48 protein-coding genes and 2 riboswitches are annotated in these 56,907 nt (G+C 68.3%); of the genes, 18 read left to right on the forward strand and 30 right to left on the reverse strand.

Annotation, left to right across the window (positions count from 1 at the left end; translation table 11 throughout):
* Positions 1–74 precede the first annotated feature (74 nt).
* Both AWC18_RS19650 and AWC18_RS19655 read right to left on the reverse strand, forming a co-directional pair.
* Positions 75–1,553, reverse strand: coding sequence for an acetyl-CoA acetyltransferase (locus tag AWC18_RS19650; protein ID WP_085139829.1), 1,479 nt, complete (start codon positions 1,551–1,553; stop codon positions 75–77).
* Between the two features lie 111 nt (positions 1,554–1,664).
* Positions 1,665–3,278: a sensor domain-containing protein gene (locus AWC18_RS19655; protein ID WP_085139830.1), complete on the reverse strand. Its 1,614-nt coding sequence runs from the start codon at positions 3,276–3,278 to the stop codon at positions 1,665–1,667.
* A gap of 158 nt (positions 3,279–3,436) precedes the next feature.
* Here AWC18_RS19655 and AWC18_RS19660 point away from each other — a divergent pair, with 158 nt between their 5' ends.
* Positions 3,437–5,737 carry a hypothetical protein gene (locus tag AWC18_RS19660; protein WP_234806602.1) on the forward strand — a complete coding sequence of 767 codons (2,301 nt, stop codon included), beginning with the start codon at positions 3,437–3,439 and terminating at the stop codon, positions 5,735–5,737.
* Positions 5,738–5,771: 34 nt separating this feature from the next.
* Here AWC18_RS19660 and AWC18_RS19665 read toward each other — a convergent pair whose 3' ends face one another.
* Positions 5,772–8,156 (reverse strand): CoA transferase, encoded by a 2,385-nt coding sequence (locus AWC18_RS19665; protein ID WP_085139854.1) that lies wholly within the window; start codon positions 8,154–8,156, stop codon positions 5,772–5,774.
* Between the two features lie 39 nt (positions 8,157–8,195).
* On the opposite strand from AWC18_RS19665, the gene AWC18_RS19670 reads away from it, so the two are divergent.
* From AWC18_RS19670 to AWC18_RS19680, 3 genes are all read left to right on the forward strand, one after another.
* Positions 8,196–10,601 carry a phosphoketolase family protein gene (locus tag AWC18_RS19670; protein ID WP_085139855.1) on the forward strand — a complete coding sequence of 802 codons (2,406 nt, stop codon included), beginning with the start codon at positions 8,196–8,198 and terminating at the stop codon, positions 10,599–10,601.
* 5 nt (positions 10,602–10,606) lie between these two features.
* Positions 10,607–11,017, forward strand: a complete 411-nt coding sequence (locus AWC18_RS19675) for an MmpS family transport accessory protein (RefSeq protein WP_234784524.1) — start codon at positions 10,607–10,609, stop codon at positions 11,015–11,017.
* 77 nt (positions 11,018–11,094) lie between these two features.
* Positions 11,095–11,859: a CPBP family intramembrane glutamic endopeptidase gene (locus tag AWC18_RS19680; RefSeq protein ID WP_064998859.1), complete on the forward strand. Its 765-nt coding sequence runs from the start codon at positions 11,095–11,097 to the stop codon at positions 11,857–11,859.
* Between the two features lie 78 nt (positions 11,860–11,937).
* Here AWC18_RS19680 and AWC18_RS19685 read toward each other — a convergent pair whose 3' ends face one another.
* From AWC18_RS19685 to modA, 6 genes are read right to left on the reverse strand one after another with little or no spacing between them, the layout of a single operon-like run.
* Positions 11,938–12,966, reverse strand: a complete 1,029-nt coding sequence (locus tag AWC18_RS19685; protein WP_085139832.1) for a zinc-binding alcohol dehydrogenase family protein — start codon at positions 12,964–12,966, stop codon at positions 11,938–11,940.
* 33 nt (positions 12,967–12,999) lie between these two features.
* Complete coding sequence (locus tag AWC18_RS19690; RefSeq protein ID WP_085139833.1) at positions 13,000–13,293, reverse strand: GlsB/YeaQ/YmgE family stress response membrane protein; 294 nt, start codon at positions 13,291–13,293, stop codon at positions 13,000–13,002.
* Between the two features lie 18 nt (positions 13,294–13,311).
* The gene (locus AWC18_RS19695) at positions 13,312–14,196 is read right to left on the reverse strand and encodes an alanine and proline-rich secreted protein Apa (protein WP_085139834.1); all 885 of its coding nucleotides are present in this window, start codon (positions 14,194–14,196) and stop codon (positions 13,312–13,314) included.
* A 37-nt stretch (positions 14,197–14,233) separates the two neighbouring features.
* A complete protein-coding gene (locus tag AWC18_RS19700; protein WP_085139835.1) occupies positions 14,234–15,349 on the reverse strand; it encodes a sulfate/molybdate ABC transporter ATP-binding protein in 1,116 nt (371 codons plus the stop codon).
* Positions 15,346–16,137, reverse strand: coding sequence for an ABC transporter permease (locus tag AWC18_RS19705; RefSeq protein WP_109560150.1), 792 nt, complete (start codon positions 16,135–16,137; stop codon positions 15,346–15,348). Before AWC18_RS19705 ends, AWC18_RS19700 begins: the two co-directional genes overlap by 4 nt.
* A 6-nt stretch (positions 16,138–16,143) precedes the next feature.
* A complete protein-coding gene (gene modA, locus AWC18_RS19710; protein ID WP_085139836.1) occupies positions 16,144–16,899 on the reverse strand; it encodes a molybdate ABC transporter substrate-binding protein in 756 nt (251 codons plus the stop codon).
* 289 nt (positions 16,900–17,188) lie between these two features.
* Here modA and AWC18_RS19715 point away from each other — a divergent pair, with 289 nt between their 5' ends.
* Positions 17,189–17,860: an SDR family oxidoreductase gene (locus tag AWC18_RS19715; protein WP_085139837.1), complete on the forward strand. Its 672-nt coding sequence runs from the start codon at positions 17,189–17,191 to the stop codon at positions 17,858–17,860.
* Between the two features lie 108 nt (positions 17,861–17,968).
* Positions 17,969–19,354, forward strand: a complete 1,386-nt coding sequence (gene ndh, locus AWC18_RS19720) for a type II NADH:quinone oxidoreductase Ndh (RefSeq protein ID WP_085139838.1) — start codon at positions 17,969–17,971, stop codon at positions 19,352–19,354.
* Positions 19,355–19,390: 36 nt separating this feature from the next.
* Here ndh and AWC18_RS19725 read toward each other — a convergent pair whose 3' ends face one another.
* Positions 19,391–19,804, reverse strand: coding sequence for a PaaI family thioesterase (locus tag AWC18_RS19725; RefSeq protein ID WP_085139839.1), 414 nt, complete (start codon positions 19,802–19,804; stop codon positions 19,391–19,393).
* 135 nt (positions 19,805–19,939) lie between these two features.
* Between AWC18_RS19725 and AWC18_RS19730 the strand changes: the two genes are divergently transcribed.
* The 3 genes from AWC18_RS19730 to gnd are packed head-to-tail and all read left to right on the forward strand — an operon-like array spanning position 19,940 to position 22,813.
* A complete protein-coding gene (locus tag AWC18_RS19730) occupies positions 19,940–20,356 on the forward strand; it encodes a BlaI/MecI/CopY family transcriptional regulator (protein WP_064996369.1) in 417 nt (138 codons plus the stop codon).
* A 14-nt stretch (positions 20,357–20,370) separates the two neighbouring features.
* Complete coding sequence (locus AWC18_RS19735; protein ID WP_085139840.1) at positions 20,371–21,309, forward strand: M56 family metallopeptidase; 939 nt, start codon at positions 20,371–20,373, stop codon at positions 21,307–21,309.
* A 55-nt stretch (positions 21,310–21,364) separates the two neighbouring features.
* Positions 21,365–22,813, forward strand: coding sequence for an NADP-dependent phosphogluconate dehydrogenase (gnd, locus tag AWC18_RS19740; RefSeq protein WP_085139841.1), 1,449 nt, complete (start codon positions 21,365–21,367; stop codon positions 22,811–22,813).
* Here gnd and AWC18_RS19745 read toward each other — a convergent pair.
* The gene (locus AWC18_RS19745) at positions 22,810–23,700 is read right to left on the reverse strand and encodes an alpha/beta fold hydrolase (protein WP_420093370.1); all 891 of its coding nucleotides are present in this window, start codon (positions 23,698–23,700) and stop codon (positions 22,810–22,812) included. The genes gnd and AWC18_RS19745 overlap by 4 nt on opposite strands.
* Before the next feature lie 256 nt (positions 23,701–23,956).
* On the opposite strand from AWC18_RS19745, the gene AWC18_RS19750 reads away from it, so the two are divergent.
* From AWC18_RS19750 to AWC18_RS19775, 6 genes are all read left to right on the forward strand, one after another.
* Positions 23,957–25,393: a GuaB1 family IMP dehydrogenase-related protein gene (locus AWC18_RS19750; RefSeq protein WP_085139842.1), complete on the forward strand. Its 1,437-nt coding sequence runs from the start codon at positions 23,957–23,959 to the stop codon at positions 25,391–25,393.
* Positions 25,394–25,442: 49 nt separating this feature from the next.
* Positions 25,443–26,789, forward strand: a complete 1,347-nt coding sequence (locus AWC18_RS19755; RefSeq protein WP_064996365.1) for a hemolysin family protein — start codon at positions 25,443–25,445, stop codon at positions 26,787–26,789.
* Positions 26,782–27,846, forward strand: a complete 1,065-nt coding sequence (locus tag AWC18_RS19760; RefSeq protein WP_085139843.1) for a hemolysin family protein — start codon at positions 26,782–26,784, stop codon at positions 27,844–27,846. Before AWC18_RS19755 ends, AWC18_RS19760 begins: the two co-directional genes overlap by 8 nt.
* Entirely contained in the window at positions 27,839–28,720 is an 882-nt protein-coding gene (locus tag AWC18_RS19765) for a 3-methyladenine DNA glycosylase (protein ID WP_109560153.1), read from the forward strand. Before AWC18_RS19760 ends, AWC18_RS19765 begins: the two co-directional genes overlap by 8 nt.
* 49 nt (positions 28,721–28,769) lie before the next feature.
* Complete coding sequence (locus AWC18_RS19770) at positions 28,770–30,956, forward strand: malate synthase G (protein WP_085139845.1); 2,187 nt, start codon at positions 28,770–28,772, stop codon at positions 30,954–30,956.
* A 66-nt stretch (positions 30,957–31,022) separates the two neighbouring features.
* A complete protein-coding gene (locus tag AWC18_RS19775; protein WP_085139846.1) occupies positions 31,023–33,161 on the forward strand; it encodes a substrate-binding domain-containing protein in 2,139 nt (712 codons plus the stop codon).
* Positions 33,162–33,164: 3 nt separating this feature from the next.
* Here AWC18_RS19775 and AWC18_RS19780 read toward each other — a convergent pair whose 3' ends face one another.
* Positions 33,165–34,274, reverse strand: coding sequence for a hypothetical protein (locus tag AWC18_RS19780; protein WP_085139847.1), 1,110 nt, complete (start codon positions 34,272–34,274; stop codon positions 33,165–33,167).
* A 122-nt stretch (positions 34,275–34,396) separates the two neighbouring features.
* Positions 34,397–37,228 carry an aminomethyl-transferring glycine dehydrogenase gene (gcvP, locus tag AWC18_RS19785; protein WP_085139848.1) on the reverse strand — a complete coding sequence of 944 codons (2,832 nt, stop codon included), beginning with the start codon at positions 37,226–37,228 and terminating at the stop codon, positions 34,397–34,399.
* 148 nt (positions 37,229–37,376) lie between these two features.
* Positions 37,377–37,475: riboswitch (glycine riboswitch) on the reverse strand.
* A gap of 116 nt (positions 37,476–37,591) precedes the next feature.
* Here gcvP and AWC18_RS19790 point away from each other — a divergent pair.
* Complete coding sequence (locus AWC18_RS19790; RefSeq protein ID WP_085139858.1) at positions 37,592–38,494, forward strand: oxygenase MpaB family protein; 903 nt, start codon at positions 37,592–37,594, stop codon at positions 38,492–38,494.
* Positions 38,491–39,114, forward strand: a complete 624-nt coding sequence (locus AWC18_RS19795; protein ID WP_064996358.1) for a TetR/AcrR family transcriptional regulator — start codon at positions 38,491–38,493, stop codon at positions 39,112–39,114. The genes AWC18_RS19790 and AWC18_RS19795 overlap by 4 nt, the downstream gene beginning before the upstream one ends.
* 15 nt (positions 39,115–39,129) lie before the next feature.
* On the opposite strand, the gene AWC18_RS19800 is transcribed toward AWC18_RS19795, so the two are convergent.
* From AWC18_RS19800 to secA2, 10 genes are all read right to left on the reverse strand, one after another.
* Positions 39,130–39,765: a MerR family transcriptional regulator gene (locus tag AWC18_RS19800; RefSeq protein ID WP_064996357.1), complete on the reverse strand. Its 636-nt coding sequence runs from the start codon at positions 39,763–39,765 to the stop codon at positions 39,130–39,132.
* A 233-nt stretch (positions 39,766–39,998) separates the two neighbouring features.
* The gene (locus AWC18_RS19805) at positions 39,999–40,493 is read right to left on the reverse strand and encodes a bifunctional nuclease family protein (RefSeq protein WP_047321562.1); all 495 of its coding nucleotides are present in this window, start codon (positions 40,491–40,493) and stop codon (positions 39,999–40,001) included.
* 124 nt (positions 40,494–40,617) lie between these two features.
* Positions 40,618–41,343, reverse strand: a complete 726-nt coding sequence (gene ftsR / locus AWC18_RS19810) for a transcriptional regulator FtsR (protein ID WP_064996356.1) — start codon at positions 41,341–41,343, stop codon at positions 40,618–40,620.
* Entirely contained in the window at positions 41,343–41,828 is a 486-nt protein-coding gene (garA, locus tag AWC18_RS19815) for a glycogen accumulation regulator GarA (RefSeq protein WP_064996355.1), read from the reverse strand. Before garA ends, ftsR begins: the two co-directional genes overlap by 1 nt.
* Positions 41,829–42,003: 175 nt before the next feature.
* Positions 42,004–42,417: a glycine cleavage system protein GcvH gene (gene gcvH, locus AWC18_RS19820; RefSeq protein WP_064996354.1), complete on the reverse strand. Its 414-nt coding sequence runs from the start codon at positions 42,415–42,417 to the stop codon at positions 42,004–42,006.
* 28 nt (positions 42,418–42,445) lie between these two features.
* Positions 42,446–43,219, reverse strand: coding sequence for a DUF881 domain-containing protein (locus AWC18_RS19825; RefSeq protein WP_064996353.1), 774 nt, complete (start codon positions 43,217–43,219; stop codon positions 42,446–42,448).
* A 5-nt stretch (positions 43,220–43,224) separates the two neighbouring features.
* Entirely contained in the window at positions 43,225–43,557 is a 333-nt protein-coding gene (locus AWC18_RS19830; RefSeq protein ID WP_064996352.1) for a small basic family protein, read from the reverse strand.
* A gap of 73 nt (positions 43,558–43,630) precedes the next feature.
* Complete coding sequence (locus AWC18_RS19835; RefSeq protein ID WP_064996351.1) at positions 43,631–44,560, reverse strand: DUF881 domain-containing protein; 930 nt, start codon at positions 44,558–44,560, stop codon at positions 43,631–43,633.
* A complete protein-coding gene (locus tag AWC18_RS19840; RefSeq protein WP_085139849.1) occupies positions 44,553–45,155 on the reverse strand; it encodes a CDP-alcohol phosphatidyltransferase family protein in 603 nt (200 codons plus the stop codon). Before AWC18_RS19840 ends, AWC18_RS19835 begins: the two co-directional genes overlap by 8 nt.
* 9 nt (positions 45,156–45,164) lie before the next feature.
* On the reverse strand, positions 45,165–47,516 hold the full coding sequence (gene secA2 / locus AWC18_RS19845) for an accessory Sec system translocase SecA2 (protein WP_109560154.1): 2,352 nt from the start codon (positions 47,514–47,516) through the stop codon (positions 45,165–45,167).
* A 185-nt stretch (positions 47,517–47,701) separates the two neighbouring features.
* Between secA2 and AWC18_RS19850 the strand changes: the two genes are divergently transcribed.
* On the forward strand, positions 47,702–49,636 hold the full coding sequence (locus AWC18_RS19850) for an ABC transporter ATP-binding protein/permease (RefSeq protein WP_085139850.1): 1,935 nt from the start codon (positions 47,702–47,704) through the stop codon (positions 49,634–49,636).
* A 111-nt stretch (positions 49,637–49,747) separates the two neighbouring features.
* On the opposite strand, the gene AWC18_RS19855 is transcribed toward AWC18_RS19850, so the two are convergent.
* The 7 genes from AWC18_RS19855 to AWC18_RS19885 all read right to left on the reverse strand — a co-directional run bounded on the left by AWC18_RS19855 (position 49,748) and on the right by AWC18_RS19885 (position 56,023).
* Positions 49,748–51,199: an FAD-binding protein gene (locus AWC18_RS19855; RefSeq protein ID WP_085139851.1), complete on the reverse strand. Its 1,452-nt coding sequence runs from the start codon at positions 51,197–51,199 to the stop codon at positions 49,748–49,750.
* Entirely contained in the window at positions 51,196–51,699 is a 504-nt protein-coding gene (locus AWC18_RS19860; RefSeq protein ID WP_085139852.1) for a VOC family protein, read from the reverse strand. Before AWC18_RS19860 ends, AWC18_RS19855 begins: the two co-directional genes overlap by 4 nt.
* A complete protein-coding gene (locus AWC18_RS19865) occupies positions 51,696–52,349 on the reverse strand; it encodes an Rv1815 family serine proteinase (protein ID WP_474628128.1) in 654 nt (217 codons plus the stop codon). Before AWC18_RS19865 ends, AWC18_RS19860 begins: the two co-directional genes overlap by 4 nt.
* 92 nt (positions 52,350–52,441) lie before the next feature.
* A complete protein-coding gene (locus AWC18_RS19870; protein WP_109551965.1) occupies positions 52,442–53,011 on the reverse strand; it encodes a LysM peptidoglycan-binding domain-containing protein in 570 nt (189 codons plus the stop codon).
* A 120-nt stretch (positions 53,012–53,131) separates the two neighbouring features.
* On the reverse strand, positions 53,132–54,055 hold the full coding sequence (locus tag AWC18_RS19875) for a sterol desaturase family protein (RefSeq protein ID WP_064996371.1): 924 nt from the start codon (positions 54,053–54,055) through the stop codon (positions 53,132–53,134).
* 43 nt (positions 54,056–54,098) lie between these two features.
* On the reverse strand, positions 54,099–54,809 hold the full coding sequence (locus tag AWC18_RS19880) for an MgtC/SapB family protein (RefSeq protein ID WP_064996343.1): 711 nt from the start codon (positions 54,807–54,809) through the stop codon (positions 54,099–54,101).
* A gap of 20 nt (positions 54,810–54,829) precedes the next feature.
* Positions 54,830–56,023 (reverse strand): PPE family protein, encoded by a 1,194-nt coding sequence (locus AWC18_RS19885; RefSeq protein WP_085139853.1) that lies wholly within the window; start codon positions 56,021–56,023, stop codon positions 54,830–54,832.
* A gap of 429 nt (positions 56,024–56,452) precedes the next feature.
* A riboswitch (M-box (ykoK) riboswitch) is annotated at positions 56,453–56,638 on the reverse strand.
* Positions 56,639–56,907: the final 269 nt, after the last annotated feature.

Below are 56,907 nucleotides of genomic sequence, written 5' to 3' on the forward strand. Positions count from 1 at the left end.
CACCACCGCGCACACTCCGCCATCGGAGGCAAACCGCCGATCACCCGGCTGACCAACCTCCCTGGACATCACAGCTAACGCAGCGTCGCGGTGCCGTCTTCGTGTACCTCGACCGCAGCACCGGCGATGTCTTCGCGCACCGTCGCCTCGGCGGCATCGGGGTCGGCGATCACCGCCAGACAACGCGCCCCGTCGGGGGTGCGGACCGCCAGGAACGCCTGGTGAGGGTTCCCGTCGCGGTCGAACGGAGTGGTCCACGACTCGACCTCACCGGTCCCCTGCCACTCCACCGACGATGGCCGGGTGGGTTGGGCGTCGACTTCGGATTGCACATCCTCCCAACGGAATCCGTCGCTTGGCGGCTGCGTCCCATAGACCCCGAAGCTGTGCTTGGTCAGATAGCCACCGTTGGCGGTGATCAGACCGCGCCGCCCCGGATTGGCCACCAACAGTTCGGCCATCGTGGCGATCGAATGCATGACGTAGTTGTTCCACGGGCCACCGGCGAAGGTGAGCCCGCCGGTCACCGTCAGCGGCCGAGCGGGATCATCGGTGGGCAGGCCCAGTTCGGCGGCCGCAACCTGTACCGCCGACGGGAAGCACGAGTACAGGTCGACGTGATCGATCTCGGCGATGTCACCGACCCCGGCCAGTTCCAGCGCCCGAGCCCCGGCGATCCGGATCGCCGGCGAGCGATGCAGTTCCGCGCGGTTGGCGATGGCGTAGGTGTCATGAGCGTCGGTGCCGGCCTGCGGGAAGACCCAGGTGTGCGACGGAACTCCCAGATCAGTGGCGGTCTGCACCGAGGTCAGCACCAGTGCGGCCGCCTGATCGACCATGTTGTTGGAGTTCATCAATTTGGTGTAGGGCCAGCTGATCATTCGATTCTTCGGACCCGGCTGCCAGATCTCCACGGCGCTGACCGGTTGACGGATCCACGCGTGCGGATTGTCCACGGCGACCGCATTGAACCGCGACCACAGTTCACCGATGCGCCGGCGATGGTCGTCGATCTTCTCCCCCGCGGCGATCCGCAACGCCTGCTCGAACAGCGGGTAGACGTTGGCGGGACGGTCCAGCCCGATCCGCTCTTCGGCCGGTCCGACCATCGGCACATCTTCGCCGTCGCAGCGCGCCAGCGGGACGGTGTCGTCCTGCTGGGTCCAGACCAGTTTGCTTCCGGCGCGCCGGAGCCTGGTGCGCGTACGCCACGTCTCGCCGCCGGTCAGCAGCACAACTCCTGAGCGTCCGTCGAGAATATCCAGGCAGGCCTGATTGACCAGGGACTGCGGCACATTGCCGCCCACGGGGGTGTAGCGGGTGTCGGAACACTGCGCGCCGATCCGCTGTGCGATCAGCGCGGCCGGGTCGCGATACCGGGCCGAGAGCAGGTTCACCACCCGAATCGAGTCGATCGCGCGCAGCACCCTCTCGTCGACGGCGCGGCGTACCGCGGCCACCATCAGATCGACGGGTTCGACGGGCTGGGTGTCGTCACGGTGACTGATCTGGCCGTAGCCGATCAGCACCGGGGTCCGGGGGTCCACAGGCATGGACGTCAGACTAATCGGCGGCGAAGATCACTCCGTCGGCCAGGCGCACCGGGGTGGAGGCGGCTACAGCCCGGCATTCACGGTTCTGACCGGCTGCGCGGCACAGCCGGATCAAAACGGTGACTCGTCCATCAGGGCGGCCGCCAGCCGGCCGGCGATCTTGCTGGCTTCATCATCGACCCGGTCACCACAGGCTTTGATATCGAGGACCAGGTCGTTGACCACCCGCATCACACGCTGGCAGGTGTAGCGCTCACCGCCCACCCGGGTGAATGTCTGGGCGATCTGAGGAACATCCCCGACCACCTCCCCGACCTGCCAGGTGTAGGTTTCCCCTCCGCGATAGGCCGCACTGACTGTTTGTCCTGCACAGGCCTTCCATGGCAGCGCTGAAGCCCGGACAAACGCCTCCGGCCGATCAGTCTCAGGCGGGAACGCCGTGACGTCCTGGTCGACGAAGAAATTGTTGTCGAGTCCCGCACGCGCCATGCCGCCGCGGTCCTCCGATACCCGCCAGGTGGGTTTCCCCCCTCCGCTGTCCCGATACGCCCGGTCCAGGCCGGGATAAAGAACGCTCGCGCATTCCGGGGGTGAGACCTCGATCTCGCCCTTTATGTGCTTAGCCTTGCGGACCCCGCCTTCGGCGGTCGTCATCCCAGCGGTCCCCATGATGGTGTTCAACGTGCTGTCTTCGAGCAGGTCGACGTCGGGTCCTTTCGGGTCTTGCTGGCTGTGCAGTACCGCCACCACCACCGTGGCGAGGACCGCCAACCCGACCGCGGAGCCAAGGATCCACCTGCTGTGCGCCAAGCCCGTCCGGCCGGCCTCTGCGATACGGGAACTGCTGGCAGCAATGACAACCGGCCGCGCCCGGGTGGCCGTCGACTCCCCGGAGTCGATCGTGTCCGACGACGCCGGCAGGGCGATGTCTGACCCCGGCTCCGCGGGAGATGACTCGGTTGATCCGCGACTCGATCGCGGCCGCTCCACCGAGATCTGCTCTGCGGGCGACTCAACCAGTCGGGGACTGGAGAAGGGCACCGTCGTCAGCCCGATGGGCGCCGAGAGATTGGCGTCGCACGCGGACAGCAGGGCGTCCACCTCACCGCGAATACGCCACGTCACATCCGGACGATCACGTAAGAGATACAGCAGTCGAACGATGTCGCGCAGCGCTGCCGGATCGGCACAGTCCTCGGCGAGCTTGTGCCGCAACTCCAACACCAGCCCCGCCTGATCGTGGTGGCTCAGCGCGGGATGGGAGAGAACCGAGGCCATCCGCATCAGGTAGGCGAAGGGCACCTCCGGCTCCTCGGGCAGGACCTCCGGCAGCGGACCGCACTGCGCCCGACACTTCTGCACAGCCGCGAGCAACCGGATTTCATTGTCGGGGAACGGATTGCGAAAATCGATGATGTGTGTCGCAGCAAGTGGTGTGACCCGCACACTGTCTACCGAGCCGATTTGGACCGGAAGAATGGGGCGGCGAAGCGCCTGCGCATACCGCAACTCTGCCGCGCAGGGTTTGGACGCCAATGCGTTGTTCGACAGGGCGATGATGAAGACCTTGCTGTCGCGGATCTTCTCCAGAATTGACTGCCACCACGCCTCGCCGCCGCCGAGCTCATCGTCCAGCCACACTTCCCTACCAGTGCGCCGCAGCACGGCCAGCAAGCCGTCGATCGCCGACCTGTCTTGGCTGGCGTGACTGACAAAAAGCATCATCGCCTCCGAAAAAATCAACTACCGACTGAATCTACTGCTTAAACTCCGTAAGACAATACTGAAAGACGGATTTAATGAGCCCAATTCCAATTCGGTGCACCACAGAGCATCTAACGAGGCGATGGCACTCGCTCACCAGACCTCGCCGACTCGCCCGGTTGGCAATTGCCGGCGCGGTTCCGCTGGTGGCGTGGCTGTGCGTGCTCGCCAAGTGGCCGCAGACAGCGAATTGGCTCGACATTCCAGAGTCAGTGCTGGTCGCGCTGACCGTGATAGCACTGACCTCGGTGTGCGTCCTGGTTCTGCGTGCACGTGGTGACCGACGGCCGGGGACTGCGGCGGCCGCCATTGCGGTGGGACTGGCTGCCACAGGTGCGCTGTTGGGGCTCAGTTCCTTGTGGGATTGCCACGGAGGCGATCACATGCCCGTCTTCCAGCCGCTGATCTGGACTGCAGAGCTGATCAAAGGGGGCTCGGCCGAGGCTGCGATCAAAAGCGGGGCCTGCCCCCACCCCACTCCAGCGGCCCTGGTGGTGGCTCAGCTCGCGGCGCTGGGAGCCATCTTCACCGGGCTCTCCGGCGTGGCATTCGCACTCTTCCGGTCACAGGTCGACCGGCTGCAGGCAAACCACGCCTCCTCGGTCACCGCCGTCATCGGCGTCGACACCGACTCGAGCGCGATGTTGGGGGGTATCGCGCGGACCCTGAACCGACGCGACACCCTCGTGGTCATCGTCGACACGGCCGACGAACACAGCGCGCACGGCGCCCGCACTCTGGGCGCCCGAGTGGTAACGGTCGATCTCAATGCCCCGTCGTCGCTCACCTCGCTCCCGTTGTGGCGGCGCCTCCAGCGCTTGTACTTGCTCTCGGGCGATCCGTCCAACAACCTGCTGTGGCTGGAAGCCGTCACGGAGGCACGTGAGCGCGCGGGCAATCGGGGGCGGTTGCCACTGGTCGTTCGGGTAGATGACCCGTGGCAAGCAGAGGCCTGGCGAACTCAGCAACTCGGCGGAGCCGATTCCCAATGGGCCGTGGACACCCTCGGAAAATATGAGCTCACCGCCAGTTGGCTGATGGACACCATTCTCGCGATCAAGGTCGTTCGCCGCGTCTTCGTCTGCGGCACGTCCCAGCTGACTCTGGCGCTCTGCGCAGATCTGACTCGCCGCAAGCTGGAGCGCGACTACTACAGCCCCCCAACGGAAGCCGAATTGCCGGCGTTCACTCTCGTCGGCGAAGACGCCGACGAGAGTCACCGTGACCAGGAGTTCCAGCGCGAACAGTTCGGCCTCCTGGCAGCGGGACCGACCATTGACGTGGAGCCGACCACACCGACAATTCCGGTGCTGGAACGGCTGATCAATACCGGCGACCCGGCTACCAGCGCCGTGATATTCGTCGATGACTGGACACGTGGACCCCGAGGAGCCGCAACTCTGGGAAGCCGGCTGGCTGCCCGCTTCCCCACCCTGCCGGTGTACAGCTGGGATCCAGACAGCCAGGTGAGCAACAAGCCGGTGCCCATCGTCGGGCGGTTACGCACCTTTCGGCTGATGCTGGAGTTTCCCGACTGTGATGCCCCTGACGTTTGGGAGCGGGCCGCCAGCCTCATTCATGAGCGCTACCTGTCCACCCTGGACCCGGAGGACACATTGCTTCCATCGAGATTGCCGTGGACCCAACTCAACGAGTTCTACCGCGGGTCCAATCGACGGCAGGTCCGCAACGCCCTGTGGATGGTCGAGCAGATTGCCGGGCACACCTGGAACCCCTGGGGCGACGTACCGACACCGCTGGCAGAACGCGACATTGTCGGCCTCCCCCCACTCAAGCAGCTCGAGAAAATGGGTTTCGACCACGCCTCGGCGATCGAGATGGCTAGAGCCGAGCACGAGGACTGGTGCCGCTACTACCGCAAGAACAGCTGGAAATACGGCCCCAACCGCGACGACAGACGGCAGATCCACGACAAGCTTGTCGGCTGGTCTGTCGTCCAGTCAGATCAGCGACTCCTCGACGGAGTCCTCCGGAGTGTGGCGAACACACTGTGGAGCCTGCGTCAGCTCGGCTACCGATCTCACCCGGTGTGGTGGCCCTACGCCCGAGCCGGGACCGTGACCGCCGAGCAGCGCGATGCGCCGTGGACGTGGATATCGCCGTCCGGGGCGACGATGCAGGCGGACCCCGGTGACTGGCTGGTCCATGACGGGGGTGCGGCCTGGTCGGTACGCAACGACATCTTCCGTTCCACCTACCGGCATATCGGGGGAAAGAAATGGCAGAGATGCGGAACGGTTCTCGCGCGACCCGCGCGCCCGGGTGAAACGATCGAGACCGCCGAGGGCCCCACTGCCGCCGCTGACGGCGACTGGGTGGTCAAAGGCGAAGCGGGCGACCAATGGCCGGTTCCAGCCGATGTATTCGCGCTCCACTACGCACAACTTCCTCCCGCGTAGACCAGCCCGACGCAGCCCCGGAGGTTCGTTGTCGCTAATCGGCGGCGAAGATCACTCCGTCGGCGATCAGGCGGTCGGTCTCGGCGTCGTCGAGTCCGAGCACCGAACGGCAGATGTCCCGGGTGTCCTGACCGGGCAGCGGGGCGGGGCGCTGCGGCGCGACCGGGATGTTGCGGAACGGCGCGGGACCGGTCTCGGCGGGCAGCGGGTGTTCGATCAGCGGGTGAGTCATCGCCGCGTAAAGCATCCGGTGCGCCAGCTGGGGGTCGTCGGCGACGTCGGGTGGCCGGTTCATCGGCGCGGCGGCCACCCCGCCGGCCTGCAACAGTTCCGCCACCGCCGACGGGCTGCGGGTCGCGGTGTGGCGGCCCAACGCTTCCGCCAGCTCCCCGCGATGGGTGGCACGACCGGCACCGCTGCTGAAGCGTTGCTCGGCTGCCAACTCGTGATCGCCGAAAGCTGAAGCGACAGATCGCATATCGGCGTCGGTGCGGATCGAGATCACACACCACTCGTCATCGCCCGCGCACGGGCAGACCAGGTCCACCGCGGTGTCCGGTGCGACCGCAGCGCCCGCGGCGTGCGCGACATAGCTGGTGTCGAGTTGGTTGATGGCGGTCTCGGCCTGCGACACGTGCACGTGACTGCCGGCGGCGGTTCGCCGGGTTCCGATCAGCGCGGCCAGTGCGCCGATCGCGGCGACCCGGGCAACCACGTGGTCGGGAAAGACCGTGGTGGCGTCGTAGAACGGATGACGCTCGGAGTCGGCGGCACCATCCGGGGAAGTCCACAGCGAGGTGACCCCGGCGGTGGCACGCACCAGCGGGCCGTATCCCATCCGGCCGCTCCACGGCCCGGACTCACCGAAAGCGCTGCTCTCGGCCAACACGATCCGCGGATTGATGCCACGCAGCACCTCATAGGAGAAGCCCAGCGCGGCAAGCGTTCCCGGCTTGAAGTTGGCGAGCACCACGTCCGCTTCGCCGACCAGTCGGGTGAAGATCTCCTTGCCCTGTGGACTGCGCAGATCCAAACCGAATCCCGACTTGTTGCGGTGGGTCCAGGCGAACGACTCGCTCATCGCCTCACCCGGGCGGGCCTGACGCAGTCCGTCCGGGTAGGCCGCGCTCTCCACCTTGATGACCTCGGCACCCAGGTCGGCGAAGATCCGGCTGGCCTCCCCGCCCGCCACAATGATCCCCAGGTCGATGATGCGCAGTCCCTCGAACGGGCGGGCACCGACCTCGCCGGCCGTTGCCTGCTCCAGCGGTTCGGCCAGCCAGCCGGCGCTCGCAGCATCGCCGGGAGCCGGAGCCGGGGCCCGGAATCCGGCCCGGTGATCGTCGACCACGTAGTAACCGGTCGGGATCGCCGCGGTCAGCCCGGGAACCAGCTCGGTCTGGGCGACCGCCCCCGCGACCACGAAGTGCTCCTCGGTCAGCACCTTCGCCGGATCTCCCACCGCCGCGATCGGCACCCCCCGGGATTGCCCGGCGCTGACCAGATCCACCATGTCCTGGTCGGCGAAGAGCTTGCGCAGCAGCACGCTGATCTGCGGCCAGACCGCAAACCGTTCGCCGATCACGCCGTACTTGGGGTCGGCGAACTCGGCCGGCTCCCCCAGCCAGGTCCACAGGGCCCGCCACTGGCGCGGGGACATGACACAGAGCCGGACGTAACCATCGCGGCACGCGTAGATCGGATAGGCGTCCTGATTGCGGGGCCGGCCGCGCCACCGGCTCGACTTGCGTTGGGCCGCGGCGGCCTGGCCGTGCGCCCCGAAGATCGGATCGAGGACAGCCACCACCGCGTCGAACCGGGAGAAGTCGATGTAGTCCCCGGTGCCGCTGCGCAGCCGGTTGTAGTAGGCGACCAGCGCCGCCCAGGCGGCCTGCACCGCCGCGGTCGCCGAGGCGATCCCGTCGGGCGGCAGCACCGGCGTTCCGGTGGTCGGCCCCGACCGCGAGAGGGCTCCGGACAGTGCGTAGAGCACCGCATCGGTGGCTTGCCAGGTGGAGCGGGGGCCGCTCGTCCCGAAGTCGGTGACCGACATCGTCACCAGGTGGGCGAACCGGTCAGCCAGTTCCGCGCAGGAGGTGCCGAACGCCGCGGCGCGTCCCGGCCCGCCGCTGTCCACCACGATGTCGGCGGTGCCGGCCAACTCGTCGAACCGGCGGCGGTCCCGCTCATCGGCAGGATCCAAGATGATGCTGCGCTTGTTGGCGTTGTGCAGCGCGAACGCAATGCTCACCCCGCCCAGTAGCGGCGGAGCCGTCCGCGCCGGGCTGCCCCCGGGCGGCTCCACCTTCAGCACGTCTGCACCCAGGTCGGCGAGCAGTCGGGTGACCGCATCGGCGTCCCCGCCGGCCAGGTCGAGTACACGTACGGATTGCAACAGCACGGTGACAGGGTAATGAATCGGTTGCTGCGGTCCCTGTTCGGCGGGACAATCGCAAAGATGAGTGCAGCCGACGCGCCACCATCGACCCCAGCACTCTCCGACGACGACCTCGCCCTGCTCGATGCCTACTGGCGGGCGGCCAACTACCTCTCCGTCGGGCAGATCTATCTGCTGGACAATCCGCTGCTCACCGAACCGCTGCGGGCCGAGCACGTCAAACCCCGGCTCCTGGGGCACTGGGGAACCACGCCGGGCCTGAACCTGCTGTACCTGCACCTGAACCGGATCATCCGGGAACGCGACGCCGACGTCATCTTCATCACCGGCCCCGGCCACGGCGGACCGGCTCTGGTGGCCAACGCCTATCTCGAGGGCGCCTACAGCGAGGTGTACACCGGCATCGGCGAGGATGTCGACGGTCTGCGGAAGCTGTTCCGGCAGTTCTCATTTCCCGGCGGCATCCCCAGTCACGTGGCAGCTGAGACACCGGGCTCCATCCACGAGGGCGGCGAACTCGGCTATGCGCTGGCGCACGCATTCGGTGCGGCATTCGACAACCCGGAGCTGGTGGTCGCCTGCGTGATCGGGGACGGCGAGGCCGAGACCGGGCCGCTGGCGGCCAGCTGGCACTCGAACAAGTTTCTCAACCCCGCCGTGGACGGCGCAGTGCTGCCCATCCTGCATCTCAACGGCTACAAGATCGCCAATCCCACTGTGCTGGCTCGTATTCCGCAGACAGAATTGGAGACTCTGCTACGCGGCTACGGGTACCGGCCGATCGCCGTCGCCGGCGACGATCCCGCCGCGGTACATCGGCTGCTCGCCGCCGCCCTCGATGACGCGTTTGACGACATCGCGGCGATCCGGCGGGCTGCGCGCACCGAGGGCTCGTCGATGCGGCCGGTGTGGCCGATGATCGTGCTGCGCACCCCGAAGGGGTGGACCGGACCGAAGGTGGTCGACGGGCAGCAAGTGGAGGGGACCTGGCGGGCACATCAGGTGCCGCTCGCGCAGACCCGTACCGACCCCGAGCACCGCCGCCAACTGGAGGAATGGCTGCGCAGCTACCGCCCGGCGGAACTGTTCGACCCATCCGGACGCCTGATTCCGGAGTTGGCGGCGCTGGCACCGCGCGGGGACCGCCGGATGAGCGCCAACCCGCATGCCAATGGCGGGTCGGTACTGCGGGATCTGGACCTGCCCGACTTCGGCGATTATGCGGTGCCGGTGACCCGGCCCGCCACCGAGCTGCACGAGGCCACTCGGGTGCTGGGGACGTATCTGAGCGACGTCATCGACCGCAACCGTGATCGGTTCCGGTTGATGGGTCCCGACGAGACGGCCTCCAACCGGCTCTCGCCGGTCTTCGACACGACCGACCGGGTGTGGTTGTCGCAAACCCTCCCCGATGATGATCACCTGGCCCCGGACGGACGTGTCCTGGAGGTGCTCTCGGAGCACCTGTGTCAGGGCTGGCTGGAGGGCTATCTGCTGACCGGCCGGCACGGGCTGTTCAACTGCTACGAGGCGTTCGTGCACATCGTCGACTCGATGTTCAACCAGCACGCCAAGTGGCTGGCGACCAGCCGCGAACTCCCGTGGCGACAGCCGATCGCCTCGCTGAACTATCTGCTGACCTCGCACGTCTGGCGCCAGGACCACAACGGGGCGTCGCACCAGGATCCGGGCTTCATCGATCTGGTGGCCAACAAGCGGCCCGAGGTGGTGCGGGTCTATCTGCCGCCGGACGGCAACACACTGCTGTCGGTGGCCGATCACTGCCTGCGCAGCCGCAACTACGTCAACGTGATCGTCGCCGGCAAGCAACCTGCCCTGGCCTACCTCGATATGCCCGCCGCGGTGGCGCACTGCACCCGTGGTCTGGGTATCTGGGAGTGGGCAAGCACCACCACCGGTGAGCCGGATGTGGTGCTGGCCTGCGCCGGGGATATTCCGACCCTGGAAACCCTGGCCGCTGCCGACATCCTGCGCAACGAACTGCCCGACCTCGCCGTGCGGGTGGTGAACGTGGTCGACATCATGCGCCTGCAACCGGCGACCGAGCACCCGCATGGATTGCCGGACAACGAATTCGATGCGCTGTTCACCCGCGACAAGCCGGTGATCTTCGCCTATCACGGCTACCCCTGGCTGATCCACCGGCTCACCTACTCGCGCGCGAACCACGATCAGATGCATGTGCGCGGCTACCGCGAACGCGGCACCACCACCACACCGTTCGACATGGTGATGCTCAACGATCTGGATCGATTCCACTTGGTGATGGACGTGATCGACCGGGTGCCGCAACTGGGCGGCCGCTGCGCGGTCCTGCGCCAGCGGATGGTCGATGCGCGGATGGCCGCGCGGCGCTACACCCGCGAGCACGGCGAGGACGACCCCCAGATCACCAATTGGACCTGGCGATCGGGCGCCGACCCCAGCGGCGGCGAGATAGGGTGACGGCCATGACTGCTCACCCCTCATCGGTCGGGATGCGCCGCAAGGCGATGTCGTTGCTGATCGGCGCCCTCGTCGCGTCGGCCACCATCGCCGGCGCCGGGGTGGCCGGCGCTACGCCGGACCACACCAGGGTGCCGGTCCGCTACGACCTCTCCGGTAGCGGGGTTGCCAGTTACATCACCTACCAGAGCCAGAACGGTCAGGCGCACGCCACCAATGCCCCGCTGCCGTGGTCCATCCAGCTGGCCGGCTCGATGACGAACGCCGCCAGTCCCAGCTCTTATTCGCTGAGCGCTCAAAGCGCCGGTCCCGGCGCCCTGACCTGCACGATCACCGTCAACGGCAAGGTGGTCAGCGAGAACACCGCCACCGGCAACCCGGCGCGGGTGCTGTGCGAAACCCACGGCCCCAAGTAGGCCGGCAGGGTCAAGAACGGTAGGCCGCCCCCGCGACGAACTGCTCCGTCCCGGAGTCGCGCGTAGAATTCCGTGCAATGTCTGGCCACGAGTTCGCGGTGCCCTGGGGGCGGCACCCGTTGGTGTCGCAACTCTCGGCGCTGAATCACTTCCGCACCTTCGTCGATGTCGCCGTCGTCGTGGTGGTGCTGGCCCTTGCCAATCTGATCGCCCACTTCACCACTCCCTGGGCCGCGGTCGCCACCGTTCCGGCCACCGCCGTCGGCCTGATCGCGCTGGTCCGTTACAACGGCCTGAGCTGGAGCGAGCTCGGCCTGGGTCGCGCACAGTGGAAAGCGGGGTTGGGCTACGCGCTGGCCGCAGTCCTGGTCGTGGTGTCGGTGATCGCGATCGGCGTGATGATGCCGGCGACCCGGCCGATGTTCTTGAACAATCACTACGCCACGGTCTCTGGTGCGCTGGTTGCGTCGATGGTCGTCATCCCGCTGCAGACCGTGATCCCCGAGGAGTTGGCCTTCCGCGGCGCGCTGCACGGCGCACTGCACCGGGCATGGGGGTTTCGCGGGGTGGCTGCGGCCGGCTCGTTGTTGTTCGGGCTGTGGCATGTTGCGACATCGCTGGGCCTGACCAGCAACAACGTCGGTTTCACCCGCGTTTTCGGGGGTGGGTTCTTCGGCATGCTGGCCGGTGTGACGCTGGCGGTACTGGCCACCGGCGCCGCGGGATTCATATTCAGCTGGTTGCGGCGCCGCAGCGGCAGTCTGATCGCGCCCATCGCGCTGCACTGGTCACTCAACGGGGTCGGCGCGCTGGCCGCCGCTCTGGTGTGGCAGGTGTCCTGAGCCGCCGTAAACCCCGGCGGTTCAGCGAGGCTCGACGCAGGAGAGGCGAAGCTGGGACCGCTGCATAGACACCGCGGTTCAGACCAGCAGCACGGCCGCGCCTGCGATCCGGCCCGCACCCAGGTCTGCCAACGCCTTATCGGCGTCACCCAGCGAGTACTCCGGCGTGGTCACGTCGATGTGGTGGGTTGCGGCGAAGTCCAGGAAGGCGTGGGCATCGGCGCGCGTGTTGGACGTGACCGAGCGGATCTGACGCTCACGGAACAGGTGGCGCTGGTAGTTCAGTGGCGGGATGTCGCTCAGGTGGATACCGGCGATGGCCAGTGTGCCGCCGGCGTCCAGCGCCTGGCAGGCCGGCAGCACCAGCTCGCCGACCGGGGCGAACAGGATCGCGGAGTCCAGCGGCACCGGTGGCGGATCGGCGGCGCCCTGAACCGAGGCAACGCCGAGCGCCAGGGCCAGTTCCCGCGCCTGCTCCCCGCGGGTCATCACGTGCACCTCGGCGCCGTTGGCGAGTGCGACCTGCGCGGTGATGTGTGCACTGCCCCCGAATCCGTAGATTCCCAGCCGGCCGCCCGCGGGCAGGTCTGCCCGCAGCAGAGACCGGTAGCCGATGATGCCGGCACACAGCAACGGCGCCAACTCGGTGTCGCGGTAGCCGCTGGGCAGGCGCAGCGCGAAAGCTGCAGGCACGACGGCGAATTCAGCGTACCCGCCGTCGGCGTCCCAGCCGGTGTAGCGCGACTGCGGGCATAGGTTCTCCTCGCCCCGGCGGCAGTAGCGACAGGTGCCGCAGGTATGACGCAGCCAGGCGATTCCGACCCGGTCCCCCACTGCGAACTCAGCACCGGCGTCCGCGCCGACCTCGACGACTTCGCCGACCACCTCGTGGCCGGGAATCACCCCCGGCCGGTGTACCGCAAGGTCGCCTTCGGCGACGTGCAGATCGGTGCGGCACACGCCGCAGACCTGCACCGCCACCAACAGTTCCGACGGCCCCGGTCGCGGCACCTCCGTGGTCACCCGCTCGAGTGGCCCGTCGGTTATCGGACCGGGTCGCTGGACGCGCCATCCCGTCATCGACATACCGGCTACCTGCGATCCCATGGACCTATGGTGCGCGTCCGACCGCCCTGACGGCTACCTGCGGCGTACCAGCCCCACCACCCACAGCAGGATGATGGCCCCGCCCAGGGAGACGAAGAAGGTGAACCACCTGCGGCCGTGCTCGACGTCGACACCGAGCCAGCCGAGCAGCATGCCACCGAGGAATCCGCCGATCACACCGATCGCGATGTTGAGCAGGATCCCCGTGCCGCCGCGCTTGAGGATGCGGTTCGCCAACCAGCCGGCGATGCCACCGATCAGGACATAGGCCAGCCAGCTGACCGACGTCGGGGTGGACAGTGCGGCAGCGAGACAGCCTCCGGCCATCGGTGCGACCAGTGGGGTTTACGCAGCCGGAGCAGGTGCCGGTGCGGGCGCAGGAGCCGGTGCGGGAGCCGGTGCCGGTGCGGGAGCCGGCGCCGGGATTCCCGGAACGCCCGGCTCCGGGGCAGGCGCGGCTTCGGCGGGTTCGGCCCCCAGCGGCCGGATGGATTCGGCCAGCGCGATGGCGGCGTTGGTGTCCACCGGGTTGTTGGCGGTGCCCAGCCACACCACGAACCACCGCTCGGTCTGCGGGCCGGTCCCGTCGGCCGGCGGCACACCGATCACGCCACTCCAGATCTGGCCGACCGGCTTGGCCGGGTCGGTGAACTTGACCTCGTAGTACGACGCGCTACCGGTCAGGCCACCGCCGTTGAGCGGAGCGCTCACCTGGTTTGCCCGGGTGCCGGGATAGGGCATGAAGAACTCGCCCATGTCCGATCCAAGGCGGGTCGCGGCCTTGGCGTTGTCGGTCTCAGCGCTGGCGTAGAGCCGCTGGTCGAGCTTGCCGAGCACGATCCGGGTGTCATTGGCCACCGGCACCGCTTGGCCCGGCAGGATCGGCTCGCCAGTCTTCTTGCTCAGCAGCGACGAACCGTACTCAAGGTGACTGGTGTCGGACTGCACCCAGCCGCCGGGCAGCACGAAGCTGAACCCGCCCGCGACGTCATCCACCCGGCCCACCTCCGGTGCGGCAGGCTCGGCAGGCTCACCAGGCGCAGCCGGGGCGTTGGGGTCGGCCGGCGGAGCGTCGGCCGGCGGAGCGTCGGTGTCGGCCGTCGGCGCGGGAGGAGGCGGCGGCACCGGGTCCGCGTACACCGGCGCTGCGACGGCGAATGCCAACGCACCCGCGACCGCGGCCACGGTCATCGCCCGAATTCCCTTTGAGGTCAGGTCCACCTGCTTCATGGCAGAAAAACCTACCGCGTTGCCATCGGTACGCAAGTTACGCCGTGCCGGGGTGTGTCGCGCGCAGGGTCACTTCCTGGGCTTTGACCCCGAACCAGACCGTTTGGCCCGGCACCAGGCGCAGTTCGGCCGCGGCTTCGGCCGTGATGTGGGCGGCCAGTCCCGGCGATCCGTCCGGCTGGTCCATGCCGCGCACCGAAACCGTGCTGCCGCGTGCGTCGAGCTCGGCGACGACGACCTGGTGCAGATTGCGGGTGCTGCCGCCGCGCGGCGGCTCGCGGTAGACCGCCACCGCCCGCGGCGCGCTGACCGCCACCGCGGGCCGGCCCGGTTCGACACCGTCGTCGGGGCGGCCATGCCATTGGTCTCCCCACTCGGTGCGCAGTACTCCGGTGGCCTCGATCACCCCGGCGACCAGGTTGAATCCGGCGATCTGCGCCCCGAAGCGGCTGCGGGGCGCGGCCAGTACGTCGGCTGCCCGGCCGACCTCGGCGACCCGACCGGATTCCAGAACCAGGACCCGGTCAGCCAGGGCGAATACGTCGAGCAGGTCGTGAGTGACCAGCACGGTGCTGCGACCGGCCTTGCCGAGCACGTCGTGCAGCACCGTGCGCACGGCCGACGCCGCGCCCACGTCGAGCCCGGCGAACGGCTCGTCGAGCAGCAGCACCTCCGGTTCTGCGGCCAGCGCACGGGCGATCGCGACGCGCTGCGCCTGCCCGCCGGAGAGCCGCCGCGGCCGGCGTTCGGCCAACTCTTCGGCGTCCACCGCGCGCAGCCACGGCGCCGCGAGGGTTCGGGTGTGTTTCCGGCGCAGGTCGAGGCGACGCCGGTGAGGCGAACCGAACGCCACGTTGGCCGCCACACTCAGATGCGGGAACAGCAGCGGATCCTGCAGCAGTAGGCCCACCCGGCGATCGCAGGTCGGCACCTGCACCCCGGCCCGGGTGTCGGTCAGCACGCGGTCACCGGCGCGGAGCAGGCCTTCGTCCGGTCGCAGCAGGCCCGCGATCACGTGCAGCAGGGTCGACTTCCCCGCACCGTTGGGCCCCAAGACCGCCAGCACCTCGCCCGGCGCGACGCTCAGCGTCACGTCCAGGCCGCGTTCGGCGACCACCGCGCGCAGCGTGAGCCCAGCGGTTTCGGCGCTCACCCGATGCTGCCCAGCCGTCGAGCACCCACGACCAGCACCACCGCAGCGGCAACGGCCACCAGCACCAGCGACATCGCCGCCGCGGCGTCGGCGTCCGACACGCGCTGCAGATAGATGGCCAGCGGCAGCGTCCGGGTGACGCCTTCCAGGGATCCGGCGAAGGTCAGCGTCGCGCCGAATTCCCCGAGGGAGCGCGCGAAGGCCAGAACCGCTCCTGAGATCAGGCCCGGGGTCAACAGCGGCAGGGTGACCCGCCACCACACCGCGCTGGGCCGGGCCCCCAAGGTGGCCGCCACCCGCTCGTAGTCGGCCCCGGCGGTCCGCGCCGCGCCTTCCAGGGCGATCACCAGGAACGGCAATGACACGAAGGTCTGCGCCAGCACCACCGCGGTGGTGGTGAACGCGATGTGGATTCCGGCTGCCTCCAGATAGCGTCCCAGCAGGCCGAGCCGGCCGAAGGCATACAGCAGCGCGATTCCGCCCACCACCGGCGGCAGGACCAGCGGCAACAGCACCAGCGGCCGGAGCAGGCGCACCACCCGCGCCTGGCTGCGGGCCAGCACCAGGGCCATCGGCACCCCGAGCACCACACACAGCACCGTGCTGGCCGCGGCGGTGCGCACGCTCAGCCGCAGTGCCGTGGTGGCCGACGGACTGCTGATCAACGACCAGAAATGCGGCCAGTCGACTTTGGCGGCGATCCCCACCAGTGGCAGCACCACGAACGCTGCGCCGATCGCGGCGGGCACATAGACCCAGCCCGGCAGATCATCAGGCCGGCGGACCACGGTGGGTCAGGGCTTACCGAAGCCGGCCGCGTGCAGCACCTTCTGCCCTGCCTCGCCGGTGACCAGGTCGACGAACGCCCGGGCCGGCCCGGGCGACGGAGCCTGACGTAACAGCACGATCGGGTAGGTGTTGACCGCGTCGCTGGCCTCGGGGAACTCGACGGTGGCCACTTTGTCGCCGGCGTACTGCGCGTCGGTGCGGTACACCACTCCGGCATCGGCTTGGCCGGTGGTGACCTTGTTGAGGACATCGGTGACGTCGGGCTCTTCGCTGACCGGGTGAAGTGTGACGCCGGTGGCCGCCTGGACCTTGTGGGTGGCCGCGCCGCACGGGACCGGGGTCTGACACACCACCACCGCGAGTCCGGGTGCGGTCAGGTCGGCGAAGGAGCGCACCCGGTGCGGGTTTCCGGGTGCCGTCACGATCACCAGCGTGTTGCTGGCGAACGGCACCGCCGCGTCGTCGAGCAGGCCGGCCTGCGAAACCTTCTCCATCTGGGCGGCGTTGGCCGAGGCGAAGACGTCGGCCCGCGCTCCCTGTGTCAGTTGGGTGGCCAGATCTGAGGAGCCGGCGAAGTTGAAGGCAACTTCCACTCCGGGGTTGTCGGTTTTGAACTGCTGGGCGATCTCGGTGAAAGCGGGCTCCAGCGAAGCGGCCGCGAACACCGTGATCGACGGTGCCGCCGGCTGAAGGCCACAGCCGGTCAGTCCCGCGGCCAGCATGACCGCCGCTGCGCCGCAGAGCACCTGGCTACGCCCCATAGCCTGGGAGCCTAGCGGTGATCGCAAGCGCGGCGAAGCAGCGCGCCGCGGGTCACCGCCGGCAGCACAGCGGTGATCGCAAGCGCGGCGAAGCAGCGCGCCGCGGGTCACCGCCGGCAGCACAGCGGTGATCGCAAGCGCTGCGAAGGAGCGCCGCGGGTCCCCCACCGGGCCATACGGCGGTGCTCGCAGGTCTGTGTCCGGATCGTGTCTGTGCCGAGTTCCGCCCTATCCCCGCAAATCGGCTACCGTCCAGTAACATAGCTCGGAACACGAGGAGGAACTACCGATGGATGTGCTGGTCACCGGTGGTGACACCGATTTGGGTCGCACCATTGCCGAGGGTTTCAGCGAGGCTGGCCACAAGGTGACGCTCGCCGGTTTGCGGGGCCCCGAGCTTGAGGTCGCCGCCAAGGAGCTCGACGCGGACGCGGTCGTCTGCGACAACACCGACCCGGCAAGCATGCTGCAGGCCCGCGGACTGTTTCCGCACCACCTCGACACCATCGTCAACGTCCCGGCGCCGCGCTGGCAGGGCGGCGACCCGCGCGGCTATTCGCTGGCCGACCAGGCCACTGCCTGGCGCAGCGCGCTCGACTCCACCGTGCTCTCGGCCGTGTTGACCGTCTCGACCATCGGCGACCACCTGCGCTCGGGCGGCTCCATCATCTCGGTGGTGCCGGACAACCCCCGCGACGGCAGCGCTGAGGCGGCGGTCAAGGCCGCGTTGGCCAACTGGACCGCCGGCCAGGCAACTACCTTCGGCACTCGCGGGATCACCGTCAATGTGGTGGCAGCCGGCGAACACGCCCGGCCGGGCTACGACGGGCTGACCCGGGTTCCGCCCACCGGAGCAGCCGAGATCGCCCGTCTCGCAGTGTTTTTGACTTCACCGGCCGCCCGGCACATCACCGGCCAGACGCTGCACGTCGGCCAAGGAGCACTGGCCAGCTTCGGCTGACTGTGACAGGAGTGGCTAATCCCACAACCACTGGATGCAGTGACCGCCTGTTAGGTCGACTAGCGTATTGGGTGAACGCAGTCACCGTCGAGGAGCAACCGGATTCCCATGAGCGCCCAGCCTGAAGTCACTGCGCAGCAGAGCCGACGACACCAGGTCGTCATCATCGGCTCGGGTTTCGGTGGGCTGACCGCGGCAAAGAAGCTCAAGCGAGCCGACGTCGACGTCAAGTTGATCGCCCGCACCACCCACCACCTGTTCCAGCCGCTGCTGTACCAGGTGGCGACCGGCATTCTGTCTGAGGGCGAGATCGCGCCGTCCACCCGCGTTGTGCTGCGCAAACAGCGCAATGTCCAGGTGCTGCTCGGTGATGTCACCCGTATCGATCTGGCCGGCAAGTTCGTCACCTCCGAGGTGCTCGGCCACACCTACGACACCCCGTTCGACACTCTGGTCGTCGCCGCCGGCGCCGGGCAGTCCTACTTCGGCAACGACCAATTCGCCGAATTCGCACCCGGCATGAAGACCATCGACGACGCGCTGGAGCTGCGGGGTCGCATCCTGAGCGCCTTCGAGCAGGCCGAGCGGTCCCGTGATCAGGCCCGGCGGGAAAAGCTGCTGACCTTCACCGTGGTGGGCGCCGGACCGACCGGCGTCGAAATGGCCGGGCAGATCGCCGAGTTGGCCAACTACACGCTCAAGGGCGCGTTCCGCAACATCGACTCCACCAAGGCGCGGGTGATCCTGCTCGATGCCGCACCGGCGGTGCTGCCGCCGATGGGCGAGAAGCTGGGCCGCCGGGCCGCCGAGCGGCTTGAGAAGATGGGCGTGGAGATCCAACTCGGGGCCATGGTCACCGACGTCGACCGCAACGGCCTGACCGTCAAGGACCCCGACGGCACGCTCCGGCGCATCGAGTCCCAGTGCAAGGTGTGGTCCGCCGGTGTCGCTGCCAGCCCGCTGGGCCGCGATCTCGCCGAACAGTCCGATGTGGAACTCGACCGCGCCGGGCGGGTCAAGGTGTTGCCGGACCTGTCCGTGCCGGGCCATCCGAACGTCTTCGTCGTCGGCGACATGGCGGCCGTCGACGGTGTCCCCGGTATGGCGCAGGGCGCCATCCAGGGCGCCAAACACGTCGCCAACATCATCAAAGCCGAGCTCGGCGGCGCCGACCCGGCTGACCGGGAGCCCTTCCAGTACCTGGACAAGGGCTCCATGGCCACCGTGTCCCGGTTCTCCGCGGTCACCAAGATCGGGCCCCTGGAGTTCAGCGGTTTCCTGGCCTGGCTCGCCTGGCTGGGACTGCACCTGATCTACCTGGTCGGGTTCAAGAACAAGATCAGCACTCTGCTGTCCTGGAACGTCACGTTCTTGAGCACCCGGCGTGGCCAGCTCACCATCACCGAGCAGCAGGCCTTCGCCAGGACACGTCTGGAACAGCTCGAGGTCTTGGCGGCCGAGGCGCAACGCGGCTCGGAACGCGCGGTCAGTTAGCCGGCCGACAGCGCCGGCGCTGTCGGCCGAGTCGGCTCACTCCGACAGGTTCTGCAGCCGGACCTGGCCGCGGGCAAGCACCCGCCGCTCGGCGTCGGTGATCGTCACCAACCACAACTGCTGGCGCCGGCCCCGATGAATCGGGGTGGATTCGGCATAGACGGTTCCCGACGACACCGCTCGAAGGAAGTCGGTGTTGTTGTTGACTCCGACCACGGTGCCGCCCGCCGGGCAGCCGTCGCGGTTGAGCCAGCTGTGCGCCGAGACGCTGGCCACGCTCTCGATGATCGAGCAGTACACGCCCCCGTGCACGATGCCCGCCGGCTGGCAGAGCTTGGGCTGCAGTTCCAGTTCGGCGCGCGCACCGTCTGGACCGACGTCGGTGTAGACCAGACCGATCTCGGAGTCGAAGGGCGCGGAGAACTCGGACGGAATCCCGGTGGCAGCCATGTGATGGTTTTACACGATGCCCGCACGGACGAGCCGAGCCCCGACCCCGTCGCAGCAGACGCTCAGCTTCTGATACGACGCCCGGTAGTAATTAAGGGTAGGCTTGCTCCGTTGCCCGGGGAGTTGATGACAAACATGGCGAAGCAGACCCATCTAGGGGACTTGGAACGCGCGGTGATGGACCATCTGTGGTCATCGCCGGAGTCTCAGACGGTGCGCGAGGTCCACGAAGCCCTGTCGACCCAGCGCGACCTCGCCTACACGACCGTGATGACGGTCCTGCAGCGACTGGCCAAGAAGAATCTCGTGTCGCAGATTCGCGATGACCGTGCACACCGCTACACCCCGGTCCGGGGCCGCGACGAATTGGTCGCCGGACTGATGGTCGAGGCACTCGATCAGGCCGCCGACTCCGGAGACCGCCGGGCCGCGCTGGTGCATTTCGTCGAACGCGTCGGCGTCGACGAGGCCGCCGCACTGCGGCGTGCGCTGGACGAACTGGAGGCCAAGCATCGCGTCCGCCTCCCAGGTAGCGGCCGACCTGCGTCCTGAGGGAGACTTACAGCGTGTCCGCGCTGGCCTTCTCCATCGTCGCGCTGCTGCTCGTAGGGCCCGTACCGGCCCTGCTGGCGCGCGCTGACTGGCCGCTTCGCGCTCCCCGTGCCGCACTGGTGCTCTGGCAGGCCATCGCGATCGCGGCGGTGCTGTCCGCGTTCAGCGCGGGTCTGGCCACCGCAAGCCGGCTGCTGATGCCCGGCCCCGACGGCCGTCCCACGTCGACGATTCTCGGCTCGCTCGATCGGTTGGGTTGGCCGCTGTGGACCTTCTACGTCGCGGTCTTCGTCTTGACCCTCATGGTCGGGATGCGCCTCACCTGGACGGTGTTGCGGGTCGCGATCCGCACCCGGCAGCGCCGGGCCCACCACCGCATGCTCGTCGACCTGGTCAGTGTCACCGACCGCCCACCCGCGGTGCGCACCAGTGGGCTGCGCATTCTGCAGGTGATGCAGCCACTGGCCTACTGCCTTCCCGGCGTGCGGAGCCGGGTGGTGGTCAGTTCCGGCACCCTCGACGCACTCGGTGACACCGAATTGGCCGCGCTGCTCTGCCATGAGCGGGCCCACCTGCGCGCCCGGCACGACTTGGTTCTCGAGGCCTTCTCGGCGGTGCACACCGCGTTCCCCTGGTTCGTGCGCAGCGCCAGCGCCCTGGACGCGGTACGGCTGCTGATCGAGCTGCTCGCCGACGACGCCGCCGTTCGCGTTGCCGGCGCCCCTCCCCTGGCCCGGGCCCTGGTGACCTGCGCCTCGGCCAAAGTCCCCGCCGGCGCACTGGCGGCCGGCGGCACCAACACGGTGCTGCGGGTGCAGCGGTTGTCGGGGCGGGGCAACAGTCCAGCGCTGGCTGCGGCCGCCTATTCGGCCGCAGCCGGGGTGCTGGCGGTGCCGACGGTGGCGCTGGCGGTACCGTGGCTGACCGAGCTGCACCGACTGATCGCGGGGTAACCCGCGCCGCCCGGCGGCCCGGGCATCGGATCACCTACCACCGAGAGGCGAATACATGAGCGCGTCGGACGTTGTTGGCACCGCCCAGATCGGCGTGACCGGACTGGCGGTCATGGGATCCAACATCGCGCGCAACTTCGCCCGCCACGGCTACACCGTGGCGCTGCACAACCGCTCGGTCGCCAAGACCGACGCACTGCTGGACGCCTACGGCTCCGAAGGCAGTTTCGTGCGCAGTGAATCGATTCCGGAATTCCTGGCCGCCCTGGAAAAGCCGCGCCGTGTCCTGATCATGGTCAAGGCGGGTGATCCCACCGACGCCGTCATCAATGAACTCGCCGACGCGATGGAGCCGGGCGACATCATCATCGACGGCGGTAACGCGCTCTACACCGACACCATTCGCCGGGAGAAGGCGATGGCCGCCCGCGGCCTGCACTTCGTGGGAGCCGGAATCTCCGGCGGCGAGGAAGGCGCACTCAACGGCCCCTCGATCATGCCGGGCGGCCCCAAGAAGTCCTACGAGTCGTTGGGGCCGCTGCTCGAGGAGATCTCGGCCCACGTCGACGGCGTGCCGTGCTGCACCCACATCGGGCCGGACGGCGCGGGGCACTTCGTGAAGATGGTGCACAACGGCATCGAGTACTCCGACATGCAGCTGATCGGCGAGGCCTACCAACTGCTGCGCGACGGGCTGGGACTGTCGGCTCCGCAGATCGCCGAGGTGTTCACCGAATGGAACTCCGGGGAGCTGGACAGCTACCTGGTCGAGATCACCGCCGAGGTGCTGCGGCAGGTCGACGCCAAGACCGGCCAGCCCCTGGTCGACGTCATCGTCGACGAAGCCGAGCAGAAGGGCACCGGGCGCTGGACCGTGAAGTCCGCTCTGGACTTGGGCGTTCCGGTCACCGGCATCGCCGAGGCGGTGTTCGCCCGGGCGCTGTCGGGCTCGGTGCCGCAGCGTCGCGCCGCGGCGGGTCTGGCGGCGGGCAGTCTCGGCGAACGCCCCGCGGATGCGGCCCGCTTCACCGAGGACGTCCGGCAGGCGCTGTATGCCTCCAAGATCGTCGCCTATGCGCAGGGCTTCAACCAGATTCAGGCCGGCAGTGCCGAGTACGGCTGGAATGTCACCCCGGGAGACCTGGCGACGATCTGGCGCGGCGGCTGCATCATCCGCGCGAAGTTCCTCAACCGCATCAAAGAGGCATTCGACACCGACCCCGACCTGGTGAGCCTGCTCGCGGCGCCGTATTTCCGCAACGCGGTCGAGGCGGCCATCGACTCCTGGCGGCGGGTGGTGACCACGGCGGTCAGCCTCGGTATCCCGGCCCCCGGTTTCTCCTCGGCCCTGGCCTACTACGACGGCCTGCGGACTGAGCGGCTGCCGGCCGCCCTGACCCAGGCCCAGCGCGACTACTTCGGCGCGCACAGCTACGGCCGGGTGGACGCGCAGGGCAAGTTCCACACGCTGTGGAGCGCCGACCGCAGCGAAGTGCCGGTCTAGGCCTCAACCAGCAGGCGCAGGATGGCCTCGGTGAAGGCCTGCGGGTCCTCGATCTGCGGATAGTGGCCCAGCTCCGGCAGCTCGACGACGTCGGCGGCGGGGCGCAGCTCGCGCAGGCCGTCCAGCACATTGGTGGTCGCCACCGGATCGCGCAGGCCCCACACGAAGCCCAGCGGCTTGGGCCAGTCGCGCACCGCGCCGTGCCAGCGCTGGGCATACGTCACCCGTTCGTCGAGGTAGGCCGAGAGCAGGTGTGCGATCCGGTTTCCGCCGTTGTGGGTCATCAACGCCCACTGCGCGTCGCCCTCATCGGCGCTCAGCGGGTGATCCGGGCTGAACAGCCGGCCGAACCCGCGAACGAAACTGCGCCGATTGGGCAACAGGGCCGCGATGGCGCCGAACGGGCTGCGCAGCACCTTCTGGATCGGCCGCAGGCTGGCCCGCTCCAAGATCACGCTGCCGTTGGTCAGCACCGCCCGTTGCAGGTCGAAGCTCAGCGCGCCGTCGATGTCGCGGGCCAGCAGTTCGGTGGCCACCGAGGTGCCCATGTCGTGAGCGACCAGGACCACCGGTCCGCTCACGTTCGCCGCCACCACCTGCTCCACCAGGTCGGCCTGTTCGAACAGGCTGTAGCGATGCGGGCGCGGCTTCTCCGACAAGCCGAACCCGAGGAAGTCCATGGTCAGCCAGGATCGGCCGCTGAGCCGCTCGGTGACCGACCGGAAGTCATATGACGAGGAGGGAAATCCGTGCAGCAGAAGGACAGTCGGCCCGTCCCCCACGCCTGATCGCACAAACACCCGGCCCGCGTCGGTGGACATCCACCGGCCGCCGTCTTGCCATTCACTCACACTGCTGCGCCACGTCGTATTCGTCATCGCGGTCATTGTGCGCTGCGCCCGCAGATCAGCGCAGGAAATCGGCGAGGGCCGGGCCTCGCGCGCCGGATCCCGGTGTGGCCGAGATCAAGTTTTCGTTCCGCGCGTGTCGGGCACCCGCCAGGTGGTATCCGCCGTCAGGCTGGCGGTAGCGTGGCTGACCGGGCTGAAAACGGTGTCGCCAGGGTGCCGCAGTCCGGTTTATGACGTGTGGAGGCGAACAGATGGGCTCTTCGGAACCCGACAGACCGGTGGTGGCCGCCCGATGAGATTCGTGAGCGGATACGACCCCACCCATGACCTGACCTACAACGACGTCTTCATCGTCCCCAACCGCTCCGCCGTCGACTCGCGCCTGGATGTCGACCTGTCCACCCGCGACGGGTCGGGCACCACCATTCCGGTGGTGGTGGCCAATATGACCGCGGTGGCGGGCCGGCGGATGGCCGAGACGGTGGCCCGGCGCGGCGGAATCGTGGTGTTGCCCCAGGACCTGCCGATCGACGCGGCGAGGCAGACCGTGGCCTTCGTGAAGAGCCGCGACCTGGTCGCCGACACCCCGGTGGTGCTCTCCCCCGAGGACTCGGTGTCCGACGCGATGGCCCTGATCACCAAACGCGCGCACGGCGTCGCGGTGGTGGTGGTCGACGGCCAGCCCACCGGCTTGGTCACCAAGGCGTGCTGCGAAGGCGTGGATCGGTTCAACCGGGTCCGCGATGTCGCGGTGGCCGAGCTGGTCAGCGCGCCGGTGGGCACCGATGCGCACGCGGTGTTCGACCTTCTGGAGCACGCGCCGGTCGACGTCGCGGTCTTGACCAATCCCGACGGCACCCTGGCCGGCGTGTTGACCCGGACCGGCGCGATCCGGGCCGGGATCTACACCCCCGCCACCGACGCGGCCGGGCGCCTGCGGGTGGCCGCCGCGGTCGGGATCACCGGGGACGTCACCTCACGGGCCGAGGCCCTGCTGTCGGCCGGGGTGGATCTGCTGGTCATCGACACCGCCCACGGCCACCAGGAAAAGGCCTTGCAGGCCATCCGCGCGGTCGCGGCGCTGAAACCGGATGTGCCCCTGGTGGCCGGCAATGTGGTGTCGGCGCAGGGCACCCGGGACCTGCTCGCCGCGGGCGCCGACATCGTCAAGGTGGGCGTCGGCCCCGGCGCCATGTGCACCACCCGGATGATGACCGGAGTGGGGCGGCCCCAGTTCTCCGCCGTGCTCGAATGCGCGACCGCGGCGCGCGAACTCGGCGCTCATGTGTGGGCCGACGGCGGGGTGCGCCATCCCCGCGACGTCGCGCTGGCCCTGGCCGCCGGAGCCTCGAACGTGATGATCGGCTCCTGGTTCGCCGGCACCTACGAGTCACCCGGCGATCTGATGCACGACCGCGACGGCAGGCCGTACAAGGAAAGCTACGGAATGGCATCCAAACGCGCGGTGGCCGCGCGCACCGCGGCCGACAGTCCGTTCGACCGCGCGCGCAAGGCACTGTTCGAGGAGGGCATCTCGACGTCACGGATGGCCTTGGACCCCGAACGCGGCGGCGTGGAGGATCTGCTGGACCACATCACCTCGGGTCTGCGCAGCACCTGCACCTACGTCGGAGCGGCCAGCGTGGCCGAGCTGCATGATCGGGTGGTGCTCGGAGTGCAGTCGGCATCGGGATTCGCCGAGGGCCATCCGCTACCGTTCGGCTGGTGAGACCCGTGGGCGCGAGCAGGCGTACCGGCGTCACCACCGGAATGTCGCCATGACCATCGTCGACACGGTGGCCAGCCTGCTGGCATTCGCGATCCTGACCCTGGGCACCGCGGTGTTCGTGGCCGCCGAGTTCTCGCTGACCACCCTGGAACGCAGCGTCGTGGAGTCCAACGCCCGCCGGGGTGGCCGCCGGGACGGCTACGTCGCCGACGCCCACCGCACGTTGTCGTTTCAGCTGTCCGGCGCCCAGCTGGGTATCTCCATCACCACGCTGGCCACGGGTTATCTGGCCGAACCGGTGCTGGCACGCTGGCTGCGCCCACCGCTGGCAGCCGCGGGCCTGTCCGAGCGGACCACAGCCGGGGTTGCGCTGATCATCGCGCTGGTGATCGCCACCTCGGTTTCGATGGTCATCGGCGAGTTGGTGCCCAAGAACCTGGCCGTGGCGCGGCCGCTGCCGACCGCCCGCGCCGTCGCGGGGCCGCAGCTGCTGTTCTCCAAGGTGTTCGCGCTCGCGATCAGGGCCACCAACGGCACCGCGAACCGCATCCTGCGGCGGTTGGGCATCGAGCCCGCCGACCGGTTGGCATCGGCGCGCTCGCCGCGGGAGTTGGCGTCGCTGGTGCGCAACTCGGCGCGCAGCGGCGACCTCGACCCCACGACCGCGGCCGTGGTGGAGGGTTCGCTGCGGTTCGGCGCGCTGACCGCCGAGGAACTGATGACACCGCGCTCCATGATCGTGAGCCTGCAGGCCGGCGACACCGTCGCCGACCTCGCCGCGGCCGCCATCGACACCGGCTTCTCGAAGTTTCCCGTGGTCGACGGCGATCTGGACGCCACCGTGGGGATCGTCCACGTCAAGCAGGTGTTCGCGGTCGCCGTCGCCGACCGGGCGACCACCCCGGTGACGCAGGTGGCCCAGCCGGTCGCGGTGGTGCCGTCGACGCTCGACGGCGACGCGGTGATGGAACAGCTCCGGGCCAACGGCCAGCAGGCGGTCATGGTGGTCGACGAGTACGGCGGCACCGCCGGCATGGTCACCGTCGAAGACCTCATCGAGGAGATCGTGGGTGATGTCCGTGACGAACACGACGACGCCACCCCGGATGTCGTGGTCACCAGGGGCGGCTGGCAGGTCTCGGGGCTGTTGCGGATCGACGAGGTGGCCGCCGCCACCGGCTACCGCGCACCCGAAGGCTCCTACGAGACCATCGGCGGACTGGTGTTGCAGGAACTCGGCCACATCCCCGCCGCCGGCGACACCGTCGAGCTGACCGCGTTCGAGCCCGACGAGCTCGCCGACCACCCGCCGCGCTGGCTGGCCCGGGTGGTCCGGATGGACGGCCGGCGCATCGACCTGCTGGAACTCACCCGGCTGGGGGCAGGCGATGCCTGACGTGTTCAACATCGTGCTGACCGTGCTGCTGATCGCGGCGAACGCCTTCTTCGTCGCCGCCGAGTTCTCGCTGATCTCGGCACGGCGCGACCGGCTCGAGGCGCTGGCCGAACAGGGCCGGCAGAGCGCGGTCACGGTGATCCGGGCCGGTGAGCAGCTGTCACGCATGCTGGCCGGGGCCCAGTTGGGCGTCACGGTGTGCTCGATCATGCTCGGCCGCATCGGTGAGCCGACCGTCGCCGAGCTGCTTGCGCCGGCATTTCGGCTGGCGGGAATGCCTGATCCGCTGCTGCACACGGCGGCGTTCGTCGTCGCGCTGACGATCGTGGTGGTGCTGCATCTGCTGTTGGGCGAGATGGTGCCCAAGAACATCGCCCTGGCGGGCCCGGAGACGGCGGCGATGCTGCTGATCCCGCCCTACCTGGTCTACATGGCCGCGGCCCGACCGTTCATCGTCTTCTACAACTGGTGCGCCAACATCACCCTGCGCGCCATGCGGGTCGAACCCAAGGATGAGCTGGAGATCACGGTGTCCACCGTCGAGTTGAGCGAGATGATCGCCGAATCGGTCTCGGCGGGACTGCTCGACGTCGAGGAGTACACCCGCCTGACCCGCGCCCTGCAGATCCGCAGCCGGGTGGTCGCCGATGTCGCGCTGCCGATCCGCGATGTCCGCGCCGTGCCGGTGGCGGCCGCCGGGCACGGACCCACGGTGGCGGCGATCGAACAGGCCTTCACCGAGACCGGCTACTCCCGATTCCCCGTCGTCGATGCGGGCGAATTCGTCGGTTATCTGCACATCAAAGATGTGTTGTTGCTCGGCGAGGCCTCGGCCGGCCCCGCGGGCGACGCCGTAGTGGACGCCGCGGCGATCCGGCCGCTGCCGCGCATCCCCGCGGCCCTGCCGCTGGCCGACGCGTTGTCACGAATGCGCCGGCGCAACAGCCACCTGGCTCTGGCGGTGGCCGACGACGGCACACCGGTGGCGATGGTGACCCTCGAAGACCTGGTTCAGGATGTCGTGGGCACCGTCCGCGACGGGACACACCGTGTTTGACCTGGCAGAACGGGTTCTGACCGGCGTGCAGTGGCAAGCCCGGGCCCAGGCGTACCGGCAGCAGCTCGACGACTTCCTGGCCCCGCGTCTGCGCGCGACAGCGGCCGGCGACCCGGTGCCGAAATTCCTGTTCAGCTACTACAGCCTGCGGCCGGCGCAGTTGCGCAGCTGGCATCCCGGCTTCGGTGTCACACTCGCCGGGCCGGAGGCGGTCCAGCACTACCGCGCACGGCGCGGCTACGCGGTGCACGGCGATGGGGTCGGCGTGGCCGCGGAATATCTGCGTGAGCGAGTTGACACGGTGACCTTCATCGCCGGGCTGTTGCGAGCCACCGGCGAGCGGCCGGCCCAGCTGAACTGTTTCGGCCTGCATGAGTGGGCGATGGTCTATCGCAGCGACACCGTGCGGCACGGCCACGTTCCGCTGCGGCTCAGCGCGGCCGAGACCGACACGGTGGTCGAGTCGATTCCGCTGCGCTGTACCCACTTCGACGCGTTCCGGTTCTTCACCCCGGCGGCAGCGCCGCGCAATGCCGGGACACCGAGCCGGGCCACCCAAATCGCTTGGGAACAGCCGGGTTGCCTGCACGCCAACATGGATCTCTATAAGTGGTGCTACAAATTGGGGCCGCTGATCGACTCTGAACTGCTGCTGGCCTGTCTGGAGCTGGCCGCCTCGGCGCGCGAGGTCGACATGCGGGCCAGCCCCTATGACCTGAGCGACTACGGCTACCCGCCGATCACCATCGAAAGCGCGGCCGGCCGTGCCGAATACGTCCGCTGCCAGAGCGAGATCGCGCAGCGCGCCGCACCGCTGCGGGCCGCGCTGCTGGCCCGGTGCGACCTGCTGACAGATTTCGCCGGATGCCAATAGCCTCGCGACCTGCCGGTAAGGTGGTAGGTCGGCTATGAGGGAGGAAATCATGACGGACCGGGTGTCGGTGGGCGGCCTGCAGGTCGCACGCGTGCTGTATGACTTCATCACCGACGAGGCCCTGCCGGGTACCGGCGTCGATCCCGACAGCTTCTGGGCCGGCGTGGACAAAGTCGTCGCCGATCTGACGCCCAAGAACCAGGAGTTGCTGGCGCGTCGTGACGAGCTGCAGGCGCAGATCGACAAGTGGCACCGGCACCGCGCCATCGAGCCCCTGGACGCCGAGGCCTACCGGGCCTTCCTCACCGAGATCGGCTACCTGCTGCCCGAACCCGAAGACTTCACGGTCACCACGGCCGGCGTGGACGACGAGATCGCGGTGCAGGCCGGTCCGCAACTTGTCGTCCCGGTGCTCAACGCCAGGTTCGCCCTCAACGCCGCCAACGCCCGCTGGGGCTCGCTGTACGACGCCCTCTACGGCACGGATGTGATCAGCGAGGACGACGGCGCCGAAAAGGGAACCGGCTACAACCCCGTGCGCGGCGACAAGGTGATCGCCTACGCCCGGCGGTTCCTCGACGACTCCGTGCCGCTGGCCGACGGCACCTGGACCGAGGTCAAGAGCTTCGCGGTGAACGACGGCGCGCTGGTGATCACGCTGGCCGACGGTCAGGAGACCGGCGTCGCCGCTCCCACGAAGTTCGTCGGCTACACCGGTGAGGCCGGTACGCCGTCGTCGGTGCTGCTGTCCCACCACGGCCTGCACATCGAAATCCTGATCGACCCGGACTCACCGATCGGATCCACCGACGCCGCCGGCATCAAGGACGTGGTGCTCGAAGCGGCGGTCACCACGATCATGGACTTCGAAGACTCGGTGGCCGCGGTCGACGCCGAGGACAAGGTACTCGGCTACCGCAACTGGCTGGGCCTGAACCGTGGCGACCTGTCCGAGCAGGTCAGCAAGGACGGCAAGAGCTTCACCCGGACCCTGACCACCGACCGTGAGTTCACCGCGCCGGACGGCAGCACCCTGACCCTGCCGGGTCGCAGCCTGATGTTCGTCCGCAACGTCGGTCACCTGATGACCAACGACGCCATCCTCACCAGCGCCGGCGACGAGGTGTTCGAGGGCATCCAGGACGCGCTGTTCACCGGGCTGATCGCGACGCACGGCCTGAACGCCTCGGACGCCAACGGGCCGCTGGTCAACAGCCGCACCGGGTCGATCTACATCGTCAAGCCCAAGATGCACGGTCCGGACGAGGTCGCCTTCACCGCCGAGCTGTTCAGCCGGGTCGAAGATGTCCTGGGGCTGCCGCAGACCACCCTCAAGATCGGCATCATGGACGAAGAGCGGCGCACCACGCTCAACCTGCGGGCGTGCATCAAGGCCGCCGCCGACCGGGTGGTGTTCATCAACACCGGCTTCCTGGACCGCACCGGCGACGAGATCCACACGTCCATGGAAGCCGGGCCCATGGTCCGTAAGGCGAGCATGAAGTCGCAGCCGTGGATCCTGGCTTACGAGGACAACAACGTCGATGCGGGCCTGGCCACCGGCTTGCCCGGGCACGCCCAGATCGGCAAGGGCATGTGGGCGATGACCGATCTGATGGCCGACATGGTCACCCAGAAGATCGGCCACCCGCGCGCGGGCGCGAGCACCGCATGGGTGCCCTCGCCGACCGCCGCCACCCTGCACGCGATGCACTACCACCAGGTGGACGTGTTCGCGGTGCAGAAGGAACTGGCCGGAAAGCGGCGCGCCACAGTCGAACAGCTGCTGACCATCCCGCTGTCGGAGGGTCTGGCCTGGGCGCCCGACGAGATCCGCGAAGAGGTCGACAACAACTGTCAGTCCATCTTGGGTTACGTGGTGCGCTGGATCGACCAGGGCGTGGGCTGCTCGAAGGTTCCCGACATCCACGACGTGGCGCTGATGGAAGACCGTGCCACACTTCGGATTTCGTCGCAGCTGCTGGCGAACTGGTTGCGACACGGCGTGATCACCGCCGAGGACGTGCAGTCCAGCCTGGAGCGGATGGCCCCCGCGGTGGACCGCCAGAACACCGGCGATCCCAACTACCGGCCGATGGCACCGGACTTCGAATCCAGCATCGCGTTCGCCGCCGCGCGTGAGCTGATCCTGGAGGGGACCAGGCAGCCCAACGGCTACACCGAGCCGATCCTGCACCGGCGTCGGCGGGAACTCAAAGCCCAGGCCGGTCTCTGACCGACCCGGATCCGATGGACATCACCCTTGATGGACGACTGACCAGGCGGAGAGGACGCAGCCACCGTGGGTAGGCACAGTTTCCCCGGCCCGGACGATTCCGACGACGTGGGCGCCGACCAGCCCGACGACAGCACCTTCTCCGACGGCCCCGAACTGTTCGGCTACGGCGACCCCGACGACGACGACTACGTCGACGACTATCACGACGCGTTCTATGACGAGGCGTTCGATGACGAGGAGTTTTCCGACGACGGGCTTTCCGGCGGCGCCGGATCGCGCTACGACGACGCGCGATACGAGCGCACCGGATCCGAGACCGTCGACCCCGCGCAGTACATGCGTCGCAGCGGTGAACCCGATCCGCAGTCGCGTTACCGCACCGGGCCCTTCGGTGCCATTGGCGGCGGGGCCGCCGAGTCGTCGGCCTCCGAGTCCGATGAGGCGCGCGGCGGCCATCGCGATCTCGAGCGGTGGCGCCGGCATCGCAACGACTCGAGTCCGCGAGGCGTCAGCGTCGGCGTGGTCACCGCACTGGTGACGGTGATCGTCGTTGTGGGCGCGGTGATTCTGTGGCGCTTCTTCGGCAACTCGCTGTCGCATCGTTCCGCCGTCGCCGCCGGCCACTGCCCGGAAGGTGATCTGACGGTTGCCGTCGTCGCGGACCCGTCGATCGCCGATCACGTGCAGGGTTTCGCCGACCGGTTCAACAAGACCGCCAAGCCGATCGGCGATCGCTGTGTGTCGGTGCAGGTCAAGCCGGTCGATTCCGATGCCGTGGTCAGCGGTTTCATCGGCGACTGGCCGGCTCAGCTGGGCCAGCGGCCGGCACTGTGGATTCCGGGCAGTTCGGTCTCCACGGCCCGGCTCCAGGAGTCCGCGGGGTCGGAGACGGTCAGCGACAGTCGCTCACTGGTCAGCACGCCGGTCTTGCTGGCGATCCGTCCCGAACTCAAAACCGCCCTGCAGAACCAGAGTTGGGCAAGCCTGCCGGATCTGCAGGCCGACCCCGACGGACTGGGGCAACTCGGGTTGCCCGGTTGGGGGTCGCTGCGACTGGCGCTGCCGATCGGCGGTAACGGCGACGCCGCGTTCCTGGCCGGCGAGGCGGTGGCCGCCGGTGTGGCGCCCAAGGACGCCCCCGTCCTTGATGGGGTCGCCGGGGTGCAGCGGCTGGTGGGCGGACAACCCGAGCTCGCCGACGCGTCACTCGCCGAGGCTATGAACGTGCTTCTGCGCCAGGGCGATCTGGCGGCTGCACCCGTGCACGCCGTGGTGACCACCGAGCAGCAACTGTTCACCCGCGGCCAGTCGCTGTCGGATCCGGCGACGGAACTGAGTTCCTGGCGACCGCCGGGGCCGGCGGCGGTGGCCGACTACCCCACCGTGTTGCTCGCCGGATCCTGGTTGTCGCAGGAACAGGTCAGTGCGGCCAGCGAATTCGCTCGATTCGCCCGCAAGCCCGACCAGCTCGCCGAGTTGGCCAAGGCCGGGTTCCGGGTGGAAGGGGTGGCACCGCCCAGCAGCGAGGTGACCGGTTTCCCGCCGGTGTCGGACACGCTGTCGGTCGGCGACAATGCCACCCGCGCCGCCCTGGCCAATGCCCTGACCACCCTGCCCGGCGCCGCGGCGGTCACCACCGTGATGCTCGACCAGTCGATGGTCACCGACGAGGGCGGCAAGAGCCGGTTGGCCCATGTGATCGCTGCGCTGGATCAACGGATCAAAGCGCTGCCCCCGGATTCGTCGGTGGGCCTGTGGACCTTCGACGGCACCGAGGGCCGAAATGTGGTCACCGGCGGCTCGCTGGATGAGCCGCTCAACGGCGGGACTCGCGCGGAGGCCTTGACCAGCGAACTCAATGAGCTGAGCTCGACGCCCGGGGGTGCGGTGTCCTTCACGACGCTGCGCCTGGTCTACAACCAGGCGTTGGCCAATTACCGGCCCGGGCAGGCCAACTCGGTGCTTGTCATCACCGCGGGCCCGCACACCGACCGCACCTTGGACGGCGCCGGCCTGCAAGACTTCATCCGGGCCAACATCGACCCGCAGCGACCGGTGGCCGTCAACGTCATCGACTTCGGCGACGACGCCGACCAGGCGACCTGGCAGTCGGTGGCACAGCTTTCCGGCGGCACCTACCAGAATCTGCGCGGGGCGGACTCCCCCGAACTGGCCGGTGCCCTGAACTCGCTGCTGAGCTGAGGCCTACCAGGCCAGCAGGTCGAAAATCTGTTGCGGCAGTTGACCTTCGAGGAAGTCCACCAGCAGGTCGGCCAGGTAGGGATTCACCCAGTTGCCGACGAGGTCACCGGGATTGAGTGAGTAGTCGTCGAGTTGCAGGAAGCCGAGCAGGTCTGCGAGGTCCAGTCCGTTGAACAGCCAGACGAGGTCCAGTCCGAGTGGGCCATCGGTCAGCACTCCGCCCAGTGGGCCGCCAAGCCCACTGATCAGGTCGTTCAGGGTCAGGGCGCCGAGGGAGTCGTCGAAGCCGAGATCTTGCAGGATGCCGCCGATGGTCACGTTGCCCAGGGACACGAAGGCGCCGCCCACGGTCCCCAGCAGTGCGCCCAGGGTCTCGTCGATGTCCAGGTCACCCAGCAGATCGCCGAGGGTGAATGTGTTGAGCAACGATTCCAGCTCGTCAGCCCCCAGAAGGGTGCTGACGAGCTCCGTCAGCAGCGGCCCCACCAGGGGAATGGTCTCGAGTTGTTCGGCCGCCGTCTCATTGAGCCAGTTGATGGCCTGCGTCAGCAGACCGACGTCGGACAGCAGGCTGCCGAAGGGCTCGGTGGCCAACGTGCCGTCGCCAAGACTGACCAGCAGTTGGCCCACGGCGAGCGGTATCTCGGCGTTGATGCCGAATGCGCTGACCACATCGGCGAGCCTGAAGTTGTCGAACGCGAGGTCCAGATCGAGATTGCGGAGAAAGTCGGCGTCGGGGACCAGCTCGGCCACCACATCGATCAGGCTGTACCCGCTCAATCCGAGGTCGCCCAGGCCCAGATAATCCAGCAGATCGCCCAGGGTGCTGACATTGGTGGCCCAGTTCAGCAGATCCCCCAGGCCTTCCCCGCTGAGCCCCAGGCCACTCACCAGACCGCCCAGGGTCAGGGTGCCGAGGCGGACCTGGTCGATCACACCGTCGATGCCGGCGACCGTGTCGGCGGGCAGGTCGAGGTAGGAGGCGGTCAGCGCCACGGCGGGCGATGCCGCGCACGCCTGCGGTGGCACGGTGACCGGGACGGCGGTGAGCAGTCCAGCGCTGACCAGGGCGATTCCGGCGGTGACCCGTGAGCGGGAAATGGGCTCCGGCACGAGTCCTCCTAGATACGACCTCAGCCCACAAATGGGTAAGGCGATCTTAGACGCTTTCGCGCTTCTCCTGAGACTTTGCTGGCTATTTGCCGAATATCACAGGCGTTGCCGCGCTCGGCGGCTCAGGCGAAGGCCTCCACCGGCGGGCACGAGCAGACCAGGTTGCGGTCACCGAAGGCGCCGTCGATGCGCCGCACCGGGGGCCACACCTTCGGCCGGAAGCCACGGCCCAGCGGGTAGGCGGCCTGCTCCCGGGTGTAGGGGTGCTCCCACTTGTCGACCACCAGGCACTCCGCGGTGTGCGGGGCCCCACGCAGCGGGTTGTCCTCCACCGTCCATTCACCGGATCCGACCCGGTCGATCTCGCCGCGAATGGCGATCATCGCCTCGCAGAACGCATCGAGCTCGGCCAGGCTCTCACTCTCGGTCGGCTCGACCATCAGGGTGCCGGCCACCGGGAAACTCATGGTCGGGGCGTGGAAACCGTAGTCGGCCAACCGTTTTGCGACATCGTCGACGGTCACGCCGGTGCGCTTGGTGATCTCCCGCAGATCCAGGATGCACTCGTGGGCGACCATGCCGTTCTCGCCGGTGTACAGCACCGGGTAGTACTCGTCCAACCGCCGGGCGATGTAGTTCGCCGACGCGATCGCCGTCAGCGACGCCGCACGCAGGCCGTCGGCACCCATCATCCGGATGTAGGCCCAGGTGATCGGCAGGATCGACGCGGATCCGTACGGAGCCGCGGACACCGGACGCTCACCGGGCAACTCGGCGGCCAGCGGGTGCCCGGGCAGGAACTCGGCCAGGTGCGCGCGCACCGCCACCGGCCCGACGCCGGGGCCACCGCCCCCGTGCGGGATGCAGAAGGTCTTGTGCAGGTTCAGGTGGCTGACGTCGCCGCCGAACTTTCCGGGCCGGGCCAGCCCCACCAGCGCGTTGAGGTTGGCGCCGTCGACATAGACCTGGCCGCCGGCGTCGTGCACGGCGGCGCAGATCTCGGCGATGTCGTGCTCGTAGACACCGTGCGTGGAGGGGTAGGTGATCATCAGCGTCGACAACGCCGCAGCGTGCTGGTCGACCTTGGCGCGCAGGTCGTCGAGGTCGACGTCGCCGTTCTCACGGCAGGCGACCACCACCACCCGCATCCCGGCCAGCGCCGCCGATGCGGCATTGGTGCCGTGGGCACTGGACGGGATAAGGCAGATGTCGCGATGCGACTCACCGCGGCTGGCGTGGTAGGCGTGAATCGCCAGCAGACCCGCGTACTCCCCCTGCGAACCGGCGTTGGGTTGCAGCGACACCGCGTCATAGCCGGTGATGCCCGCCAGCCAGGTCTCCAGCTGAGCGATCAGCGTCCGCAGGCCCACCGCGTCGCCGGCCGGAGCGAAGGGGTGCTGACGCGCGAATTCCGGCCAGGTGATCGACTCCATCTCGGCGGCGGCGTTGAGCTTCATCGTGCACGACCCGAGCGGAATCATGCTGCGGTCCAAGGCGATGTCTTTGTCCGACAGCGAGCGCAGGTAGCGCATCATCTCGGTTTCGGTGCGATAGCGGGTGAAGGCCGGATGCGTCAGGAACTCCGACGTGCGGGTGGCGATGGGCGCACCGGCCGGCTCGACCGCAGCCAGTCCGAAGGCGTCCAGCACCGCGGCCACCGTCGCGTCGGTGGTGGTTTCGTCGCAGGCCACCGAGACGTGGTCGGCGTCGACGCGCCACAGGTTGATGCCGGCGGCCTTGGCCGTGGCGACCACCTCGTCGGCGCGGCCGGGCACCCGGGCCAGCACCGTGTCGAAGTAGTGGTCGTGCACCAGCGCCTCGCCGAGTGCGGCGCCGATCTTCTCGGCCTGGGCGTGCACTCGCCGCGCGATGGCGGTCAGGCCGTCGGCGCCGTGGTAGCTGGCGTACATCGCAGCCATCACCGCCAGCAGCACCTGCGCGGTACAGATGTTGGAGGTGGCTTTGTCCCGGCGGATGTGCTGTTCGCGGGTCTGCAGTGCCAGCCGGAACGCCGGCGTACCGTCGGCGTCCACCGACACCCCGACCAGCCGGCCCGGCAGCTGGCGGGCGTGGCGCGAATGCACGGCCAGGTAGCCGGCGTGCGGGCCGCCGAAGCCCATCGGCACCCCGAACCGCTGCGCACTGCCGAACGCCACGTCGGCGCCGATCTCGCCGGGCGGGGTGAGCAGCGTGCAGGCCAGCAGATCGGCACCCACCGCCACCATCGCGCCCCGCTCGTGGGCGGCCTCGATCAGTTCTGACCAGTCGGTGATCCGGCCGGATGCGCCCGGCAACTGCACGATCACGCCGAAGAAGTCGCCGTCGGGAAGGCCCTCCCGCAGGTCGGCCGTGACGATCTCGATGCGCAGCGGCTCGGCCCTGGTCGCCAGCACCGCCGCGGTCTGGGTGAACAGGTCGGCGTCGACCAGCAGCCGCTGCGAGGTGCCGCGGGTCGCGCGGTGCATCAACGTCATGGCCTCGGCGGCCGCGGTGCCCTCGTCGAGCATCGAGGCGTTGGCGATCTCGCAGCCGGTCAGATCGGCGATCATGGTCTGGAAGTTCAGCAGGGCCTCGAGCCGGCCCTGGCTGATCTCCGGCTGGTAGGGCGTGTAAGCGGTGTACCACGCCGGGTTCTGCATGATGTTGCGCAGCAACACCTGCGGGGTGAGGGTGTCGTAGTAGCCCTGGCCGATCATCGACACCGCGACGGTGCCGGCGTCGGCCAGTTCGCGCAGTTCGGCCAGGGTCTGGGCTTCGCTCGCCGGGGCCGGCAGGACATCGAGTCCGGGCGCTGTGCCGTCGGCGCCGAGCGCGTCGAGGATGCCGGCGGGCACCGCCTTGGCGGCGAGGTCCTCCAGCGAGGCGACACCGATGGTGGCGAGCATCGTGTTGATCGCGGCGGTGTCGGGACCGATGTGCCGGTCAACAAAGCGGGATTTGGTGGGCTCGGACACGGGATCTCCTGGGCGCTAGACGAATTCGTGTCCTCCCCCTCTGTCGTCTGCCCGGCCCGGGCGCCTGAGAGATTCGGCGCCGAGATTCGGCGCCTTTCCCCATGGGCGGGTGCAGCCCGAACGGGCGTCACCGCTTTCCAGAGGCATCACTGCCGGCGCGGTCCCGGGTGCCTGAGAGGTTGACGGAGAGGTATTGCTCCTTCGGCGTCCGCGGCTGGCTGCCACGGAACTCTCCCGCGCGAGGCTGATGCGGGGCCTATCTTACCCGCTCAACCCGGCCCGACCTGCACCGCCGGACGTGACCTCGATCGTGGTATACATGAGAGCAAATCTGTCACATTCCTACCAGTTCAGGTGGTGGAGATGGTCTCGCTGCGAGCGCGCATCGTCGACGAATTCGAGAACATCACCGGCCGGCATGACGATCCCGCCGTCTACGGCGGCCGGCCCGGCGACGCCGGTCTGATCGGGCCGGGCAGTGTGTCCTGGGAAATCAACGCGGACGTGGCCGCGGTGGCACAGGCGGGGTTGCCGGCGATCGTGCTGGAGATACTGCATCCGTCGGTGATCGCCGGCGTGCAGGATCTTTCGACGTACCGCCAGGATCCGTTCCGGCGCGCTCGCACCACCCTCGGTTATGTGTTGACGACGACCTTCGGCAACACCGAAGCCGCGACACGGCTGATCGAACAGGTCAAGTCCATCCATGCCCAGGTGACGGGCACCCGACCCGACGGGGTGGCCTATCGGGCCCTGGACCCCGATCTGCTGGCCTGGGTGCACACCTGCATTCCGTGGATGATCATGCGCACATTCGAGCGCACGAATCGTCCGTTGACACCGCAGGAACGCGACCGATACCTGGCCGAACAGGCCACGATCGGCCGGATGGCGGGCGCGCAGTGGGTGCCGTCGACCATGGCCGAGCTCGACGACTACGTGGCCCGGATGCGCCCGCAACTGTGCGTCAACGCCCAGACCCGCGAATTCATCGAGTTCCTGCTCACCGCCCCCTTCTACCCCGACCTGCCCGATCCGCTGGACCGCGCATTACACCGGTTCGCGGTCCATGCCGGCATGAGCTACGCACCGCGATGGGCGCGAGAACTCACCGGATTCGACCGGCCGTCTGTCCTGGTTCGGCGCCTGATCGGCCCGGCGCTGCAGTTCGACGCCCGCCGGCTGCGATGGGCCTACGGCCTTCCCCCCTACGCCCGGCTGGCGCAACAACGCGCCGCCGGTCTGGCGACCGCAGCCGCGCCGTGATCGACTCCCAGTTCGTCACGGTCATCGGCGAGGCCGTCGCGGGGTCGCCGGCCGAACATGCCAACGATCGGACCGCCCAGCGCATTCTGGACGCCGCCGTTGCCGAGGCTGCGACCGTGGGGCTGCGACGCCTCACCATCGAAGACGTGGTGCGGCGCGCCGGCGTGTCGCGAATGACGGCCTATCGCCGCTTTCCCCGTCGCGAAGATCTGATCCAAGCCCTGATTCGCCGGGAGACGCAGCGCTTTCTGGCTGTGGTGGCCGACGCCATCGACAACACACCCGACCCTCGCCACGGGGTGGCGGAGGCCTTCGTCGCAGCCATCGCGTTCGCCCGTGAGCATCCGATGCTGAGTCGGGCCGGGCAGTTCGAGCCGCTGCCTCCCGCCGAGTCCGCGGATCTGCTGGCGATGGGATCGGCGTTCATCGCCAACTACATTCACGGCGACGCGCCCGGTGAGCCGAGCCGGTCGGTGCGCTGGGTGGCCGACGTGTTCGCCCGGTTGTTCCTGACCTATGTCTCGCTGCCGTCGACCGATCCGGATTTCCGCGATGACGCGGCACTGCGGCGCTTCGCCGAAGAAGTCCTCACGCCGATGGCCGAACGGGCCGTCGGCTAAGAGCGGCGGCGCGGCCTAACCGGTTTTGCGGTCGCGGAACTTGCGACGGCTGGCCAGTTCGTCTTCGGGGGCGGCGATCGACTCGCCGCCGTCGGCGCGCTCCCCGGGGAAGTCGGAGATCACGCCGGTCAACTCGCGCATCGCACCCGAGACCGCGATGCCGAACACACCCTGGCCGCCCTGCAGCAGGTCGACGACCTCTTCTGCCGAGGTGCACTCGTAGACGGTGGTGCCGTCGGAGAACAGCGTGATGTTGGCCAGGTCCTGCACACCGCGCTCACGAAGGTGGTCGACGGCGATCCGGATGTTGTGCAGCGAGATCCCGGTGTCGAGCAGTCGCTTGACGATCTTGAGAACCAGGATGTCCTTGAACGAGTACAGCCGCTGGCTGCCGGAGCCGGCCGCGCCCCGGATAGAGGGCACCACCAGCGAGGTACGCGCCCAGTAGTCGAGCTGGCGGTAGGTGATGCCGGCGATCTGGCAGGCGCTGGGGCCGCGATACCCGACGAGTTCGTCGGGGACGGAGTCGTCCGGGAACAGGCCGCCCTGTACGGGTTGGCCGGCGCTGGAAGGGGCCGCGGGCACCTCGCGGTCATCCTTTTCGGACTGAGCCGTGAAGTCCAGCTGTTCCTGCCCCGGTTGGTCGCCCACGCTGCTTCCTCTCGCCGATCGCGCTCGTTGCCACTGGCTGGCCGGTGGCCGCGTTTGCTCTTGCCCGAGTTGGTCGTGAGCATACGCCGTCCGACGAGCTGCCGTGCAGTTGTTCCCGCCGTGGTTCAAGTATGGGGGCCGCCATTTGCCCGCATTGTTTAGCTACGGGCGTGTCGCGCCGGGCGCAAAGAGATGCAACGGATCTGTGACGAGCCTGAGTCCGCCGCGCCGGGTCAGGTTGCTTTGAAATCGTCCGGCGACACGCTATCGAGGAATTCCTTGAACTTCTCCACCTCGTCTTCACGCACCGCGCCGGCCGTCTCGTCATCACCCTCGTCGGGGATGAGCAGACCCGCTTCGGCCAGCACCGCTTCCTCGACGTAGATCGGCACACCCACCCGCAGTGCAATGGCCACCGAGTCCGACGGGCGCGCCGAGACCGTGATGTCGCGGTCGAAGATCAGGTCGGCGTAGAACGTGCCCTCCTGCAGATCGACGATTCGGACCTCTTTGAGCGAATGTCCCAGTGCGCCGATCAGGTCGCGGATCAAGTCGTGAGTCAGGGGCCGGGCCGGCTCCACGCCCTGCTGCTCCAAGGCGATGGCGGCGGCTTCGGCCTGCCCGATCCAAATCGGGAGATATCGATCACCGTCGGCCTCGCGCAGGAGCAGCACCGGCTGGTTCTGCGGCTGCTCGACGCGGATGCCGACCACGCGTACTTCACCCATCTCCAGTCAGCCCTCCGCGTTCGCGATTGTCTCAAGTCCTTGTCGTACCAGTGTGACTCACTGCGAAACCTCCGGTCGGACAACCGCACGCCCCGCAACGAGCCGTCGAGGCGAAGTCTAGTCCTCAGCCGTGCAGTACGTCGTGTACCGAGGACTTGAGCAGCGCCGTGTGCAGGGCGATCGCCAGTGACGCGACTTCACGTGCCAAGTCGTCGGCCCGGTCGCGCGCTCCCGCCTTGCCGCCCTTGACCAGTGGGCCCGCGATCTGGGCGATCAGGTCCGACTGCCGGTCGGCCGCAGAGCGAAACGCCCGCAGGTGCCGCGGCTCCACGCCGTATTCGGCCAGCCCGCGCGCGCACTGGACGATCACCACCGCATGCTCGTCGAACAACCCGCCCGGTCCGGCGGTGATCACGCCCGATCGAAGCAATGCCGTCAACAGCGCGTCGTCGCCGCCCGAGCGCGCCAGCAGATCCTCCCGGCTCAGCCGCACCTGCCGGGCCGGCGCGGGCAACGGCGGTGTGTCGCCGTCGGCCGACACCAGGCGGGGCGTGGGGTACGGCGACTCCGGCGACGGCAGTGCACCGTCCTCCTCGGCGTCCAGCCGCGCCTTGATCACCTTCAACGGCAGGTAATGGTCACGTTGCGCGGTCAGCACGTAACGCAGCCGTGCGCAGTCGTACGCGCTGAAACGGCGGTAGCCCGAGGCCGCTCGCCGCGGCATGACCAGCCCCTCGGTTTCCAAGAAACGAATCTTGGAGACCGTGACGTCGGGAAATTCCGGCCGAAGCAGATCCAGTACCGCTCCGATTGACATCCCGGCCAGTTCAGGGCTGTCAGGCGCGGTCATTAGCTGCCCGGCCCGGCCTCGGTCTCACCCGTCTTCGGGCCGGTCAGAAACACCAGGCGGAACTTGCCGACCTGTACCTCGTCGCCATTGGCCAGCACCGCCGAATCGACGGGCTCCCGGTTGACGTAGGTGCCGTTGAGGCTGCCGACGTCGACCACCTGAAATTCGTTGCCCTCCAGGCGGAACTCGGCGTGACGCCTGCTGACCGTGACGTCATCGAGGAAGATGTCGCTGTCCGGGTGCCGGCCGGCCGCGGTGACCGGCTGGTCGAGCAGGAACCGCGATCCGGCGTTGGGACCGCGCTTGACCACCAGCAGCGCCGAACCCGCGGGCAGCCCCTCCACACCCGAGGTCAGGCTCTCGCCGCCCGCCTGAGCGGGAGCGTCGAGTTCGTTCAGGAAGTCGGCACGGAAAACCGAAGTGGTTTCCGCGGTGACCTCGTCGCCTGCCTGGTCTTGCCCCGTTGCCGGGTCCTTCTCCGTCACCCGCTACTCCTCACTGGCCGCTGTTGTGCTACCTGGTCGCGCCTGCCGGACATGTGTTGCGCCCAACCCTGAATCGTTGAGTCGACCGTACCGCGCAGCGGTCCGTCATGTCCCCCGCACCGCGGGATCGTGTCGCCGGATGCCCGGCGAGTCCCGGCAGGCAGGCTAGCAATCGTCATTCCGACAACGTCGCCCGGTAGGCATCGGCGGTCAGCAGCTCCGACAGCTTCTGGTCCAACGCCGCCGAATCCGCGTCGGCGACCTGAAGTTCCACCAGCCAGCCCGCGCCGTAGGGGTCGGAGTTCACCAACTGCGGGCTGGCGTCCAGTTCGGCGTTGACGGCGCTCACCGACGCCGTGATCGGCGCGTACAGGTCGGAGACCGACTTGGTGGACTCCACCTCGCCGAAAGGCTCTCCCGCGGTGACTCCGGTGCCCGCTGCCGGCAGCTGAACAAAGACCACGTCACCGAGAGCGGCCTGGGCGAAGTCGGTGATGCCCACGCGGACGGTGTCCGGGCCGGTGCGGCGAACCCACTCGTGCTCAGAGGTGTAATACAGGTCGGCTGGAACTTGGCTTTCCGAGCTCACGGTGATTGTGCTCCTTGCGCTGTGGGGCTCACTTGACTGGCTGAGCGTATTGGCGTGGTTTCGGTTGCCGCAACACGGTCACCTCAACCCGGTCGGCCTGCTGCACGCCCATGGCGCCGCCCAGTCGTTTGACGTTGTCGACGGCCCCGCCGGGTATGTTCATCGCGGCCGCCAGGGTGGGCGGATCCCCGATCGCCAGAACCGAATAGCGGGGCGTCAGCGCGGTGCCGTCGAATTCCACCTCGCCTGGGGCACCGGAGACCCACGAATCCACCCCGATGCGCACCGCGTTGGTGGCGTCGCGGACCTCCATCGCCTCGGCGCCGGCGGCCCGCAGCTCGTTGATCACGTCGAGCATCGTCTCGGGTCCGACCCCGCGGGCGGGATCGTCGACGGTGATCACCACGCCTGGCCCGACCGCGCCCACGGTGCCGATCATGATGGCCAGGGCCGCCAGCCGTGCCTGGGCGTTCTCGATGGCGGCCTGGTCACTGCTGCCGGACTCCTGCAGGGTGTTGAGGGTCTGCTGCAGTTCGGCGACTTCGGTGTTGAGGGTGGCCTCGCGTTGGCGCAGCGAGTCCAGCAGCACCAGCAGGTCGGCGGGCCGGGCCGTCTCCAGCGCGTCCTCGGAGTCGTTCTGGCGGACCTGAGTGACAATCGCCACGCCCAGCAGCAGGCACAGCACCATCCCCAGCACGCTGAACAGCGGCCCGGATCGGCCGCGCGGAGGCGGTACGCCGTTCTGTGGGGGCGGCTGCGGCAGCTCGTGGCGGCCGTGTGACGCCGGGTCGGTGCTCCGCATCGGTGTCAGGCCCCGAACAGCCGTCGCCGCAGCGCCGCGGCGTTGCCGAAGATGCGGATGCCGAGCACCACGATGATCGCGGTCGACAGCTGCGTGCCGACCCCCAACTGGTCGCCGAGGTAGACCAGCAGTGCGGCCACCAACACGTTGAACACGAACGACACGACGAACACCTTCGCGTCGAAGATCCGCTCCAGATAGGCGCGCAGGCCACCGAACACCGCGTCCAGCGCGGCTACCACGGCGATCGGCAGATAGGGCTGAACCACCTCCGGCACGCTGGGGTGAAAGACCAGCCCCAAGACGATGCCGACGATCAGCGCGGCGATACCGATCATTGCGCCATCATTCCAGCCTCCCGGACCCCGCGGGTGCAGACGGCCACGACGCCCCCCGTAGCGCAAGCTTGCGTCACGATGCTCCTATCTGTTTGGCAAACCGGATATCTCGCACCGATCCGGCCGGCAGCGTGATGTCAGCGGAGTTATGGCCGTCGACGCGGACCACCACCCCGTAGGAGGCCTCCAACAGCCGCAGCCGGTACAGCCCGGGGCTGCGGTCGAAGACGTCCCGCAGTACGCCGGGACGTCCGATCGCCTGCACCGTGTAGGGACTGCTGATCGGCTTGTTGTCGACCAGGATGGCCCCACCGGCCTGCCGGATCGTGACGTTCGGGCCGATACGCACATCGCCGACGGCGATCGCCTCGGCCCCACTGGCCCACAGCGAGTTGACGACCAGCTGCAGGTCGCGGTCCAAGATGATCTGCTGGCTGCCCGACACCCGCTGTTTGGAGGCATCGGACAGATTTCGCCCGACCCCGGGGTCGGTCACGGTGACGATCACCCCGGGACCGGTCACACCGGTGCTGGCCGCCTCCAGGCTCAGCGCATCCAGGCCGGCCAGCACCCGCTGCCCCTGGGCATCGTCGGCCAGTCGGTGCCGGCGCAGGTCGTCGAGCCGATTGGCGGCGGTGTCGCGCTTGTCGGCCAGCCTGCCGGTGACGGCTTCGGCCGCTCGCACATTGGACGCCAGCACCTGCTGAGCGTCGTGTTCGCCGGGTGCCAGCGACCGCGCCTGGGCCACCCCGACGGCGAACACCGTGGCCACCAGCAGCGCCGCCGCCGTCTCCCAGGCCCACCCCGCGACCCGGGTGGTGGCTTTGGGCGGCGTGCTGCGGCGTGCCCGTCTGGCTGCCGCCGCGGCATAGCCGGGGTCGAGATGTTCGGACAACAGGGAACGCAGCAGCGAGGGCACCGCGAATCTCTGGGGCGCGCCGGCCTGGTGGGCGCTCGCCCCCTGCGAGTCGTATCCGCTCAGCGCGAAGAACGGTTCAGCCACCGGCGACCTTCGGCATGGTGCGGATCACCAGCCTCACCTGGATCAGGTACAGCACGAACGCCCACAGGTACATGCCCAGGCCCCAGATCAAAAAGCCCCATCCGGCCGAGAGCACCACCCGGCTCCACAGCTGATCCCACTGTCCGAGCAGGATCAGGGGAAACGCAGACATGAGCGCGAAGGTGCCCGCCTTGCCGATGTAGGTCACCGGCAGTGCGGTCAGGCCCCGGCTGCGCAGCGCCGGCAGGGTGGCCGCCAACAGCAGGTCCCGGGCCAGCAGTGTTGCGATGATCGCCCACGGCACCAGCCCGCGCACCCCGAAGGCGAGCGGAATGGCGATCATGTAGAGCCGGTCGATGGCCGGATCGAGCAGGGCCCCCAGCGCCGAGGACTGATCCAGCAGCCGGGCCAGTTTGCCGTCGGCCCAGTCCGAGACGCCGCTGAGCATCAGGATCGCCACCGCCGGCCCGTCCGCCCGCGCGACCAGCAGCAGGTACAGGAAGGCGCCGATCAGCCCGAGGCGGGCCAGGCTGATGACGTTGGGCACCGTGAGCACCCGGTCGCGGACTTGCTCGGCGCCAGACGCGGCAGGCATTGCGATCCCCTAGCGGAAGATGCCGGGCAGGCTCAGCGCGTCCATGCTGTCGTCGCTCAGCGGGTTGTCCCGAACCATGTAGGTCCACGTCGAGGTGGGCCGGGCCAGCTTCGACAGGTCGATACCGGGCTCGGATTCGATCGAATCCGAGGTCTCCAGCGTCTGTTGGGATGCCTCGATGGCGTCGGCGGCCAGGGAGGCGAACGCGTCCAGCGCCAACCGGTGGAACTCGTCGAGCGGATTCTGCCGGCCCAGGGCACGCAGGTGGATGCTCTCCCGGATGTCGGCCAGGTAGGCCAGGTGGTCGGCCCAGCCGCGGTCGAGGTGATAGAGCATGATCAGCCGGCAGATCTTCTCCAGCTTGGCTTCACCGTCCTCACCCAGCTGCTCCTTCAACTCCTTGTAGCGCTTCGGGGTGAGCTCGGCCAGCTCCTCGCGAGCCGCCGGAGTGGACAGCAGCGTGTTGCGCCGCTCCACGATGATGGCGCGCTGCTGGGCGATCAGCTGGTTGTACCGCCAGGTGTTGGCGTGGATGTCGAGCAGCTTGCCCTCTGCGATGCGCTGCGCGTGGTCGAGCAGACTGGAGGCCTTGGGGCTCAGGATCCGCCCGTCGTCGTCGGTCTCGGTCGGCAGCTTGCCGGGCTCCAGGTTGGTCGCGGCGACGTCGTCCTCCCAGCTGGAGAAGAACACCGACGATCCCGGGTCGCCCTGACGTCCGGCGCGGCCCCGCAACTGGTTGTCCAGGCGCTGCGTGTGCTGGCGACCGGTGCCGATCACATGCAGCCCGCCCAGCTCGACGATCGCGTCGTGGTCGGCCTCTTCGGAACCGCCCAGCCGGATGTCGGTGCCACGGCCGGCCATCTGGGTGGACACCGTGACCGCCCCGAGCTTGCCGGCCTCGGCGATCACCTCGGCCTCTTCGGCGTCGTTCTTGGCGTTGAGGACCACCGCCGGGACACCGCGCTTGCGCAGCCGCTCGTATAGTTCCTCGGACTCGGCGACGTCGTGGGTGCCCACCAGCACCGGCTGTCCGGTGGCGTGCACCTCGACGATGTGGGCGACGATCGCGTCGTTTTTGGCCGCGGCGGTGATGTAGACCCGATCCGCCTCGTCTTCGCGGATGTTGGGCATGTTCGGCGGGATCGGCGAGACACCCAGCTGATAGAACTGGCGCAGCTGCTCACCGGCCGCCAACGCGGTACCGGTCATGCCGCACACGGTCGGGTACCGATTGACCAGGGCCTGCACCGTGATGGTGTCGAGCACCTCGCCGGTTTCGGTCGTCTCGATGCCCTCCTTGGCCTCGACCGCGGCCTGCAGGCCGTCCGGCCAGCGCTGCAGGGCTGCGATCCGCCCGCGCGAGGCGTTGATCAACTGCACCTTGCCGTCGCGGACGATGTAGTGCACGTCGCGCTGCAGCAGCACGTGAGCGTGCAGGGCGACGTTGACCTCGGTCAGGGTGGAGACCACGTGCTCCTCGGAGTACAGGTCGATGCCGCCGAGTGCCTTCTCGACCTTCTTCGCCCCCACTTCGGTGAGGTGGATGTTGCGCCGGTCCTCGTCGGAGTCGTAGTCGACGCCGGGCTTGAGCCGTCCGACCAGCTTGACGATCTCCATCCGGGGCGTCTCCCGATGGGTGGTGCCGGCCAGGACCAGCGGCACCAGCGCCTCGTCGACCAGCACCGAGTCGGCCTCGTCGATCAGCGCCACGTCGGGGTTGGGCGAGACCAGATCCTCGACATCGGTGACCAGCTGGTCGCGCAGCACGTCGAACCCGATCTCGTTGATCGACGCGTAGGTGACGTCGCACTGGTAGGCCGCGCGGCGCTCGGCCGCGGTGGAGTCTTCGGTGATCCAACCGACGGTGACCCCGAGGGCCTCCAGCAGCGGACCCATCCATTCGGCGTCGCGTCGCGCGAGGTAGTCGTTGATGGTGACCACATGCACGTGCCGTCCGCCGATGGCATATCCGGCGGCGGCGATCGCACCGGAGAGCGTCTTGCCTTCGCCGGTGGCCATCTCGACGACATCGCCGGCCAGCATCCGCAGTGCGCCCTGCAGCTGAACGTCGAACGGGCGTTGCCCGATGCTGCGCTCGGCCGCCTCGCGGGCGATCGCCAAGAACTGCGGGATGTCCGAGGCGTCGGCCAGCTCCTTGAGGTTGAGCAGTTGCGCAGCTTTGCGCAGCTGCTCGTCGTCGAGCCCCGCCGCCTTCTTGGCGTACTCGCCGGCCGCCGTGACCTCGGCCATCGACCGACTCTGGTTCTTCTCGGTACTGGCGCCCAGCAGTTTCCAGAATTTTCCGCTGAGCCGACCTGACTTGGTTCGCGTTCCGGAGACAGTTTTGGAGGTGTTAGCCACAGCACAACGGTACGCGGTCGCCAGCAGTAGCAAGCTGGGGGCACCGTCACCTCGGCGGGGTTGCCGGGCGATGCTTATCCGGCGCGACGCCGCACTGCTGCGGTAGGTTTCGCACGGGATTTCTCGATTCGGACAACCGGCCGCGACGCGCTTGCGGCGACACGGACGGCAAGGAGACATCGACAGTGGACTCGAAGCTGTTCAGTCCATCCATTGATTGGGCGCACGCGCTGCCCGAATCTCTGGTGTGGATCGCGCTGGCCTGGACCATCAGCGCCGTCAGCGTGCTGGCCGTGGCGGCGGTGCTGCGGTTCAGCACGCGCTGGGGACGCCAGTTCTGGGAGATCAGCGGCGCCTACTTCACCGGGCGCGACAGCGTCCGGGTCTGGGTGATGCTGGCCGTGCTGCTGCTGTCGGTGATCACCGCGGTGCGGCTCAACGTGTTGTTCAGCTTCCAGGGCAACGACATGTACTCGTCGCTGCAGACCGCCTTCCAGGGTGCCGCCGGGGGCGACGAGGCCATCAAAGCCTCTGGCGTGCACGGCTTCTGGATGTCGATCGGCATCTTCAGCCTGATGGCCGTGCTGCACGTGGCGCGGGTGATGCTCGACATCTACCTGACCCAGCACTTCATGGTGAACTGGCGCATCTGGCTCACCGAGCGACTGACCGGCGACTGGCTGGGCGGGCGGGCCTACTACCGGGCGCACTTCGTCAAGACGCCGCTGGACCCCGCCGTCGGCGAAGCCGTCGAGGGAGCTATCGACAACCCCGACCAGCGTATTCAGCAGGACATCGACATCTTCACCGCCGGCAACGGCGCCAACGTCAACGCACCGGCCAACGGCACCGGCAGCACCCTGTTGTTCGGCGCGGTGCAGTCCATGGTCACGGTGGTGTCGTTCACCGCCATCCTGTGGAACCTCTCGGGCACGCTGACGGTGCTCGGGTTCGACATTCCGCGCGCGATGTTTTTGATCGTCCTGCTGTACGTGACGATCGCGACCGTCGTCGCGTTCTGGATCGGCCGGCCCCTGATCCGGCTGAACTTCCGCAATGAGCTCACCAACGCCGCCTTCCGGTATGCGCTGGTGCGGGTGCGCGACGCCGCTGAGTCGGTGGCGTTCTACCGTGGCGAGCTGGCCGAGCGGGTCCAGCTGCGGACGCGGTTCCGCGCGATCATCGACAACTATCTGAAGTTCGTGAACCGGACCATCGGGTTCGCCGGCTGGAACCTGTCGGTGAGCCAGGCGATCGTGCCGCTGCCCTGGGTGATTCAGGCGCCGCGGCTGTTCTCCGGGCAGATCATGTTCGGCGGCGTGGCGCAGACGGCGACGGCGTTCGGCAACATCTCGGACTCCCTGTCGTTCTTCCGCAACGCCTACGACAACTTCGCCGGTTACCGTGCCTCCATCATTCGTCTGCACGGCCTGGTGGAGGCCAACCGGGAGGCCCGCGATCTTCCCGAACTGCTCGTCAAGCCCAGCCCGGACGGCACGGTGGCCCTCGAGGGCGTCGAGGTGCGCACCCCTGATGGTGTCCCGCTGATCGAAGCGCTCGACCTGCACCTGGGCATCGGTGACGCGCTGATGATCGCCGGACCGTCGGGCAGCGGCAAGACCACCCTGCTGCGCAGCCTGGCCCAGTTGTGGCCGTACGCGTCGGGAACCCTGCGGCGTCCCGACGCGGTCAACGCCACGATGTTCATCTCGCAGCTGCCCTACATCCCGCTGGGCGATCTGCGCACCGTGGTGTCCTACCCCCTGGCGTCCGGCGAGGTCACCGACGCCGAGATCAGCGAGGCGCTGGTCAAGGTGTCACTGCCCAACCTCGTCGACCGGCTCGATGAGGTCGAGGACTGGGCCAAGGTGCTCTCCCCCGGTGAGCAGCAGCGGGTGGCGTTCGCCCGGCTGCTGTTGACCCGGCCCAAGGCAGCGTTCCTCGACGAGTCGACGTCGGCGCTCGACGAGGGACTGGAGCTGTCCCTGTATCGGTTGCTGCGTTCCGAGCTGCCCGACACCATCGTGGTCAGCGTGAGCCACCGGCACACGGTTCGCCAGCACCACAAGCACGTGCTGGAGCTGCTCGGCCAGGGCCGCTGGGACCTCGCCGCGGTCTAGCTTCTTTACCGCGAGCAGACGCGAAAGCCCCCAAAATCTGCTCAGAAAGGGTGCTTTCGCGTCTGCTCGCGCGGGGTTAGTCGCGCCGACGGGTGTCAGCGAGCCAGGGCGTCAGCGCGTTGCCGCGTGCGCCCCGGCGCGCCGGCCGAAGAACGACCCCTCGCCCAATTGGGTTCCGCTGGCGTAGCCCTTGCCGTCCTGGGCGATGTTGGCCGCACAGGCACCGGCGGCATACAGGCCCGGGATCGGCCGGCCATCGCTGCGCAACACCTCGCCGTCCACCGAGGTCGCCAGCCCGCCGATAGTGAAGCCGGCGTAGACGGCCTTACCCAGCGACAGGTCGAACGCGCCCCACGGTCCGGTGTCCTGCGGAGCCAAGAACGGCGGCTGCTTGTGAAAGTCCGGGTCCTGGCCCTGCGCCGCGTAGGTGTTGTAGCGGTCCAGGGTGGCCACCAGGTTTCCTTCCGGAATACCCAGTGCCGCCTCCATTTCCGGCACGGTCTCCCATCCGTCGATCAGCGGCACCAAGGGCACCTGCGGCTTGCGCATGTGCGCCTCGTCCACGATCAGGAACGCCGCGCTGTCGGGCTGGTCCATGACGAACCCCGACGTACGCGAGTGATAGGAGTCCTCGGCGACGAAACGCTTGCCCTCTTTGTTGACGATGATCCCGGTGAGCAGGATCGAGGGCGGATAGACCGGGGCGGTGATGAAGATCTGGTCCATGTGCTTGGTGGCGGCGCCCACCGACATCCCCATCCGGATACCCAGGCCGTCGTCATAGGTGTTGCCCAGCACGAACGGCTTCTCCGCCAGCTTCGGCGTGTACTGGGCGACCATCTCCGGATTCATCACGAAGCCACCGGCGGCGATCACCACCGACTTCGCTTTGATGACACCGCTTTCGGTGAAGTGCTTCCACGTGACTCCCACGACGGCGCCGGAGGCATCGGTGACCAGACCGGTGGCGCCGGTCTCGTAGCGGATCGTCACGCCGAGGCTGTCGGCCCGCTTCAGCAGCAGGTCGATCGCCATCTTGGCGCCCTGGGTGTCACCGGGCACCGGAACCTTGTGCCCGCGCGGCGCCGGAACGGCCTCGTTGAGAAACGGCCACACCTTCTCGTTGCCGGTGAACATCAGCCCCTCGGTGTTGGGCTGGATCACCGCCTTCTCCGGGTAGTAGCTGCGCTCGAACTTGATACCCAGGTCCTCGAGCCAGTTGAAGTGCTCGACGCTGCCGTCGCAATAGGCCCGGATCTTGTCGTGTTCGGGTTCACGCGACACCGCGACGAGGTACTTGTACATCTCGTCCGCGCTGTCGGTGTGGCCGGTGGCCTCCTGGACCGCGGTACCGCCGCCGAGGTAGAAGTGGCCGCCTGCCATGGCGGTGGTGCCGCCGGCCTCGGCCGCGCGCTCCAGCACCAGAACCCGGGCTCCGGCCGCTGCCGCGGTGACCGCCGCGCAGCCGCCGCCGATGCCGAAGCCGATCACCACGACGTCGACGTCGTCGGACCACTCCGAAACAGCTTCGGCACTGGTGGTGTCCGGGATCTGGGTGCTCATTGCCGCTGCTCCTGTTTGATGTAGTCGAAGACCGCACGGATCTCGGCCGGGACGTAGGCGATCTCCAGGTAGGGGATGCCGGACTCTTCAGCCGAGACGTACGCGAATTGCATGCCGCCGGGCATCACGCCCCGGGCAACCACGGCGGCGCCCTGCTCGGCGGCGTCGTTCAGCATAACGTCGAAGTTTTCGGGGTCCTCGGCCTCGATGCAGACATGGTGCAGGCCCGGGCCGTGGGCACGCAGGAAGTCATCGTAGAGGCTGTGCCCGCGCACCGGTGCGATCAGCTCCAGTTGCATCTCGCCGACGTAGCTCAGCGCGATGTCGGCGACGAAATCAGCCGGCTCGCCCAGATAGCTGCAGGTGTCCGGAGCGAAGTGCACCCCGGGCATACGGACCCATCTGCGCACCCCGAGCAACGCGGTCAGCATCGATGCGCCTGCATCGAGATCGTCGGTGACCCAGGCGATCTGGACGGGTGGCCGTGGTGGCGGCGTCACGGCAACGGGGCCGGAACGCCGACGTCTTCTTGGACCTGCTGCGAGATCGCCGACCACGACACCGCAGCCGGGAACTCGCCCCAGACACTGTTGAACAGCCCGACGATTCGGGCCGGGCCGCCGTCGCGGATCGCATACACCGGGCCGCCGGAGTCACCCTGCTGACTGCGAATGCTCTTCGTCATGGTGAACCAGCCGTTGTTGACACGTTCGATGGTGCCGCAGGTCTCTCCGGTGACGATGCCGTAGTGGCAGACCGCATCACCGGGCATCAGCCAGTCATCCGGGCCGGCCTGTAGCTGCAGACCGCCCGGCAGGACATCGTTGACCTCGACGTCATCGGCCAGCACGATCGATTCGTAGTCGGCGATCACCTGGTCGGTGTTGACGGTCGAACCATTGGGTGTGTTGTCGCGAAAGGTCGCCAGCCGGCCGATCACCGCCCCACCGCGATCGGTGACGGTTCCGCTCCCCCGGCAATGGCCGGCGGTGAACGCCACCCGCAACACCGGGTCGACGTAACCGAGGGTGCAGACGTGGGTGTCCTGGCGGATCTCCATACCCGGGTACACCAGCACACCGTCGGCTCGGGCCGGAAAGACCGTCGGCCCGGCGACTGTCGCACCGATCCCCAGCAGCACTGCCAGCACCCGCGCAACGCGCCTGCGCAACCGTCGACTCCTATCGTTTCGGGGCCGGTTTCGCTCCGGCCGGGTCAAGCCAGCGTTGCGCAGCGCGGCGATCAGGGGATCGTCAGCTCCTGACCGGGGTGGATGAGATCGGGGTTGGCGATACCGCTGGCCTCCGCGATCTGCGGGTACTTGCTGCCGTCACCGTAGAACCGCTCGGCGATGGCCCACAGGGTGTCACCGGCGACGACGGTGTAGGTGCGCGCCGCAGGTGCGGCCGGTGCCTCGGGTGCGGCCTCCTCCACGGGAGCCGGCGCCTCTTCGGCCTTGGGCTCCTCCGGCGGCGGAGCGTCGGTCTCGGTCTTGGTGGACCAGGCCGCGCCGTCGGCCGCGTAGAGCACCAGGTTGCGGTCGTCCTGCAGAACCAGCTTGACGTCCTTCTTGCCCTTGGTGTCGGTGTGCCAGATCGGCTTGTCGGCGGTGTACAGCACAAAGTTTCCGTCGGTCTGCACCTCGGCGCGCACCACGTCGTTGCCGTTGGTGCCCGATGCCCAGATCGCCTTGCCGCGCGCCGCCAACACCAGGTTGCCGTCGTCCTGCAGCGTCAGGGTGTAGGCCCCGTTGTTGGAGGTCAGCGACTCCCCCTTGACGAGCTTCTTGCCTGCAGTGAGGGTGTCCCCCAAGCTCTGTGCCATGTTGTCCCCTTTTCCTCGACGCGCCGCGACCGGAGTCACCGGGCGTTGTCGCTTCGTTGCGACGTAAGTCAGCCTAGGCGAACGGCCGCCGGTGCACCCCGCATTACGTCAGGGCAATCTCGGTTGCTGGGCGACGGCGGCGGCCGGGGCCGCGGGCTGCCAGCCGGGCGGGCCGAAGATGTAGCCCAGCCGGTCGCGCCACCGAGTCGCACGGCGTACGTCGGCGATGATCGAGGCGTACTCGTGAAACTGCAGGGTCAGGATGTTGAAGGTGTCGACCGGCTTGGTCAGCCCGTAGTGCGGGCGGAACCGTTCGGGAGCGAAGCTGCCGAACATCCGGTCCCAGATGATGAGGATGCCGCCGTAGTTCTTGTCCAGGTACTCCGGGTCCATGCCGTGGTGCACCCGGTGATGTGACGGGGTGTTGAACAGGAATTCGATCGCCCGCGGCAGTTTGTCGATCCGTTCGGTATGCACCCAGAACTGATAGACCAGGCTCACCGAGAAGCTGGCGAACACCATCCACGGTGGAATTCCCAGCAGCGGCAAGGGAGTCCACATCAAGATCTCGCCACTGTTGTTCCACTTCTGGCGCAGTGCGGTGGCGAAGTTGAAGTACCGGCTGGAGTGGTGCGCTTGGTGGGTCGCCCAGAACAATCGGATCCGGTGGGCAATGCGGTGGTAGGCGTAGTAGAGCAGGTCCACCCCGACCAGTGCGATCACCCAGGTGTACCAGCGCGACGGCGACAGGTGCCACGGCGCCACATAGGTATAGATCGCCGCGTAGCCGAGCAGTGCGATGAATTTCCAGCCGGCGGTGGTGGCCATGGACACCAGGCCCATCGAGATGCTCGCCCAGGCGTCCGGGGTGCGGTAGGCGCCGACGGGCACCTGCTCTGCGTCGTACTGTTCGAGTTTGCGTGCGGCGAACCACTCCAAGCTCAGCAGCAGCAGGAAAAAGGGCACCGCGAAGATCACCGGGTCGCGCATCGGCCCCGGCAATGCCGACCAGACACCCGCTATCGCATCCACCGTCGTCACCTCCGGACCATCAGCCTAGCGATGCGCCCAGGAATCAGTCCGCCGACAGCGACGACTGATCCTCGGCGTGCCACTGGACGGCGTAGACGCCGGGTTGCAGCGACAGCTCGGCCACCAGTCGCTCCAGCCGTTCCGGCGCTCGACCGTCCGACAACATCGACGCGGTGAGCGCGATGTTGTCCTCGCCGGCGCGAACCGTGTGGATCCCGCGCAGGATCAGGTCGTTGTTGGCGGTGTGCTGCACGATCTGGGCGCGCAGGTACTTTTCGGACTTCGGCCGGCAGATCACCTGCACCTCATACGGCGACTGCGGTTCGTCCTCCTCCACGTGCTGATCACGGTCGATGAATCGACCAAGCGGCCGCAACAGCAGATGGGTGGCGACGACCGCGCCGGTCCCGATCAGTGCGAACACCGGGTCACCGGCCGCCGCCAGTACACCGACGGCGGCCGAGCACCACAGGGTGGCCGCGGTGTTGAGGCCACGGACGTTGAACCCCTCGCGCAGGATCACCCCACCGCCGAGAAAGCCCACGCCCGACACCACGTACGAGGCGACGCGGGTGGAGTTGGGTTCCACGGTGACGGCGTACAGCACGAACAGCGTCGCACCGGCGGCGACGAGCGCGTTGGTCCGCAGCCCCGCCATGCGCGCACGCCACTGTCGCTCCAGCCCGATCAGTGCCCCGCAGCCCAGCCCGACAGCCAGCCGCACGGTGAACTCGGCGACGCTCAGCGTCTGCATGGCTCAACGATGACATATGACTAGCCGGCGACCACCGGCCGAGCCATCACCGTGGGCTTGAAGCCGTACCGGGGGGCGGCGAAACCGTAGTTGCGGCCCTGCCCGCCCACCAGCGGCACCCCGGGCGCGCCGGCCGCACCCGCCTCCGGTGCGTGCGCCGCGACGGTCCAACCGGTGGCGGCCACCGAGCTGCCCGGCACGCCGGTGGCCGGAACGGCGGCGGCCCACGCCTGCGGCACCGACATGGACCCGACCGACGCGGCCTGACCCATGCTGGCCGAGGCGGTGCCCACCCCACCGATCCCGGCGCCCAGGCCCTGCAGACCGTTGCCCAGCCCGCTCATCCCGCCGATCATCGGCGTGAACGGGTCGATCGCGCCCAGCCCGAGCGGGTCCCCGGCGGCGATGGCAGCACCGCGCAGCACCGCCATGTCGGCGGCGAAGCTGGATACCGCCTGCACACCCATCGGGCTGAACGAGCTGCTCATCAGGTTGGTCAACCCGTTGGTCACGTCGCCCGTGCTGATCCCCTCGGCAGCGGTCGACGCTGATTGGACCGGCGTCGCGAGAGCCTGCAGCGCCTGGGGCGTATTGGTCAACGCCTGCGAGGCTGCCGACTGTGCATTCGACGTGGCGGCCGTACCGGCGGCCTGGGACACCGCCGCCTGCTGCGCACCCTGGCCCGCCGGGTCGACGACCTCACGCGGTGCGGTGAACGGGGTGACCTTGGTCGCGGCCGCGGACGACGCGGCGTAGGCATACATCGCGGCGGCGTCCTGGGCCCACATCTGGGCGTACTGCGCCTCGGTCGCCGCGATCGCCGCCGCGTTCTGTCCGAAGATGTTGGTGGCCACCAACGTTGCGAGCTGAGCTCGGTTGGCCGCGATCAGCGGCGGCGCGACCGTCATCGCATAGACCGCGTCGAACGCCGCGGCCGCCGCCCGGGCCTGCATCGCGGCCTGCTCCACCTGGGCGGCGGTGGTGCCCATCCAGGCCACATAGGGCGCCACCGCGGCGGCCATCGCGTTGGATGCCGGCCCCATCCAGCCTTCGCCGACGAGTCCGTTGATGACGGCCTGGTAGGCGGCCTCGGCCGAGCTGAGTTCGGCGGCCATCTTGTCCCAGGCCGCGGCGGCGGCCATCATCGGGCCCGAGCCGGGGCCGGCGTAGATACGTGCTGAGTTGATTTCCGGGGGAAAGGCTCCGAAGTCCATGGCGGTGCTCCTTTGGATGGTTTCTCGGTGACGACTGACGTGTCTGGGTGTGCAGGCGGGGGCAGTGCCCGAAATGCGTTGCAGCCGTATTCCGTACGGCAGGAGAGATCGGGACAGCGGTCGTGGCGACATTCCGGCGCGAGCCATGCCGAGTCGATCGCACGCTCGACGGAATCGCCGAGCCGCCAACCGATTTCAAGGCATGCCGAAGCCTGGCGCCTGCCGCTTCCGGGCACGCCAGTCGACGAGTTCAGCGTCGGTGCGAATCAGATGGTGAGAGCAGTACCGAGATCGAAGGAGACGAACATCGATCTCGGATAGGAACTATCACTCGGACTCAATGTCGCTCTCACCTCCTCTCGGCCTGGGCACACGCGGGTGCCTGCACGTATGCACGACGAGGTGAGGTAACCCGGTGACAACCGGAATCCCGCACCCCACTCGTCAGAGCTTCGGCACTGCACGGCGTGTCCTGGCCTGCGCATATGTGCAAACCCGGAAGCCACTTGGGCTCAACCCTTAATCCGGGAGGAGCTGTCCTGACCCGGGGCGTCTTTCGACGTTCGGGGTCAGTGGCCTGTATCCATGCAGACGCCTCACCTAACGAGGTGCTTGCGTAACCATAGTGCACCAGCGCGGTGGCAGGGTCAATCCGAACCGCCGGGGCCGCGGGCGTTCTCGTGCCGATTTTCACCCACCGGGGCCGAAAGCGGCTGCCGTCAAGCGAGTTCGACTGTTACCCGAAATACAGAACGCGGCGGCACACCCGGGTCAGGTGTGCCGCCGCGCTCTCGAAAAACGGGGCGCTCAGGCCCAGCTGGATCCGACCGACGCGTCGGTGTTGGCCATGTTGTGGCCGGCCGACTGCACCTTCTGACCGTGAG

This window comes from Mycolicibacter nonchromogenicus (assembly GCF_002101775.1).
GTDB lineage: Bacteria > Actinomycetota > Actinomycetes > Mycobacteriales > Mycobacteriaceae > Mycobacterium > Mycobacterium nonchromogenicum.

Coding starts and splice junctions, on each gene's coding strand:
- AWC18_RS19855 (WP_085139851.1), bottom strand. CDS start 51,199: ATGAGCACCCAGATCCCGGACACCACCAGTGCCGAAGCTGTTTCGGAG.
- gnd (WP_085139841.1), top strand. CDS start 21,365: ATGAGCGCGTCGGACGTTGTTGGCACCGCCCAGATCGGCGTGACCGGA.
- AWC18_RS19715 (WP_085139837.1), top strand. CDS start 17,189: ATGGATGTGCTGGTCACCGGTGGTGACACCGATTTGGGTCGCACCATT.
- AWC18_RS19790 (WP_085139858.1), top strand. CDS start 37,592: ATGGTCTCGCTGCGAGCGCGCATCGTCGACGAATTCGAGAACATCACC.
- AWC18_RS19695 (WP_085139834.1), bottom strand. CDS start 14,196: ATGAAGCAGGTGGACCTGACCTCAAAGGGAATTCGGGCGATGACCGTG.
- AWC18_RS19805 (WP_047321562.1), bottom strand. CDS start 40,493: ATGGGTGAAGTACGCGTGGTCGGCATCCGCGTCGAGCAGCCGCAGAAC.
- AWC18_RS19840 (WP_085139849.1), bottom strand. CDS start 45,155: ATGCCTGCCGCGTCTGGCGCCGAGCAAGTCCGCGACCGGGTGCTCACG.
- AWC18_RS19685 (WP_085139832.1), bottom strand. CDS start 12,966: ATGGGATCGCAGGTAGCCGGTATGTCGATGACGGGATGGCGCGTCCAG.
- AWC18_RS19730 (WP_064996369.1), top strand. CDS start 19,940: ATGGCGAAGCAGACCCATCTAGGGGACTTGGAACGCGCGGTGATGGAC.
- AWC18_RS19750 (WP_085139842.1), top strand. CDS start 23,957: ATGAGATTCGTGAGCGGATACGACCCCACCCATGACCTGACCTACAAC.
- AWC18_RS19725 (WP_085139839.1), bottom strand. CDS start 19,804: ATGGCTGCCACCGGGATTCCGTCCGAGTTCTCCGCGCCCTTCGACTCC.
- AWC18_RS19680 (WP_064998859.1), top strand. CDS start 11,095: ATGTCTGGCCACGAGTTCGCGGTGCCCTGGGGGCGGCACCCGTTGGTG.
- AWC18_RS19825 (WP_064996353.1), bottom strand. CDS start 43,219: ATGCGGAGCACCGACCCGGCGTCACACGGCCGCCACGAGCTGCCGCAG.
- AWC18_RS19885 (WP_085139853.1), bottom strand. CDS start 56,023: ATGGACTTCGGAGCCTTTCCCCCGGAAATCAACTCAGCACGTATCTAC.
- AWC18_RS19880 (WP_064996343.1), bottom strand. CDS start 54,809: ATGCAGACGCTGAGCGTCGCCGAGTTCACCGTGCGGCTGGCTGTCGGG.
- AWC18_RS19670 (WP_085139855.1), top strand. CDS start 8,196: ATGAGTGCAGCCGACGCGCCACCATCGACCCCAGCACTCTCCGACGAC.
- AWC18_RS19755 (WP_064996365.1), top strand. CDS start 25,443: ATGACCATCGTCGACACGGTGGCCAGCCTGCTGGCATTCGCGATCCTG.
- AWC18_RS19745 (WP_420093370.1), bottom strand. CDS start 23,700: ATGACCGCGATGACGAATACGACGTGGCGCAGCAGTGTGAGTGAATGG.
- ndh (WP_085139838.1), top strand. CDS start 17,969: ATGAGCGCCCAGCCTGAAGTCACTGCGCAGCAGAGCCGACGACACCAG.
- ftsR (WP_064996356.1), bottom strand. CDS start 41,343: ATGACCGCGCCTGACAGCCCTGAACTGGCCGGGATGTCAATCGGAGCG.
- modA (WP_085139836.1), bottom strand. CDS start 16,899: ATGGGGCGTAGCCAGGTGCTCTGCGGCGCAGCGGCGGTCATGCTGGCC.
- AWC18_RS19690 (WP_085139833.1), bottom strand. CDS start 13,293: ATGGCCGGAGGCTGTCTCGCTGCCGCACTGTCCACCCCGACGTCGGTC.
- AWC18_RS19650 (WP_085139829.1), bottom strand. CDS start 1,553: ATGCCTGTGGACCCCCGGACCCCGGTGCTGATCGGCTACGGCCAGATC.
- AWC18_RS19760 (WP_085139843.1), top strand. CDS start 26,782: ATGCCTGACGTGTTCAACATCGTGCTGACCGTGCTGCTGATCGCGGCG.
- AWC18_RS19770 (WP_085139845.1), top strand. CDS start 28,770: ATGACGGACCGGGTGTCGGTGGGCGGCCTGCAGGTCGCACGCGTGCTG.
- AWC18_RS19830 (WP_064996352.1), bottom strand. CDS start 43,557: ATGATCGGTATCGCCGCGCTGATCGTCGGCATCGTCTTGGGGCTGGTC.
- AWC18_RS19675 (WP_234784524.1), top strand. CDS start 10,607: ATGACTGCTCACCCCTCATCGGTCGGGATGCGCCGCAAGGCGATGTCG.
- AWC18_RS19655 (WP_085139830.1), bottom strand. CDS start 3,278: ATGATGCTTTTTGTCAGTCACGCCAGCCAAGACAGGTCGGCGATCGAC.